Raw genomic sequence first — 57,671 nt, 5'->3', positions numbered from 1 at the left:
TAGCTTTAGCTGGTGGGATTGTTGGATTACCTATACCAGATGAGTTTTTATTGACTTTTATCGGTTATAATATTTCAAAAGGAGTTATGTCAGGAACAGCTGCATTTTTAAGTGGAATGGCAGGTGCGATGATTGGTATTACATTAAGTTACATCTTAGGTTTAAAACTCGGGCTCCCTGTTTTAAAAAAATACGGTCCGAAAATTAGAATTAAAGAACATCATATTGAAAAAACACATATCTTATTTGAAAAATACGGTCCGTTTCTTTTAATGATTGGCTACTTTATACCGGGAGTACGTCACTTAACAGCATATTTTGCTGGGGTTTCGAATTTAACATGGTGGCGTTTTTGTCTGTATGCTTACGGTGGTGCACTAATTTGGATAAGTGTTTTTATTGGCCTAGGTTGGAAACTAGGAGAGAAGTGGCGCTTCGTTGAGTATAGTTTACATCATTATGGAATGTTGATTTTATTTATTTCGGCAATTGTAACATTGATTGTGTGGATTTACATAAGGAAAAGAAAAAACCGCTAATAATAGCGGTTTTTTAGCTGAAAGCAATAAATAGTACACCAGCTGTAATAAAGACTACACCAATACCAGTCATAAAGTTTAACTTTTCACCGAGTATAATCATCGCAAGAATAATAGAAAACACTACACTTAATTTATCGATAGGGGCTACTTGAGAGACCTTTCCTGTTTTTAAGGCAAGAAAATAAAATAGCCATGACGAAGCACCTGCAATTCCACTTAATGTGATAAATAGCAGTGCTTTTTTATTTAGCAGTACGTTGCCGATATTTTGAAATTTACCTTGTATAATAATTACTCCTACCATAAATAATGCCATAATAATAGATCGAATCGTTGTCGCAACATTGGCATCGATTCCGTCCAAACCAATCTTTCCGAAAATAGATACGAGGGCAGCGGCAATTGCTGATAATAGTGCGAATAATAGCCATGAGCTCATAGTAAAATTCCTCCAATCTTACATTATTATACATGAAAATCATTCTCATGTATAAATAACGAAATAATCCCCACCTTATATTTTTAATAAGGTGGGGATTATTATACTACTCTGCTATTTCTTCATATAAAAAGTACGTTACATTATAAATATGCTCTACTTCATCATCCGTCATAAATAATAATTCGTCACGTTCAATCCCTTTTTTCTTTTCAATAAATTCAATCATGTTTTTTCGTTCTTCTCTTTTCATCAATTTTTATTTCTCCTCTCAATCTGTTTTAATACAGTTTATTTAAGTTACTTCTATTATATAACAGAATCTTTAGAAAGTTCCACCTATTTTATTGTTTTTTTCAGAAGAACCTTTCGACAAAACAAGCCCACCTAAGGGGGCTTGTTTTTATTTTATAGTCGTAAAAACTCGGGCTCGGTCGTACCAGCACCATCGATGTAATAAATTGTGTCGGGATTGATTTTAATTAGTACATAATTGGGATCTTCCACACCGAGTAACCAGCGTTTTAAGCTATTAGTCCAAAATTTGTTTTTTAACGTTTGATCTTCTTCGATGGAAGCTATACCTTCAACTTCAATGTAATCTTCATCTAATTTCTTTCCCTCTCGCCCAAGTAGTACATGTACATTTGGATTCTTTTCGATATCTGTTATCTTTTTTGAATTTCGATCTGTTGCAACATATAGAACAAAATCTTCGTGGAAAAACATCATAAAGGCACCATGTGGCTTATCGTTACGTACAGTAGATAATACGCCAGTACGTTGACCTTGAATAATAGTTGCGATTTTTTCTTTTAAGTGCATATTTTTAACCTCTTTTCATAATTTATAATTTTCTCCGTTTAAACAAGATAATTTAAATATCTTTCATACTGTTTTCTTCAATCTGATTTTTTAAACACAATTGTGATGAAATCGGACAAGTTAGGAGAAGAATAATATTAATGATGAGGAGAAATACATACGATGGAAGGATGGAAAGCATGTTTAATAAAATATTTCTTATAGTAGCGCTTATAGGTGTACCACTTTCTGTACTCGGAAAAACAATGCATTGGCCTCAAACAATTATGTTTGCTGTATATTGCATTACGATTATCGCATTAGCGGGGTTTATGGGGAGAGCAACAGAAAGTTTAGCAATTGTCTCTGGACCTCGGATAGGTGGATTATTAAATGCAACGTTCGGTAATGCCGTTGAACTTATCATTTCAATTTTCGCACTTCAGGCAGGATTAATTGAAGTAGTGCTAGCATCTTTAACTGGTTCTGTACTTGGAAACTTACTATTAGTAGGAGGGCTATCCTTCTTTATAGGAGGCCTTAAATATAAAAGACAAAGCTTTAATGTTTATGATGCAAGGCATAATTCAGCTTTATTAATATTTGCTGTTGTTGTAGCCTTTGTTATTCCAGAGATTTTTTCAATGAAGATGGATGCTGGAAAGACGTATCAATTAAGTATTGGTGTTTCTATTATCATGATTCTTATGTACCTTGCTGCATTGTTATTTAAGTTAGTTACGCACCGTGGTGTATATCAACATAAAAGTGATGAAGTAGCACATGAGGAAGAGCCAGAGTGGTCCAAAGGTAAAGCGTTACTCATTTTAGCGATAGCAACACTTGCAGTTGCTTATGTGTCAGAGGCTCTCGTACATACTTTTGAAACGGTCGCAAAGTCGTTTGGCTGGTCGGAGTTATTTATCGGGGTTATTATCGTTGCAATTGTTGGTAATGCAGCAGAACATGCATCTGCGATTATTATGGCGTATAAAAATAAAGTGAATATCGCAGTAGAAATTGCAGTAGGTTCTACATTACAAATCGCGATGTTTGTTGCTCCTGTATTAGTACTACTATCCATGTCCTTTGCACAAAGGATGCCTTTAGTATTTACAATACCAGAACTTGTGTCCATGATTACAGCCGTTTTCTTAACGATTGCGATTTCAAATGATGGGGATACAAACTGGTTTGAAGGAGGCACTTTATTAGCAGCGTATGTCATTATGGGAATTGGTTTTTATTTATTATGAAAAATAGGCATAACAATTGTGCCCAGAGAAAACAATAAACAAAGTAGTATATATACCTTTATGTAGGAAGGAGCCAGACAGGTGAAACGAGTATACAGCATATGTCTTTCAACCATGGTCTCGTTTATTTTATTATTTCCTAACAGTAGTTTTGCAAAGACAACGGTAGAAGTAAAAATGCCTTCATCTGTTTTAAATATTTCAAAAGATAATACATTTCCAAATGACGCACAAGATTTACCGCGTTTACAGCCAAGTAAGTTTGCGCAAGAACTATTGAAAACAGCAAATATCAAAATTGAAAACCCTGATTTAATTCGAATGTTTAATGAAACAACAATTTCGAATGCGCCACTTGCAGTAGGATACCGAGCAAAAATTTATTTAGGTCAATGGGCATTAAATTATGAATCAATAGATACATCGATTAACTGGGAATATAAGCAAGTGAATCGAAATGTATATGACAATCGCGGGGGGGATCGCTTATACCCACTTCGCTATAAACAAGAAACCCAAAAGACAATCGAAGGTGATTTAACAGCAGATATGAAAGATGCTGCAGATGTGAAAAAAATGATGCTTTTAAAAGCGCTTGAAAAAGTACAATTGCCACTTTCATTTAAAACGACAATTGGTTATGGTACAGGACATGAGCGTGTATATAATATTAGTCCGAGTCAACTTGGATATTTATACGCTTATACACCAGCAGTAAATGAAAAAGGAAAAGTAACATTTGGCGAAGTCTACCTTGTGTTAAAAGGGAATCAAAAAAGGCTTGTCGTAAAAAATATTACATCTCAAGGAATTGGGGCAGCTATTCCAATTCATGATCATTTGTTTTTTAAATTTATTTCTTCATCGCATTCGCAATAATATGAAAAACGTCAGCTTATAAGCTGACGTTTCTATTTATAATGTAATATTTGCTGTTTTTGATAAGAAATCTTCTGTCGGATAGTAGCTGTTTTTTACAAGAACATTTGGTCCAAGACATTTTACTGCAGGACAGTGACAGCTTAATGATTTTGCTGTTTTTGAAGCGCTCCATTTTTCATACGCTTCTTGTAATGTGTTTGTTTGTATGTTTCCTAGAAGTGGAACATCACCAAAGTCTGTCACAATAATATTTCCATCGAAAATATTTACGTTTAAACGAGAACGGCCATCTGGGTCATTACGAACTGTTACATTTTTGCTTTCTTGTAATTTTTTAAATGTAGCGATGTCTCGCTCATCATCACTGCAAGCATAGAAAGGTAATGTTCCGAATAACATCCATACATTTTCATCGCGAATTTCTAGTAAATGCTCAATTGCATCACGAATTTCAGCTTTCGTTAAAATTTCTAAATTGCTCGCGAAGTCACTCGGATACATCGGATGAACCTCATGACGCTTACATCCCATTTCTTCGACAATTTGACGATGAATATGTTCCATATGTGGTAGAGTTCTTTTGTTTAACATTGTTTCTGCTGATACGAGTACACCTGCATTTGATAGAGCTTTACTATTTGTAATCATTCTTTCGAATAATTTTGCGCGTTGTTCATAAGTAGGTTTACGCTCCATCATTGCAAATCCGCCTTCAACGAAGTCATCAATTGTTCCCCAGTTATGTGAAATGTGCAATACATCTAAGTAGGGAATAATTTGTTCGTAACGTGCTAAATCTATAGTTAAGTTTGAGTTGATTTGAGTGCGAACGCCTCGTTCATGGGCATATTTTAAGAGTGGTGTTACATAATTGTCGACGGATTTTTTTGAAAGCATAGGTTCTCCGCCTGTAATACTTAAAGAACGTAAATGAGGAATCTCATCTAATCGTTTTAATAAAAGCTCCATCGGAAGCGGATTTGGATCTTTCGGCTGTAATGTGTAACCAACAGCGCAATGCTCGCAACGCATATTGCATAACGTCGTCGTTGTAAACTCAACGTTTGTTAATAGTAGTTTGCCGTACTCTTCAAGGTCCATATACGCTTCCCATGGATCGTAAGAAGGAGTAATCGGCTTCATTATTTGTGATATCGTCATATGAAATACTCCTTTGACTATTGAAATAACAATTTGTCCATTCTCTATAATAGAAGAATATGTGCTTTTTATAAAGTGAAACTTTTTTGTGAAAAAAGAGAGAGGGCTTACATTAGAATGAATTACTGTTACAAAATCGATGAAATTACATGCCCATAGCAATCATTTTTGCGGTATAATAAAAGCAACTCGAATTAAAAGGAGAGTGCCTTCATGGGAAAAGCAATTCAAGATAAAGATACACAATTAGTATATTTAAAAGAGCGTTTAAATATGTTCATTGAAGTAATTGATACAATTGAACCTGAAGAAGTAGAGTTAGAAGATGTAGATCGTCTTCTTGCGATGTTAGATGAATTAGAATTAAAATGTGAGCAATTTAAAAAAGACGAATAATATATTAAAAAGGCTACCAATACAAAATTGGTAGCCTTTTTCTGTACGGATAATAGAAGGAATATAGAAAAAAAGGTATAATCAAGTTGTGAAAAATTTCATTTATACTTTAATAGCGTGATAAATAAAAAGCTGAAGAGCATAACAATGGAATTTTCATCTCATAACGTTTTGGTAGCGTTCACAATTGAGGGGGAAGTAACAATGGAAAAGCTTCAAGAAAGCATGTATCAACTAGTTGTTGAAACGTCAACGAACTTACCGAAAGATGTTCGTCGTGCGATTCAACAAGCGAAAGAGCGAGAAAACGCAGGGACTCGTTCGGCGATGGCACTTGGCACAATTACGAATAACATTAAAATGGCAGATGATAATATCTCGCCAATTTGCCAAGATACAGGGATGCCAACGTTTAAAATTTATACACCAGTTGGTGTGAATCAATTAAAGTTGAAGGAAGCTATCTATAATGCGCTTGAGCGGGCGACAAAAGATGGTAAGCTTCGTCCCAATTCTGTTGATTCTCTTTTTGGAGACAATAGTGGAAATAATTTAGGACCAGGTACACCGGTTATTAAGTTTGAGCAATGGGAAAAAGATTACATTGATGCACGTTTAATTTTAAAGGGCGGCGGCTGTGAGAATAAAAATATTCAATATAGCTTACCGTGTGAATTAGAAGGGCTTGGACGTGCAGGTCGTGACTTAGAAGGAATTCGTAAATGCCTTCTTCATGCAGTATATCAAGCACAAGGCCAAGGGTGTAGTGCAGGTGTAATTGGTGTTGGTATCGGGGGAGACCGTACATCAGGTTACGAATTAGCAAAAAATCAATTATTCCGTACATTAGATGATGTCAATCCAATCCCAGAGTTACAACAACTTGAAGAGTACGTATTAGAAAATGCGAATAAGCTTGGAATTGGTACGATGGGATTTGGCGGAGAAACAACTTTACTTGGTTGTAAAATTGGCGTGTATAACCGTCTGCCAGCTAGCTTCTATGTATCTGTTGCCTATAATTGTTGGGCATATCGCCGCCTTGGTGTAAAAATCCATCCTGAAACAGGAGAAATTATGGATTGGTTATACCAAGAAGGTGAAGACACACTTCAGCAAGAAGCTGCACAAGAACAATCAGAGCAGCGTGAAATCGTATTACAAGCTCCAATTACAGAAGAGCAAATTCGTGAACTTCGTGTTGGTGATGTTGTTACAATTAACGGCATGATGTATACCGGACGTGATGCGATTCATAAACATTTAATGGATAATGATTGTCCAGTAGATTTAAATGGACAAATTATTTATCACTGTGGTCCAGTTGTAGTGAAAGATGAAAATGATAATTGGCAAATTAAAGCGGCAGGTCCAACAACAAGTATCCGTGAAGAGCCATATCAAGGCGATATTATGAAAAAGTTCGGTATTCGTGCTGTAATTGGTAAGGGTGGTATGGGTGCTAAAACATTAGCTGCTTTAGAAGAACACGGTGGTGTGTACTTAAATGCAATTGGTGGTGCAGCACAATATTATGCTGAATGTATTAAAGAAGTGAAAGATGTTGATTTCTTACAATTCGGTATCCCGGAAGCAATGTGGCATTTACGTATCGATGGTTTTAAAGCAGTTGTAACGATGGATTCTCATGGGAAAAGCCTACATGCTGATGTTGATAAAACATCACTTGAAAAATTGGCGAGCTTTAAAGAACCTGTATTTAAGTAAAGAGAAATACACCTCGAATCATTCGAGGTGTATTTTTTTGGTATATATAGAAAAACATGTTCAGCATGAAAGGAAGAACGAAAACAGAAACTACAGGTACGATTATATATGGAAAGGAGACTATTTATGAAATATAAATGGTTATATATAGGTCTCATTTTTTTCAATTATGATGGCACTTGTTCCAGTTTCAACATTTGCTTATACGAATACACCACATAACTGGGGAATCCCACGCCCTAAAAATGAAACAGTGCCAGATGCAGGGAAATTATATACAGAATTACTACAAAAAAATGGTGGGTTTTACTTAGGCGATACGAAGAAAAAAGATATTTATTTAACATTCGATAATGGATACGAAAATGGATATACAGGGAAGATTTTAGATGTACTGAAGGAGAAAAAAGTACCAGCAACTTTCTTTGTGACGGGACATTATATAAAAACACAAAAAGATTTATTATTAAGAATGAAAAATGAAGGACATATTATCGGTAATCATTCTTGGAGTCACCCTGATTTTACAACGGTAAATGACGCAAAACTTCGTGAAGAATTAACGAGTGTAACGGAAGAAATTAAAAAGTAACTGGGCAAAAAGAAGTGAAATATGTACGTCCTCCGCGAGGGGTGTTTAGTGAAAGAACGCTAGCTCTTACGAAAGAAATGGGATACTATAACGTGTTTTGGTCGCTTGCATTCCTTGATTGGAAAGTAGATCAGCAAAGAGGATGGCAATACGCTCATAATAATGTAATGACTATGATTCACCCAGGATCTGTTTTGTTACTTCATGCGATATCAAAAGATAATGCGGAAGCACTTGCGAAAATCATTGATGATTTGCGCGAGAAAGGGTATCATTTTAAAAGCCTAGATGATTTAGTAAACAGCAATCAACCGTAAGCATGTATGCTTGCGGTTTTCTCATGCTATAATGATGTGTAAAAAGGATGGGGAAACGTATGTGGAGCGAACATGTTACGTTAGAATATCCGTACCATTTTGAGGAAGTACTAAAGCGTTTATCTTTCGATCCGTTAAACGTCATTCAATTAGACGAGAAAGTAATTTATGTCCCGCTTTTTATAGACGAAGAACAGATTGTTGTTCGTTTGCAAGGGATTGGTACTGTTCAAAATCCACAGTTTTGGATCTCTAGTCAGGCAGGAGATCAAGAGAAAGTAATGAAACGAATGAAATCCATTTTTCACTGGAATGAACCGTTTCAAAATATACAAAATCATTTTTTAAACACATCATTACGTCCACTATTTGAAACATATGCTTATACTCCAATTATTTTAGAATTCGATTATTTCGCTTGTCTTCTTCGCTGTATTATTCATCAACAAATAAATTTGAAATTTGCTACTGCGCTAACAGATCAATTTGTAAAACGATATGGGACAGAGAAGAACGGCGTTTTCTTTTTCCCAACACCAGAAAGAGTAGCGAACATTTCAATAGAAGAATTGAGAGAGCAGAAGTTTAGTCAGCGAAAAGCCGAATATATAGTAGGATTAGCAAAACATATTGTAGGCGGTAAATTAGATTTAGCAAGGATAGAAAACGGAACAGAAGCAGAAGTATCGGCACAATTGTTACCAATAGGGGGTATTGGAGCATGGACAGTGCAAAACTTTTTAATGTTTGGGCTTGGCCGGAAAAACATGTTTCCGGAAGCGGATGTTGGGATTAGGCGTGCAGTGCAAGGTGTATTTCAATTAGATGATAAGCCTGATGATGCATTTTTAGAAAAAGTGAAACAAGAGTGTGAACCATATTGCAGTTATGCAGCGTTATATTTATGGAAAAGTATAGAGTAGAGGTGTAATAATGATACAAAAACAACAAGAGAGTAAGTTGGAAATTGGTCAAACGTTTCCTGTGACAATTAAACGTCTTGGGATTAACGGAGAAGGCGTTGGTTATTTTAAGAGACAAGTTGTATTCATTCCAGGGGCATTACCAGGAGAAGAAGTTGTTGCTGAAGCAACGAAAATTCAGCGTGGCTTCGCTGAAGCAAAAGTGAAAAAAGTTCGTAAATCGTCACCACATCGTGTGAAAGCACCGTGCTCAGTATATGAGGAATGTGGTGGCTGTCAATTGCAACATTTAGATTATAAAGAACAATTAAATCAAAAGCGTGATATCGTTGTACAAGCATTCGAGAAGTATATGAATAACAGTCTAGAAGAGAAAATTCGTCCAACGCTTGGAATGGAAAATCCATGGCATTATCGTAATAAAAGTCAATTACAAGTGGGACGTAAAGATGAAAAGGTTATTACAGGATTATATAAACAAAACTCACATCAGTTAATTGATATTTCTCATTGTATGATTCAACATAAAGCAACGAATGAAGCGACAAAAGTCGTAAGACGTATATTAGAAAAATTAAATGTTTCTATTTACAATGAGAAAAAACAAAAAGGTTTAGTACGTACAATTGTGACACGTACTGCAGTTCAAACAGGGGAAGTACAAGTCACACTTATTACAACAAAAGAAGAATTACCAAATAAAGAGCAGTTTATCACAGAAGTACAAAAGCAGATGCCAAGTGTGAAATCAATTATGCAAAACGTGAACTGGCGTAAAACATCTGTTATTTTCGGTGATAAAACATTTAAACTAGCTGGAAAAGACGTAATTCAAGAAACACTTGGTGATTTATCATTTGAATTATCAGCGCGTGCATTCTTCCAGTTGAATCCAGAACAAACCGTTGTTTTATACGATGAAGCGAAAAAAGCAGCTGCTTTAACAGGAAACGAGAAGATTGTGGATGCGTATTGTGGTGTCGGTACGATTGGACTTTGGCTTGCGAATGATGCAGCGGAAGTACGTGGTATGGATGTAATTCCAGAAGCGATTGAAGATGCAAAGAAAAATGCAAAACGCCACGGATTTACAAACACAAAATATGAAGCTGGAAAAGCGGAACAATGGTTACCAAAGTGGGTAAAAGAAGGCTGGCGTCCAGATGTCATTGTTGTCGATCCACCGCGTACAGGTTGCGATGATAAATTACTTGAAACGATTTTAAAAGTGAAACCGAAACAAGTTGTTTACGTGTCTTGTAACCCGTCATCGCTAGCACGTGATGTAAATGCATTAATGCAGAGTTATGAAGTGGAATATGTACAACCAGTTGATATGTTCCCGCATACTGCGCATGTGGAGAATGTAGTAAAGCTTGTGAGAAAGTAAAGTTTATTCATATTCCCTCATGGTATGAGGGAATATTTTCTATGAAGGAGAATACTATGCACAATTATAAATTAACGATTCAGTATGACGGTGCGCGTTATAAAGGGTGGCAACGTCTTGGTAATAACGATAATACGATTCAAGGAAAAATCGAAAGCGTAATATCTGAAATGGTCGGGAAAGAAATTGAAATTATCGGCTGTAGTAGAACAGATGCGGGTGTACATGCTTTGAATCAAGTAGCTAATTTTAAAAGTGATGAAAAGTTAGTGGAACATAAAGTGAAAAAGTATTTAAATCAATACTTACCAAATGATATTAGTATTACGAGTGTAGAAGAAGTATCAGATCGTTTCCATGCTCGTTACAATTCTAAAGCAAAAACATATCTTTATAAAATTTGGAATGAAGAGCATACGAACCCATTTATGCGTAAACACAGCATGCACGTGAATAAACAATTAAATGTGGAAAGTATGAAAGAAGCTGCGAAACATTTAGTTGGTTCACATGACTTTACTGCTTTTTCGAATGCAAAATCTAAGAAAAAGTCTATGGTTCGTGAAGTGTATACACTTGATGTGATGGAAGAGGCAGGATTTGTACAAATTAGAGTAAGTGGTAATGGATTCCTTCATAACATGGTGCGAAAAATTGTTGGGGCATTAATTGAAGTTGGATTAGGACAATTAGATGCTGAAGCAATTCCAAACATTTTGGAGGAAAAACAGCGCAATCAAATTAATTGCCTTGCTGAGGCGAGTGGTTTGTATTTGGAGAATGTTGAATTTTAATAATAAGTAAAAAAATCGAGCTGATAAGGCTCGATTTTTTTGCACTCTGAAATTAAGAAGATTTCTCTTTCTTCATACGTAGCTTCAAATTCCAAAAAGCAGCAAGCATAATAGCTGCAAAGGAGCCGCTAATTGTTCCTAAGAGCTTTGCATAAGGAAAGCTGCTCATATCAGCATTAATGAATAACATCATACATAGAACGGCAGGAAGAAGATATAAGTATTGTAATAACTTTAATTTTTTATCATTACTCATATATATCGCCCCTTTTTAGCATGTTATATGTTTATTATAACAAAGTTTTCCATTTCTTTACACTTAGTAGTATGTTCATTTCATATGTGCAAATGCAGTTTTTTTATTCGATATTGTAAGTTTTGTCTACTCAATCCTAAAAACTTTGCAGCTTGTGAGATATTACCATGATTCTCTTTAAGGATTTGATTGATGTAGTTCTTTTCCATTTCTTCTATTGTGCGCTTTAAAGTTTTAGGTGTATCAGCATTCTGACTAGTTAGGGAAGGTTGTATATGGAATTCTTTTTTTAGTCGTTCGCGAAAGCGAGTGGGAAGATGAAACGCTGTAATGATATTTTCATCTTCTATTAAGTTCATTGAACCTTCTATTATATGTTCCAATTCTCGTACATTTCCGGGCCAATCGTGTGCATAAAAGAATTCTCTTACATTGACATCTACATCGGTTACGCCAAGCCCGAATTGAATATTGTACTTTTCGATAAAGTGCTGAACAAGAGCTGGAATATCTTCTTTTCGCTCCCGTAAAGGTGGAAGACATAAAGTAACGACGCTTAATCGGTAATATAAATCCTCTCTTAACCGATTGTGTGCAATAGCTTCAAGAGGGTCTTCATTAATAGTTGCTATAATACGAACATCAATTTCTTTTTCTTGTGCGCCCCCGATTCTTCGTATTGTTTTTTCTTGTATAGCCCGTAGTAACTTAGCTTGAAGCGCTGGGCTTAATGAGTTGATTTCATCTAGCAACAATGTCCCGCCATTTGCTTCTTCAAATAAACCAGATTTATCTATTGCTCCTGTAAAGGCACCCCGATTCGTACCAAATAATAAGCTTTCCATTAGGGTATCAGGTATAGCAGCACAGTTTTGTGAAATAAATGGTTTTGTTGAACGCTGACTTTCATTATGGATACTTTGTGCAAATAGCTCTTTGCCAGTCCCTGTTTCTCCTACAAGAAGTATAGATGAGGATGTACGAATTACCCTCTTTCCTTCTGCAATAATTGATTGAATGGCTCCAGAATCACCAATTATGTGGTCAAAGGTGAATTTAGTATTTTGTTTTCGAGAAGGACTCATTCTTATCGGTTGTTTTAAGTGACTAATCTCTTTTGAAATTTCAATAGCGCCTTTAATTTTTCCATTTTCTATTATAGGGAAAGTATCGTTAATCGTCGTAATTTCTTGCCCTTTATTGTTAAAATACGTTTGTTTTATATTTTTTTTGGTTTTTCCAAATTTTAATGCCTCTATAAGAGTACTATTTTTATTTTCTTCAAATGCAAATACCTCTAAAGGACTTTTATATAGCACATCTAAGCGGTCCATTGATTCAATTTCCATCATTTTGCGGTTATAGATAATCGTTTTACTTTCCTCATTAATAATATGAATCCCGATATCGAGTTCATTGAGTAAAGCTTCATATAGCGCATTCATTTCAGTAATTTGTTTAAAATTAATTTCTTCTGTATGCATGTATCATCTTCTCCTCGTTTTACCCTATGAAGACTGACTTTTTATAATTTTATTAAAATTCTCATAAAATCGCAAAATTTTTTTGCTATTTTCTTTTAAAACGATAGAAAAATTTTGCGGTTATGTAGATTTTTTTGTGCGAAATCTTAATTTTTATATAGATATTGAGGTTGGTACGTATCTTGCATAAATAATAATTGAAATCTTTAAATTGAAGGAGTGGGTGAATTAGAACTTTTCATAGGGTATGCGACATTTCAGTGCAAATTAATTAAGAGGAGGAATTTATTAAGTGAAGACGGTTATAGAAGGCGTGTATAGTCCTTGTTATGGAAAAGTAGAGAAATTATTTGTTACTGAAAGTTCTTACGTATATGAGTGGGAGAAATTAGCGTTAATTGAAACAATAGATAAGCAGCAAGTGGAAATTAAAGTGGGAATCAGTGGTTATATCGAATCATTAGAAGTTGTAGAAGGACAAGCTATCGCTGATCAAAAACTATTAATAACAGTGAGGGATGACCTTTTAATAACAGGTAGTGATTAATATAAGTAATATATATTTTTGCTCTTTTAAATAATTATTTTTACTATGAATAATCTTTAAAACGCTTACATCGAATGGGTTTGCAAAGTGAAAAGGAGGGAGTTATATGATGGATCAAAACCAAGGATTAAAAAGAGAATTGAAAAGTCGGCACATATTTATGATTGCACTCGGAGGGGTTATTGGTACTGGGCTTTTTTTAGGATCCAGTTATACAATTCATGAAGCTGGACCTGGAGGAGCGATTGCAGCGTATCTTGTCGGTGGATTTGTTATGTATTTAACGATGCTCTGTCTTGGAGAGTTAGCGGTTGCGATGCCTGATGCAGGATCGTATCAAACATATGCCACAAAACATATTTCACCTGCAGCGGGTTATGTAGTGGGCTGGATGTCGTGGCTAAACTGGACGGCTACGATAGGCATTGAATTAATTGCAGTTAGTATATTAATGAAACGTTGGTTTCCAGATGTATCATCATGGATTTGGTGTGTAGTCTTTGCCGTATTGCTCTTTGTTATTAATGCGTTATCTTCAAGAAGTTTTGCGGAGGTTGAATTCTGGTTTGCAAGTATTAAAGTAATTACAATTATTGCATTTATCATTTTAGGCGGGGCAGCAATGTTTGGTTTTCTAGATATGAAAGGAAATGAACCAGCACCGATGTTTTCTAGCTTTACTGATTATGGTGGATTGTTTCCAAATGGATTATCAGCAATTTTAATTACGATGATTGCAGTTAATTTTTCCTTCCAAGGAACAGAACTAGTTGGTATTGCAGCTGGTGAGAGTGAAAATCCAGAGAAAACGATCCCGAAGGCAATTAATAATACAGTTTGGCGCATACTTGTTTTCTTTGTACTATCTATTTTTATTCTTGCGGGACTATTTCCTTGGCAGCAAGCAGGCGTGATAGAAAGTCCATTCGTAGTTGTATTTGATAAAATTGGTATTCCTTATGCGGCTGATATTATAAATTTCGTTATTATTACAGCGGTACTATCAGTTGCGAATTCAGGATTATATGCAACTTCCCGTATGCTATGGTCGATGTCTAAGCAAGGAATGATTAGCCCGATTTTTAGTAAGTTATCTAAAAACGGTGTTCCTATTTATGCATTGATTGTAAGCACGATTGTAGGGTGTCTCTCATTACTATCAGGTATTTATGCGGAAGATACAGTTTATTTATGGCTTCTTTCAATTGCAGGGTTCGGAGCGATATTAGTTTGGGCATCGATCGCTCTATCTAATCTATTAGCTAGAAGGACATACGTGAAGCAAGGTGGGGATATTAAAGACTTGAAATTTAAAACGCCATTGTATCCATTCGTACCACTGCTTGCTTTAGTATTAAATTTAACAGTAATTGTAGCTATGGCTTTTATTCCAGAACAAAGAATGGCATTGTATTGTGGTATTCCATTTATGATTGTTTGCTTACTGTTTTACCGTGCGACCAAAAATAAGGGAAGCAAAATAGAACATGTTGAAAAAGTAAATACAACAGAAGCAGAAAGTTTATAAATATATTAGAAACTTATGCTAAAAAAAGAGACTGTAAGATTTGTAAACAGTCTCTTTTTTTGTGAAAATAAAGCTGGAAACATACTATAGTATGCAAAGGGGAATTAGCAATGAATCAAGAAGTTTCACAGCTATTAGAACAGATTGATTTACGAAAAGAGGAGCTACTAGAACTCACAAAAACTTTAATTCGTTTTGAAACACCAGCACCGCCGGCGAGAAATACAAATGAGGCGCAAGAATTTGTTGCAGAGTTTCTAAAAAAACGAAATTTCATTATTGATAAATGGGATATATATCCAAACGATCCGAATGTTGTTGGGGTAAAAAAAGGGACGGAAAGTGAGTTGTATAAAAGTCTTATTATTAATGGCCATATGGATGTAGCTGAAGTATCGGTAGATGAGGCGTGGGAAACAAATCCGTTTGAGCCGTTTATAAAAGATGGTTGGTTAGTTGGGAGAGGCGCGGCAGATATGAAAGGTGGACTAGCTGGAGCCTTATTTGCAATTCAGCTTTTAGAAGAAGCGGGAATTGAATTGCCAGGTGACTTAATGTTTCAATCGGTAATTGGAGAAGAAGTGGGAGAAGCAGGAACACTTCAATGTTGTAAGCGTGGTTATGATGCTGATTTTGCAGTAGTAGTTGATACAAGTAATTTACATATGCAAGGGCAGGGTGGCGTAATTACTGGATGGATTACAGTGAAAAGCCCGCAAACGTTTCATGATGCAACACGTAGACAAATGATTCATGCTGGAGGCCGTTTATTCGGGGCGAGTGCTATTGAGAAAATGATGAAAATTGTTCAAAGCTTACAGGAGTTAGAGCGTCATTGGGCAGTCATGAAAACATATGAAGGGTATCCATCAGGGACGACAACAATTAATCCAGCTGTCATTGAAGGAGGGCGTCATGCGGCATTTATTGCGGATGAGTGCCGGTTATGGATAACGGTTCACTTTTATCCAAATGAAACGCATGAACAAATAATAAAAGAAATAGAAGAGTATTTAGGAAAAGTGGCAGCAGCAGATCCATGGTTAAGCGAGAACCCACTACAATTTAAGTGGGGCGGAGAATCAATGATTGTTGATCGGGGTGAGATTTTCCCCTCTTTAGAAGTAGATAGTAATCATCCGGCTATTCAGAAACTAAGTTCCGCACATGAATCTATATTACAGAAAGTTGCAACTTTAGATATGTCTGCTACAGTAACGGATGGTGGATGGTTTAGTGAGTTTAATATTCCAGCTGTTATTTACGGACCAGGTACATTAGAAGAAGCTCATTCAATAAATGAGAAAGTTGAAGTTGAGCAGTTAGTTGAGTTTACAAAAGTAATTACTGCTTTTATATATGAATGGTGTCATACGAATAAATAAGAAAATAGTTTGATTTTTGAATCGTGCGAGTAAGTATGCTTGTACGATTTTTTTGTAACTATTTCAGAGGCGGATAAATTCAATATCTGAAATAGCTTGTTATGCTTTCTATGTTTTTCGTTTTATTTCAATTAATTTTTCCTTAGCTAATTCAACGGCAATCGCATCATCTAAATAGCCGATTGGAAAAAGATAATCAGGGATAATGTCTGTTGATAAAATGAAATATAGTAAGGCACCCCCAAGAATCGCACGCTCTTCGGTTGAAATGGTTTCTGTACAAAATTGTTGGTACATAGTTGTTAATTGCTCAATGAAAGGACCAGCACTATCAATTTGTTCTATTTTACTTTTGAAACTCTCGTGAATACGTTTTTCACCTTCAGTAGTTTGAGCATAGCGCTCATAATTTTCAAGTTCTTGTTTCACACGAGTTGTTGTGTACTCGAAGTCGAATAAGTTAGAGGATTGTAATGTTTGCTGAATTGTATCGAGAGATGTGTACATATCTGTTTTTTCCTTATTTATGTGTGGAGAGTCAGGGTACATTTCATCAAGCAACAATTGCGGTGGAACTTGTAGACATTTCGCAAATTGTTGTAGATGTTTTTGCTTAGGTTGTTGTTTACCATTAATTATTCTTGAAATTGTTGCAGGATCAATATTTGTAAGTGTTCCTAGTTGGCGCATAGATAGAGCGCGCTCCTTTAACAGTCTCTTTATTAATTTACCGAGCCGATCATTTGGATTTTCATGGGACATAATGTAGGCACTCCTTTTCTATTGTTGAAAAAATGTTGAGCATTTATTACAAGTATATGAAACAGACAGGCACAGTTGCTCAACATTTTCATAATATGCATTGAAAAGTGAGAAAAAGGGGTGACTGTTTATGAGTACGGCAGGTTTATTTTCAATTTTTTTAATCGGGATCGCTTCAAATTTAGATAATGCAGGTGTTGGAATTGCATATGGCATTCGTAAAATTCGGATTTCGTGGTTTAACAATTTTATCATCGCATTTTTTGGATTTTCATTTACTTTACTAGCTGGCTTTTTTGGGAACTGGATTGCGTTATATATTTCAGAGTTTACAGCAAACCTTATTGGAGCAATTGTGTTAGGAATAATTGGGGTATTTATTTTATGTCAGCCTTTCTTGAATCAAAAAGACACCGTAGAATCTAAGGATGGTAGTGTACTTATGGGGATTTTGCGTGATCCAGAAAAAGCAGATTTTGATGGTTCTAAAACAATTAGTTTTTCTGAAGCAATTGTTTTAGGAGTTGCATTATCTATAAATAATATTGCAGGTGGATTTGATGCTGGAGTAACAAATTTAAATCTTTGGCTTACAGCATGTATTTCTGGGGTGTTTAGTTTTATTTGTATTAGTGGTTTTGCGTATGTAGGTAAAAGATTTTTAGCGGAATACTTAGGGAAATGGGCGACTATAATTGCAGGCGTTTTATTAATTCTCATTGGGATAGACCAATTGTTGTAAGAAGAATAGAATACAATGTTCGAGTATTTCCTTGGAAATTTGGTAAGGGATTGCATATATCGACATACTTTTCTTCATACTAATACTGATTTCTTTTAAAGAAAGGGGGATCCGTATGGGACGTGGGAAAGCATTTGATCATAAGAAAAAAGGGCATGATCATCAACCGCCTAAAGGTGCTCATATTCATAAAGATGTAAATGAGCATACATTAGAAGAGGAAGAATTACCTGTTAATATTGAAACGTATAAAAATAGTTTGAAAAAACATTAAAAGCACCTACATAGGTGCTTTTTTAACGTATATCTTCAATTAATTGTTCCGATTCTTCATGCATACTGTACTCACTTAATACTTGGATGCAAAGCCACTTTAATTCTTCGATAGTATGCTCAAGTTCTTCAGGAAGCACATGATGAATGTCTTCAAGTCCCATTCCGAAATGAATAAGCTCTAGTACTTGATCATCGATGTTCCGATCCATTAATAATTCAAGCACCTCTAAATTGAATATGTATCGGTGAGCTTCATCGAGTGAAACAACTTTTAACTTCAAGCTTTCTACAATACTCAATATAAAAAGAAGAATTGTCTTTTCAAGAACAGGTTGTTTTTCCATTTGAAATATCAGTTTCATCTTTTACACCTCCACATATAGCGTTAGGTTGTACTATATTATTCAGGAGGGGGGAGCAAATATGCATAATAAAGCGAAACTTTCATTATTGTTTTTGTTTTGTTATTGATGATTGGTGAAACTAAATTTTTCGTGAAATAAAAAATCCTGCTAGTATAGCAGGATAACTTCCGGATTTAAAATATACTCCAACCTTCTTGGGCAGAAAGTAATTCAAGAATTTTAAAACCAGCGATACTATTTCCGTTTGCATCTAAAGCGGGTCCGAAAATGCCGATTCCCATTTCGCCTTTTATGCAGCCGAAAATACCGCCCGCTACACCACTTTTTGCAGGGATTCCAACGCGAATTGCAAATTCACCAGATTCATTATACATCCCGCAAGTAACCATAAATGTTTTACAAATTTTTGTAATCTGTTTAGGGATAATTTGTTTTTTCTTGTATGGATCGTAGCCGTCCATTGCAAAAATTAAACCAATACGTGCTAAATCGATACAGTTTACTTCAACTGCACATTGACGAGTGTATAAATCCATAAGTTCTTCAATGTCACAATCGATAATGCCGTTTTGTTTCATATAGTAACAAAGTGAACGGTTTAAGTAAGCAGTCTCTAATTCTGAATTGGCAACTTTAGAAGAATAGTTAATTGTAGGATTATCTGTTATTTCACGTACAAAATGAAGAATACGCTCCATTTTTTCTTCGTTATTTTTTCCAGCTAACATGCTTGTAATAGCTAGTGCACCTGCATTAATCATTGGATTAAGCGGTTTGGAAGGACTTGTCGTTTCTAACTTAATAATAGAATTAAAAGGGTCACCAGTTGGCTCCATTCCAACTTTAGAAAATACATATTCTTCACCACGATCTAAAAGGGCAAGTGCAAGTGTAATTACTTTGGAAATACTTTGAAGAGTAAATAGTGTTTGTGAGTTGCCAGCATGGATATATTCTGTTTCTTTATGGAAAATGGCAATCCCTAAATCATCTGGATTTGCATTTCCTAGTTCGGGGATATAAGTAGCAAGTTTTCCTTTTTTCGTATATGGTTTTACTTGTTCTAACAACTGTTGTAAGTTGTTTGTTTCAATGCACTGCATAGTACCAACGCTCCTATTTCGAATTAACTAAGTTTACTTTTCCCGATATGCTCGGAAATAAATAATAACATGAAAAAGTGGAATGATAAAACGAAAGTTATTTGTGTTATAATAAGTTTTTTTGTCTGTGTATTGTGTAGCTAACAAGGAGAATTTCCCTTTTATATAACAGTTTGGAAATAGAAAACTTATCCATAAAAAGTTCGAAAATAAAAACTACACATCTATACAACTATATGTTATTATGATTATGTAATAGAAAGCGTTTTCTAAAGCGTACTTATAATGATAACGATTTCATAAATTTGATAGGGGGAATTAAAATGTTGCAGTTTTTACAACGTATTGGTAAAGCGTTAATGCTTCCAATCGCCGTACTACCAGCAGCAGGATTATTGCTTCGTTTAGGACAAGAAGACGTATTTAATATTCCTGTTATGGCACAGGCCGGTGCAGCAATTTTTGATAATTTAGCACTTATTTTTGCAATTGGTGTTGCAATCGGTTTGTCTATTGATGGTAGTGGAGCAGCTGGACTTGCTGGGGCAATCGGATATCTTGTTTTACAAAATACAACGAATGCTTTAAGTAAGGCGTATTCAGCAGCAGAGCTGAATGATAAATTAAAAAGTGTTCAAGATTTAGTCGGTTCAGTAGATCCAACTAAATTAGCAGATACAATGACAAAAGTTTCAAAAGCAGCGGCGTTAACGCCGAAAATAAATATGGCCATACTTGGTGGTATTATTGCTGGGGTTGTTGCTGGATTACTATATAACAAATTCCATAAGATTAAATTACCAGAATGGTTAGGTTTCTTTGCGGGGAAACGTTTTGTACCAATCATTACTTCTATTGTAATGCTCCTTTTAGGATTAGTATTCGGTCAAATTTGGCCAACAATTCAAAGTGGTATTGATGCGGTAGCACACGGCATCGTGAACTTAGGTTCAGTTGGTGCTGGTTTATTCGGATTATTAAACCGTTTATTAATCCCAATCGGTTTACACCATGTAATGAACACATACTTCTGGTTTGTACTTGGTGACTTTACAAATGCAGCTGGTGATATCGTTCATGGTGATATTGCACGCTTCTTTGCAAAAGATCCATCAGCAGGTATGTTCATGACTGGTTTCTTCCCGATCATGATGTTCGGTTTACCAGCAGCGTGTTTCGCAATGATTGCGGCTGCGAAACCAGAGAAACGTAAGATGGTTACAGGTATGTTAGGTGGTCTAGCATTAACTTCATTCTTAACTGGTATTACAGAACCGATTGAATTCTCATTCATGTTCTTATCACCAGTATTATACGGTATTCATGCAGTATTAACAGGTCTTTCTTTATTCATTACAACAACACTTGGCATTCACGATGGTTTCTCATTTAGTGCCGGTGCAATCGATTACGTTTTAAACTTTGGTATTGCAACAAAACCAGTACTGCTAGCCGGAATCGGTTTAATTTACGCAGCAATTTACTTCGTAGTATTCTACTTCTTAATTAAGAAGTTCGATTTAAAAACTCCTGGTCGTGAAGATGACGATGAGTTAGCTGAAGAGGGTGATGCACCAGTTGCAGGTTCAATTGGTGAAACTTACGTAGCAGCTTTAGGTGGAAAAGAAAACTTAACAGTTATTGATAACTGTGCAACACGTCTACGCTTACAAGTGAAAGATGCTGGTCAAGTAAATGAAGCAGCATTAAAACGTGCTGGTGCAAAAGGTGTTATGAAATTAAGTAACACAAGTGTACAAGTTATCGTAGGTACAAATGTTGAATCTGTTGCCGATGATATGAAAAAACACGTATAAATAGTTAGATAAGAGGATATCCAAAAAGATTGATAACACCAGTCTTTTACAGGATATCCTCTTTTATTATGTTGAAATTTTAAAGGGAATCTTACTTTTGTAAATTTTCTTTTTCTTTTTTATACATATAGGTTGGTAATATGTTCAGCGCGTGATAAAGTAGGGATGACATAGAATGGAGTGTCTATAATCTACTGAAATGATTTGGAAAAAGTTTTGTGTAGGTGAATTAAATTATCGGTAAATAAGGGGAAAAAGGCAATCATGGATCAGGAAAAAAATAATGCGAATGGGAAAGCACGTCGGCCGATTGTATACATAAAAAGAACAATCATTCTCGTCTTACTATTATCACTTGTATATTTCATGTATACAAAAATTGTTGCGCATAATAAGAAAGAGGAAACTTTAAAAGCGGCAGCAGAAATGAAAAAACAAGAAGAGCTAAAAAAGAAAGAAGAAGAAAAAAGAAGCAAGAAGCACAAAAACAAAAAGAGCAGGAAAAACAAGTGAAGCAAGCACAAGCTGTGGAGAAGCCTGCTGAGGGACCACCTCAAGAAATTAATGAAAATGCTCAATTGGATCAATATTTACAGAGCATGGGATTTAGTGGGACAGCTGTTATTGTGAAGAATGGGAAAGTTCTTGTGAATAAAGGATACGGCATGGCTAATAAAGAGAAGCAAGTGCCGAATAATTCAGAGACGACCTTTTATATTGGTTCTATTTCAAAAGCATTTGTAGCGACTGCTATTATGCAATTAAAAGATCAAAATAAGTTACAAGTAGAGGATACAGTTGCAAAGTATATTCCAGACTTTCCTCAAGGTAATAGCATTCAGTTAAAACATCTATTAACACATACATCAGGCATTCCAGAATATGAGCAGGGAAAAGAAGATATTTCTCATGAAGAACTGATAAAGCGGATAGGAAATCAAAAGCGTATCGGGAGTCCAGGAGAGAAATGGAAGTATTCCGATTCGAACTACTCTATACTTGCTTACATTGCTGAGAAGGTAAGTGGACAGTCGCTCGAAGAATATATAAAACAACATATTTTTGCGACTGCGGGTATGAAACATTCTGGTTTTGGTACAGCGTTGGAACAAACAAGATTCCCATCAACGGGTTATAAAATAGTGAATAACAATATGACAACACCTAATATTCCGAGCATGTCACAACTATATGGTTGTGGTGATATATATACGAGCGCGCATGATTTATATTTATTTAATGAAGCACTCTTTTCTGGAAAATTAATTTCAAAAGAGAGTTATAATCAAATGTTTACAGCCGTGAAAAAGGATTATGGATTTGGCTGGTATGTAGATCCAGGAAGCTACTCAAATCATGGTGTAATGCCAGGTTGGAATTGCTTAAATGGTTTTAGTAAAAATGGCAGTGTATATGTGGTTTTATTATCTAACATTCAAAATAACATTAAATCATTTGGTAAAGTGAATAACGATATTTATACGATGTTGCGGAATATTGAAGTGTAAAAGACTATCCTTTTGGATAGTCTTTTTTCATGCTCAGGAAATATATCCACAATTATTACTTAATGTAATACAAAAATAATCAATATGTTCTAGAAAATGTATGCCTTACCTATCACAAAAAAAGTCTGCTTTGTATACATTAAGATGTATGGATGTAAATTTTTATACTGTAAAAAATAATAGGAGGAGAAGCATATGTGTCTGTTCAGAAAATATTGGCATAAATTATCCCGATTGTTTAATAGACAATTAAATTATTTTTTAGATGATAAGTTAATGCCTGCTGTGGAACGACTTTTATTTTCACAAAACTTCGCCAGATTTATTCAAAGAAACTCTAAGCAAGCTACAGAAGAATTTATAAAATCAAGTCAATTCCAATCTATTATTTGTAACATTTTAAAAGAATGTAATACATCACCATTTAAAGAAATTGCAAAGCAGTATTTAGGTAAAAACGTCGAAATTACTGTGACAGTTGGACAGTTAACGGGTGTTATTGTAGCAGTTGGTGACGATTTCTTAACGCTGCAAGAAGGAATAGGAACTGAAGTTTTATTACCATTTACAAGTATTATATCAATTAAAGAAGTGTAAGAAAGGAGACTTATATATGTTATTTACTGGTGAATTGCGTAACCATGTTGGTGAGTTAGTGCAAGTTGTGACAGCTGTAGAAATTGTTGCAGGCATTCTTTTATCTGTGACGGATGGAGCAGTAAATGTTCGTACTTCTCCTTCTTATGGACCACCGGAAGATGTACTTGTACGCATTCCTATTATTTCTTATGTTCGCTTGGAAGGGTAAGAGTGATGCAAGTATGAAAGTATCAGTTGTTATTCCAGTGCATAATGAAGCAAGTACTTTATCACAAGTCTTAGTAGAAGTGGAGAAGCTCGAGCCTTATGAAATTATCGTAGTAGATAATGGATCGACAGATGAGACAAAAGAAATAGCCGTCCAACATCATTGCCATGTAATTTATTATAAATATTCTCTTGGCAATGATGTTGGACGGGCAATTGGAGCTAGAGAAGCAAAAGGTGACATCGTATTATTTTTAGATGGTGATATCGTTATTGATAATATAGAGCTACAACGTTTTGTGAAAGGAATCCAGCAGGGGCATCAAATTGTTGTGAATAATTTAACTTGGTCTGTGTATTTAAAGGTGAGACCACATTATACGACAGTTGGAAAATGTATGTTGAATCGTTATTTGAATAAAAAAGAGCTTGTTGTCGGATCTTTAATCGCAATTCCACATGCGATGAGTAGAGAAGTTATCAAGAGGCTTGGATGGTGGAATTTAGCAGATCCAGCATTATTTCAAGCAATGGCGATGTCTAGAGGAGTAGATATTGTCGATATGGCTTCGGTCGATGTAATTTACACAAATAAAGTTCGTCCTGTGCATACTGGCACATCACCTGGTTCTCCTTATCCGAAAGCGACTAGTCGTATTATGGGTGATCATTTACGTGCTTTGCAATATGTAATCGAAACATATGGTAAACGTGGCGGTTTTTCGGAGGGAAACAGGGATAGAGAGTTTATAGGGAAGTATAAACCAGCTTTATTACAAAAGGAAAAGGCGAAATATAGTGCGATTATACCAGTGTCAGAAGAAAAAATGACTATCAGATCTGTTATACAAGAAGTGAAAAAAGCAGGTGTAGATGAAATTATAGTTGTTGCGAATGGAGCAGATGATGGGACGATTAAACAAGCGAAGTTAGAGAATGTTATTGTAGTTGAATTCACGAAGGCGCTTGGACATAATGTAGCACGAGCGATAGGGGCTATGCATGCTACGGCAGATATTTGTTTATTTGTTGATGGTGATTTTGCTATTCCGGCAAAAAAACTAATTCCATTTTTGCATGCTATTGAAGACGGTAATGATGTGGCGTTAAATGATTTGCAATGTTTGTTAGATATGTTTCACCCGGCAGATCCAATTAGTATGGGGAAATATTTCGTGAATTTAATAGCAAAACGACCAAATTTATGGAACAACTCGTTAACGGCAGTACCACATGCTATGCGTAAAAAGGTAATAGAGAAAATTGGGTATGATTCTCTTATCATTCCGCCATTAGCTCAAATGAAAGCTATTTTAGAAGAATGCTCTATTACAGCAGTGGAATTTGTAGATGTTATAAAAACAAATCGAGTACGCCCAGAGCAACATGGGTTTGTAAATGGACGTATTCCAGCATTTGACCGTATTTTTGGTGATCAGCTTGAGGCGATTGCGTATTTATTACAATATACGGACGAACGCGGAGGATTTACAGATGGAGAGAGGGATAGAGATATAATTCAACAATTGAGAAAGGAAGAAGAAAATATAGATGGATGCTAGTAGTAAAGTAACTATTATTGGATTAGGATATGTTGGTCTTCCTTTGGCTGTCCTTTTTGCAGAAAGAGGACATGCTGTACTTGGATTAGATAAAGATACTAGGAAGATAGAATTAATAATCAAAGGAGAAAGTTATATTCCTGATGTTTCTTCTAACGTATTACAAAATTTATTGAACGAGAGAAAATTAATAGTAAATACACCAGATAAAGGTGTTACGGAGTTCCAAAATAGTGAGTATGTTATTGTGACTGTGCCAACGCCAATTAATGAGAATAAAGAACCCGATTTAAGTGCCCTCGTTTCAGCCTCTTGTTATATACAACAACACCTTCAAAAAGGACAAACCTTCATTTTTGAAAGCTCCACATATCCAGGTACACTGGAGGAAGTTATCATTCCTATTATTTCTCAAACAGGTAAAAAGGTAGGAGAAGATTATTATATTGGGTATTCTCCAGAGCGAATTGATCCAGCGAATAGCCAGTATTCAGTCGAAACAATTCCAAAAGTTATTAGTGGACAAACCGAGCAGTGTAAACAAAAAGTACAGGATTTGTATAGCACTATATTTGATGTAGTCGTTCCAGTTAGCTCTCCGAAAGTAGCCGAGATGTGTAAGCTATTTGAAAATATTCAGCGCTTAGTTAATATTTCATTAGTAAATGAGTTAAATATACTTTGTGAGAGTTTGAATATTAATTTTTATGAGGCGCTTGAAGCTGCATCTACAAAACCGTTTGGATTTACTCCGTATTGGCCAGGACCAGGAATAGGGGGACATTGTATCCCGGTAGATCCTTTGTATTTTCAATGGAGAATAAGAAAGGCTGGAGCAATTAGTCAATTAATTGAGGCAGCACATGTAATTAATGAAGAAATGCCAGGGAAAATAATCGGGAAAGTAAAAGGTGTGATGCAATCACCAGCAACGGTTTTAATTGTAGGGATTGCATATAAGAAAGATATAAATGATTTGAGAGAATCACCAGCGTTGCCAATTATTCGATTATTAATAAAAGAAGGATACAAGATAGAATATCATGATCCGTATATTTCTACAGCGAAAATTGGAGATACACTATATCAATCCGTCCCATTAGATGAACCAAGAATTAAACAAGCGGATTGTATTTTAATTGTAACGGATCACTCTAATATCGATTGGAATCTATTTAAAGGAATTGAGCGATTAATAGATACACGTGGAATTATAAAGAAGGTGAGTGTATGAGTAAGAAATGTTTAATTACAGGTGGAGCAGGATTCATTGGGGCGCATCTAGCTGACGAATTGGTGAAAAGAGGTTATGAAGTCACGATTGTGGATAACTTCTATAAAGGGAAAAACAAATATCATGATGAGTTAATGAAAGAGATTCCAGTTATTTCAATCAGTGTTTTAGATAAAAAGGCAATCGATGAATTAGTAAATCAACATGATGTAGTATTCCATTTAGCGGCAATATTAGGTGTTAAAACGACAATGGAAAAAAGTGTAGAGCTTATTGAAACAAATTTTGATGGGACGAGAAACATTTTGCAAGCAGCGTTAAAAGGGAAGAAGAAAGTAGTATTTGCATCTACTTCTGAAGTATATGGAAAGGGAGAGCCGCCATTCTCTGAAGAAGGAGATCGTTTATACGGTGCAACTTCTAAAATACGCTGGAGTTATGCAGTTTGTAAAACGTTAGAAGAGACATTATGCTTAGGGTACGCATTAGAAGGTTTACCTGTAACGATTGTTCGTTATTTTAATATTTATGGTCCAAGAGCGAAAGATGGTCCGTATGCAGGAGTAATACCACGATTTATTCGTGCGGCTTTGCAAGGTGATGATATTCTCGTGTATGGAGATGGAAAGCAGACACGTTGCTTTACGTATGTAAGTGATGCGGTCGAGGCAACAATTCGTACAATGGGTGAGAATGTAAATGGTGAAATTATTAATATAGGTTCTGAGATTGAAAAAAATATTAAAGAAGTAGCAGAAGTAATCAAAAAACTAACGAATTCTTCCTCGAAAATTGTACAGGTTCCTTTTGAAGAAGTATATCCACATGGTTTTGAGGAAATTCCAAATAGAAGACCAGACGTAACAAAATTAAGAGAACTTGTTCAATTTCAAGCGACAGTAACGTGGGAACAAGGGTTGAAAGAGACTATTAAATGGTTTCGTGAAGAAAACAATGGCTAAGTCATTATCGGTTATTATTCCCGTATGTAATGAAGTGGATACGATTTCAGACGTGATTCAATCGGTAAAACCACTAAATCCAGTAGAGATTATTGTAGTAGCAAATGGTTGTAATGATGGCACAGAAGTGATTGCTGAGAGGTTAGGATGTACAGTGATCCAGTATAAAGAGTCACTTGGTAACGACGTTGGACGTGCAGTTGGCGCGAAACATGCGATAGGTGATGTATTACTGTTTGTAGATGGTGATTTTGCTATTCAAACTTCAAAATTACAATTATTCCTTAATCCGATTTTGCATGATCAGGCGGACATCGCTTTAAATAATTTGGACGCATTATTTTTAAAGAATCAAAAACCACATTCTATTACAGTATGGCGCCAAATATTAAATGCAATGTTAGAGCGCGAAGAATTAAAAATTGATTCTTTATTATCTGTACCTCATGCGTTGACGAAAGAAGTCGTTCAAAGTATTGGATATGAATGTTTTGTTAATCCTATTGTGGCTCATTTACGCTTAGCACAAAGTAAATGGAAAATTAGTCGTCATTGTGCAATTGACGTTATTACGCCGAATAAATTTCGTCCACTCGATCATGCTGCATATGGCACGGATCTTTCTCAATCTGAAAAAAGAATGATAGGTGATCATATAGAAGCTGTAGCAGAGCGGATAGTAGGCAGCGATGAGCGCGGAGGATATTATGATGGGAATAGGAAAAGAGAGAGTGTCTATCATACTTTAAATTTTGAAGGATTTTCTCAAGGATGGGGCGTTACATCTAATTTGTATAAAGGAGAGCAATTATCGGTAATTATTCCTGTACAAGATGAAGAGAAAACAATTGGGAACGTTATAGAAGAGCTTCGTAAAATTGAACCTTTTGAAATCATCGTTGTTGTAAATGGTTCATCCGATAAAACGGCAACAATTGCAAAAGACAAGGGAGCAACAACAATTGTATATAAAGAAGCACTTGGAAACGATGTGGGGCGTTCGCTTGGAACTTATTTTGCAAAAGGAGAAATTGTGTTATTTATAGACGGCGATTTTGTTATTCCTGCTAGTGAGCTATATCCCTTTGCAAAAGCAATTGCAGATGGAACAGATGTCGCATTAAATGATTTAAATCATTATTTAGATTTGAGAGTACCACTGCATCTTGTAACTGCATTTAAATATGCATTAAATTTAGCTTGTGATCGAAAAGATTTAGGAGTAGGCTCTCTTATTGCTGTACCTAATGCGTTTAGCCGGACGTGTTTGAAAGCGATTGGGTATAGGTCTTTACTGGCCCCGTGTGTAGCGCAAGTGAAAGCTATTCTTTCAGGGTTTGGAATTGCATGTGTAAGTCGTGTTGAGGTTGATAAGATGAACCGCATTCGCCTTAGTGAACATTTTGCGAAAATAGGTCATCCACCAGCTGTACTCCGAATTATTGGAGATCATATAGAAGGATTAGAGCAATTAATTGCATTAACGGGTAGTCGTGGTGGATTCCATGATGGAAGTAGAAAAAGAGATGTTTTATAGGGTAACAAAAAAAGTGTACAACATATGTACACTTTTTTGTTCTGTTATAAAAACTATAACAGATTAGGAGATAAGAGTATTACAGCTCTACAATGGGTATCGTTCTTATATTACAAAATAGGACTCGTATATAAGAATACCAAAAAAATACAATTAAAGAAAGGGTTAATTCTAAAGAGTTTTATATGAGGTTAACACTATGTGTGTAGTAGTTTGCTCAATATTTCACAAACATGTCACAACTATTTCGTCCACTTTCGAAAAAAAGTAGTATTCTAAGTGTGTAAGCTGTTATATAAAAAATCTTAGTCCTGTACTAATCAAAAATGGAGGAGATTAGGATGACTCAAGTATTAGAAAATGTAAAAAACGCGTGGGAAAACTTTAAAGGTGAAAAATGGAAAGCAGAGATTGATGTTCGCGATTTCATTTTAAATAATGTAAACGTTTACGAGGGAGAGGACTCTTTCTTAGCGGGAGCAACTGAAGCAACGAAGAAACTTTGGGATCAAGTAATGGATTTAACAACAAAGGAACGTGAAAACGGTGGCGTTCTTGATATGGATACAAAAATTGTTTCTTCTATTACATCACATGAACCAGGATATTTAAATAAAGATATTGAGAAAGTGGTCGGTTTCCAAACTGATAAACCATTTAAACGTTCTTTACAACCATATGGTGGTATTCGTATGGCGGAACAAGCTTGTGAAGCGTATGGATATGAAATGGATAAAGAACTTAGCAGTATTTTCAGAGACTGGCGTAAAACTCATAATCAAGGTGTATTTGATGCATACACACCAGAAATGAAAGCGGCTCGTAAGTCAGGTGTTATTACTGGTCTTCCAGATGCATATGGACGTGGACGTATTATCGGTGATTATCGCCGCGTAGCATTATATGGTATAGATCGTTTAATTGAAGCGAAAAAAGCTGATTTTAATTTAACCGGTGGTGTAATGAGCGAAGAGACAATGCGTTTACGCGAAGAATTATCTGAGCAAATGCGTGCACTTCAAGAGTTAAAACAGATGGCTGCTTCTCATGGATTCGATATTTCTAAGCCAGCTACAAATACACAAGAGGCTTTCCAATGGTTATACTTTGCTTATCTTGCAGCAATTAAAGAGCAAAACGGAGCAGCAATGAGTCTTGGACGTACATCTACATTCTTAGATGTTTACATTGAAAGAGATTTAGCAAATGGTACTTTAACAGAAGAAGAAGCACAAGAAATCGTGGATCATTTCATTATGAAGTTACGTCTTGTGAAATTCGCAAGAACACCTGATTATAATGAACTATTCTCTGGTGATCCAACTTGGGTAACTGAATCTATCGGTGGTATGGCGTTAGACGGTCGTCCGTTAGTAACAAAAAACTCATTCCGTTTCTTGCATACATTAGATAATTTAGGACCAGCTCCAGAACCAAACTTAACAGTTCTTTGGTCTAAACAATTACCAGAGAACTTTAAAAACTACTGTGCGAAAATGTCTATTAAAACATCAGCAATTCAATATGAAAATGATGACATTATGCGTCCTGATTACGGCGATGACTACGGTATTGCTTGTTGTGTATCTGCAATGAGAATTGGTAAACAAATGCAGTTCTTCGGAGCGCGTGCAAACTTAGCGAAAGCATTACTATATGCGGTTAACGGCGGTAAAGATGAAAAGTCAAAAGCGCAAGTTGGTCCTGAATACGCACCAATTACTTCTGAAGTATTAGATTATGAAGAAGTTATGCGTAAATTCGATATGACAATGGAATGGTTAGCTGGTCTATACTTAAATACATTAAATGTAATTCACTATATGCACGATAAATATAGCTACGAACGTATTGAAATGGCGCTTCATGATACAAATGTTCTTCGTACAATGGCAACAGGTATCGCAGGATTGTCTGTAGTAGCAGACTCATTAAGTGCAATTAAATACGCAAAAGTAAAACCAGTTCGTGATGAAAATGGTATTGCAGTTGACTTTGAAATTGAGGGGGATTTCCCTAAATACGGTAACAATGATGATCGTGTAGATGAAATCGCAGTAAATCTGGTGAAAACATTTATGAACAAGATTCGCAAACATAAAACATACCGTAATTCTGTTCATACAATGTCAATCTTAACAATCACATCTAACGTCGTATACGGTAAGAAAACTGGTAACACTCCAGATGGCCGTCGTACTGGAGAACCATTTGCACCGGGTGCAAACCCAATGCATGGCCGTGATACAAAAGGTGCATTAGCGTCACTATTATCTGTAGCTAAATTACCATATGAAGATGCACAAGATGGTATTTCAAATACATTCTCTATTATTCCAAAAGCACTTGGTAAAGAAGATGATGTACAAGTACGCAACTTAGTATCTATGCTTGATGGATATGCAATAAAAGAAGGGCATCACTTAAATATTAACGTATTTAATCGTGAAACATTAATGGATGCAATGGAGCACCCTGAAAAATATCCACAATTAACAATTCGTGTATCTGGTTACGCTGTTAACTTTATTAAATTAACTCGTGAACAACAAATTGATGTAATTAACCGTACAATGCATGAAAGCATGTAAGTGAAAAAAGTGTTCCTCCGCTTTTAATCTATATAGCGGAGGGGGGCTGTTTCAATAAAGGAGGAAGTAACATGGTAAAAGGAAGAATACATTCTGTAGAGTCTTGTGGTACTGTTGATGGCCCAGGGATTCGTTATGTCATATTTACACAAGGGTGTTTATTACGTTGTCAATATTGTCATAATGCTGATACGTGGGAAATCGGTAAGGGTAAAGAAATAACAGTTGAAGAAGTGATGCAGGATGTGACATGTTACCTTCCATTTATTGAAGCTTCTGGAGGCGGTATAACAGTTAGCGGTGGAGAGCCACTATTACAGCTAGACTTCTTAATTGAGTTGTTTAAAAAGTGTAAAGAATATGGTATCCATACAACGATCGATTCTTCTGGCGGTTGTTATTCTGAAGAACCAGAATTCCAAAATAAGCTAGATATTTTAATGGATTATACAGATTTAGTTTTATTGGATTTGAAGCATATTGATTCAAAGAAACATCGTAAATTAACAGGGAAACCAAATGAACACATTTTACAATTTGCTCGTTATTTATCGGATAAAAAGAAACCAATTTGGGTAAGACATGTATTGGTTCCTGGTGTTACCGATGGTGAAGAGGATCTGCAAAAATTATCAAGTTTTATTCAAAGTCTATCGAATGTTAAGAAAGTGGAAGTGTTGCCATATCATAAACTCGGTGTTTATAAATGGGAGGCACTTGGACATAAGTATCCACTTGCGGATGTGAATCCACCGACAGAAGAAAGTGTTGAGCATGCGAAACATATTTTAAAAGCAGTCTAATCCAAATATTGGATTAGGCTTTTTGTTTCTTTATCCCGCTATTTGTGGACAATAAACGCCCGATTGGTGAAGGCTAATAATCAGTGGGGGATGAATAAAACCCCCACTGATTAAAGTTTCACTTTATAATAAAATCTAGAGTATATATTCAGAACAGAGTATACTGAAGAGAGAATATCCATATTTTTGTAAAGAGTAAGCGGAGAAATTTACATAATTGTAAAGGGAAATCAAAATAGTAAAAAGAATTAAGAAGTAAAAGAGTGAGTATCATGGAATATAGAACATTTGTAAGTTATTGCGAAAGCTCTTATAGGAAAGTATAATGTAAAGATATGAGCACAGATAGGATTAAGGGGTCAATCTTATATGCTTTGCATATCCACGACAGGTACATAGCTAACAGGGGAATATTGGAATCCGAGTATGTAATGTTTAAGGAAAATGTTTTTCCTATTGTCGTATATGCAATATGGAGAAACAAAAAGCTAGGAGTGGATTTGTTTGATAAAAAACCCCAAGGTTTTAATATTAACTGCACATTACGGTAACGGTCATGTGCAAGTAGCGAAAACATTAGAACAAACCTTTCGCCAAAAAGGAATCAAAGATGTAATTGTATGCGACTTGTTTGGAGAATCACATCCAGTTATAACCGATATTACAAAATATTTATATTTAAAAAGCTATACGATAGGAAAAGAATTATATCGTTTGTTTTATTATGGTGTAGAGAAAATTTATGATAAAAAAATAGCATCGTGGTATGCGAATTTTGGAAGAAAGCGTTTGAAGTCGCTATTAGAGGTAGAGAAACCGGATATTGTTATTAATACCTTTCCAATCATCGCTGTACCAGAATTGAAAAAGCAAATAGGTATTTCTATTCCTGTTTATAACGTATTAACAGATTTTTGCGTTCATAAAATATGGATCCATCGAGAAGTAGATCGTTATTTTGTAGCAACCGATCATGTGAAAAAAGTGATGGTTGATATTGGTGTGCCTGCAGAGCAAATTGTTGAAACCGGAATTCCGATTCGTAGTAGTTTTGAGCTAAAGGTCAATCCAGAAATTATATATAATAAATATCAGTTATGTAAGGATAAAAAGATTTTACTAATTGTAGCAGGTGCTCATGGTGTGCTAGGAAGTGTAAAAGAACTATGCCAGTCATTTATGTCAGTACCAAACTTACAAGTAGTTGTCGTTTGTGGGAAAAACGAAGCTTTAAAGCAGGAATTATTGGGGCTGCAGGAGCAAAGTTCTGATGCTTTAAAAGTATTTGGTTATGTTGAAAACATTGATGAGTTATTCCGTGTTACTTCTTGTATGATTACGAAGCCAGGTGGTATTACATTAAGCGAAGCAGCAGCATTACAAGTACCTGTCATTTTATATAAGCCTGTCCCAGGACAAGAAAATGAAAATGCGTTGTATTTTGAAAGAAAAGGGGCTGCAGTTGTAATCCGTGATGATAGTGAAGTTTTTGCAAAAACAGAGGCGTTATTGCAAGATGATATAAAGCTTCTCCAAATGAAAGAAGCGATGAAAAGTATTTATCGTCCTGAACCAGCTGGTCATATCGTGGATGCAATTTTGGCAGAAAATCATGCAGAGCCGAGTCATATACCTATTAAATCACCAGCTCTTGCCGAATCTTTTACTTAATATGAAACCCCTCTTTTAAACTTTTAAAGAGGGTTTTTTTATTATTGTAACAAAAGTAAGCCTGAATTATTAACTTATCCACAAAGGATCGCGCTTTCATTAGACAGTAAAATCGGAATATTAACAACTATATCCACATAGTCCACAATTTTTAGAAAATTATCCACAATTCGTGCGTTTGGTGTTTAGTTAAATAAATGAATTCGCAAAAGATTTTTGGAATTTATGCACAATTCTATGGATTTTGTGGATAAAGTTGTCCACAAAAAAGGTTCCTTATTTATAAGGAACCTTTTTTGCCAATTCATTGAAAAATCTTATACAATGAAACTGAATAATTAGGGGGGAAACCTTCTAATTATTCAGTTTCACTTTAAATACTTTTTGAGCGATATCCCGCTGCACGATCTGCTTTTCGAAATTCTCGTTGATAAAGAACTTCTTGTGTACTAGATAATGTGTTTTTCGCTTTGTCACGTTTCTTTTTATCCATTACAAATCACCTCGTGTCTTAAAGTCACTATCTATCGTTTCCAAAGACATGGGGTGATATACATATATGTCAAACTAGTATTGAATAATTATCATTTCAAAAAATTTAGACTATGCTTCTTTTAATTGATGAGCATCTTGGAATGTTGTATCTCGCATTGTAGCAAGTGTATATTGATCTTTTGGAATTTCATATAAGTTATAAACTTCTTCATTTGCATTAATTTCATCATAAACGGCTTTTCTTGTTTCATTTGCTAGATTTACATATTGTAATTTTTCGGCAGCTTTAATAGAACGAATATTTATTTTGCGAATACGCATAAAAATTGTTTCAATATCTAATTCATAGAAAAGTTCGCTAAAAAATGAATCTTTCGCCAATTTATTATAGCCTTTGCCATGGTACGGTTTTCCAAGCCATGTTCCAAGGAATCCGGCTTTTTCCTGCACATCAAATAAAGTAATTGTTCCGATAGGGTTACCCCATTCATCTAAAATTGTGCGTGAAATTAATTCCCCACGCTCTTCAGCTTCAATCGTTTGTTTCGTTAAAAATAAATATTCCTCATAAGAATAAGCCTTTTGACGCACAAAAGGGAAGACAGCTGGATCCACCATTAATTCGTATAGAACGTGGCTGTCGTGTAAGTCGCGTTTTTTCAACACACTAACTCCTCCTCACACGAGGGTAGCATGACGAAAAAGCACCCCACCCTCGAAATTTTTATATCAATCTTTAAAAAATTTCGGGGTGGGAATCGAACCCACTAGAACCAGTTTATAACGCTGGTGGCGCACCATTTGCCTTCCCCATTCATCAATTTGAAAATGATAATCACGACACAAATTGATTATGGTTTCATTCAGTTTATAATCGTATAATACTTTATCTAGTCAAAAAAATAAACTAGTTTTTTTATTTTTTTGTAAATTATTTTCCCATCAATCATAGTTAGTACAGGCTTGGCTAAATAATGGAAAGGATGATGTGTCCATAACACGAGATCGGCGTCTTTTCCAACCTCAATGCTTCCAATTCTATCCTCTAAACGTAAATTTCGTGCTGGAAATATAGTGATTCCTTCCAATGCAGTTTTCTCGTCTAATCCTTCCCTTACTGCGACAGCAGCACAAACATTTAAATATTGAATGGGTGTATAGGGATGATCTGTTGTTATAGAAACTTCCACTCCATTTTTTGATAATATATGGTAAGTATCCCATGTTTTGTTTTTTAGTTCGATTTTAGAACGGCGTGTAAGAGTGGGGCCAACTGAAACCTTCAAATTGTGTTTCGAAAGCTCTTCAACAATAAAGTGTCCTTCTGTACAATGTTCAAGACGTAAATCAAGATTGAATTCTGTTGCAAAGCGTAGAGCAGAAGTAATATCATCTGCGCGGTGAGCGTGGATACGTACCGGTATTTCCCGGCGAAGTGCTTTTAAAATAGGAAGCATTCGAAAATCAGCTTCATGTCCATAGTGTTGTGCTTCGTAGAATGATTCTCGAAGTAAACCCATAATACCCATACGTGTTATTGATTCTTTTGTTCCGTTACTATGAACTTTTTTAGGGTTTTCTCCAAAGGCAATTTTTAAACCAGCAGGTTCTTGAATAATCATATGATCAATACAAGTTCCAGCAGTTTTTATTACACAAGTAGTACCCCCGATAATATTTTGACTCCCAGGCATAACATGAACAGTTGTAATACCATTTTGTACAGCATCTTGAAATGCAATATCAAAAGGATGGATTCCGTCTAAAGAACGGATATGTGGTGTTGAAACTTCAGAGGTTTCATTTGCATCATTTCCAGCCCAACCAGTGCCTTCATCATAGAGACCAAGGTGAGTATGGACATCAATAAATCCAGGTAAGAGATGAAGAGCTCGCGCATCTATAACGGTCATATCTTGAGTAGGCTGAATAGAAGGTTTGACCTCAGCAATTCGTTCGCCTATAACGAGTACATCACCTTGGAACTTTGGAGATGTAATAGGGTACACAATGGCTTGTTTGAGCAATATTTTCATAGGTACCTCATTTCTGTTACTTTATAATGTTAATGGAATTTAAGAAAAAGTAACTGAAAGGTTATTTGTGTAGTAATGCTCTGGATCCTAGACCCCTTGTAAAACTGTGTTTTAGAAGTACTACATTGTATGCGAAAGTATATTTTGTAATGCATGGTTTACTGTTGGAAATGTGTATTGGTACCCATGTTCAATTACTTTAATAGGTAATACATGTTGCCCTTCTAGTACAAGTATACTCATCTCACCCAATAAAGCGTGAAGCATAAATGAAGGGACAGGTAACCAATGAGGCTTTCCCATTATAGTTGCAATGGTTTCTCCAAATTCCTTCATTCTTATAGGTAGGGGGGCTGTAATATTAAGAGGACCATCAATTTCTTCTTTGTGTATGATGAAGTCAATCATGCGAACGACATCGTCTATATGAATCCATGATAACCATTGGTTTCCAGATCCAATTGTACCTCCCATATAGAATCGATAGGGAAGTAGCATTTTTGGAAGAGCTCCTCCGTCTGCACCTAATACGACTCCGAATCTTGAGTAGATTGTTCTTATTCCAAGAGAATGTGCTTTAGATGCTTCTTGCTCCCATAAAAATACTGTTTCTGCTAAAAAGTCATTTCCTGGAATTTCTTGTTGCTCGGTAAAAGACTCTGTTTCAGATGTTCCGTAGTATCCAATAGCGCTTGCGTTAATAAATGTGTGTGGTTTTGTACCAAGTGCTTGCAATTGTTTAATGAGTCCTTTTGTTGTTTGAATTCTACTGTTTAAAATTGCTGCTTTTTGTTTCTTTGTCCATCTACCATTAATAGACTCTCCAGCTAGATTAATAACTACATCGATAGAAGAGAGGGGGAAGGTCTGTAAATCCGGTGTCCATTGTACGTATTGAAGGTTAGTGTGTGAAGTTTTAGTAGTTTTTTTTCGAGTGAGAATGTAAACAGTATATCCTTTTTGAATAAAAAAACTAGAAAGGTATTTGCCGATAAAGCCAGAGCCACCAGAAATTGCGATTTTCACAATCATTTCCTCCTCATTATATATATTCTTGAAAAACAAAAATGTTCCTCGACTATGTTAAAATAGTAGAGAGGTGAGAGTATGGCTGTCATTACAAAAATAGAAGTGCAAAAACGATCGAAAGAACGATTTAATATTTATATTGATAAAGGTCAAGGTGAAGAGTACGGATTTAGTGTGGATCAAGTAATCTTAATGAAACACGGATTACAAAAAGGCTTAGAAATTGATGAAATAGCGTTAGGAAATATTTTGTACAATGAAGAGGTACAAAAAGCATATTTACAAGCAATCTCCTATTTATCCTATCAAATGAGAACAAAACAAGAAATAGAAGATTTTTTACGAAAAAAGAAGTGGGACAGGCCATCATCTCTGAAGTCGTTTCGAAATTATTACATGACCGATATATTAATGATAAAGAGTACGCCATTTTATATACGCGAACGCAAAGTAATGTGAATCGAAAAGGTCCAACTGTTATAAAGAGAGAGCTGTTAAATAAAGGTGTTCAGGATCTAATCATTACACATAGTTTACAAGAGTATCCAAAGGAGAAGCAAATTGAAAATGCTTTGGTTCTTATAGAAAAGAAGAAAAGATCTTATCAAAAACATTCCTTTTTACAAATGAAGCTAAAGTTAGACGAAATGCTTGTGCGTAAAGGATATTCTAGAGATGTGATTCAAATTTGTCTAGAAGAATTGAAAGACGAAAAAGATGACGAACAGCAACAAGAAGCGTTACACTATCATGGGAATAAATATTATGAGAAATATAAGAAGTATGATGGATGGACATTCGAAAATAAGATGAAACAAGCGTTATATCGAAAAGGATTCTCTATTGATGAGATAGAGATATTTTTACAAATGAAACGTGAAGAGGGATGAGGGGAATAATAAAATGAATATGCCAAAACGCTACAGTGAAATGACAACGCATGAGCTTAGAGAAGAAATTGGGGCTTTGAAGGAGCAAGCAGTAAAGGCTGAGCAACTTGGAATTGTAAATGAATTCGATGTGTTAATGAGAAAGATGGCCATGGCCCGTGCTTACATGACTGATATAAACAAATTCCATATTGGTGAGACATATGAATTAGTAGAAGAACCTGGTGTATTATTTAAAATCACGTACTTCAATGGGGTATTTGCTTGGGGTTATAAGCAAAATGATAATGAAGAGATTGGGATACCAATCTCCTTGTTGCAAGAAAAATAAAAACCAGAGAGCGAATATCTCTCTGGTTTTCATCTTTGGTAGGCGTTAAAGGAGATAGGAGATTCTAAAATTGGCGTTTTTTACATTCATTGGCCAATATAATGAGAGACTGGGTCTGTTGCGTCTGTCCGTTAACTTGCGCTTTCGCATGTTTCGGACGAGTCCACGTATGGTTAAATAATTCAGAACGACTATCTAAACGATCACGGTAGCTCATCTTTATCACCTCGTGTAGGAAGTTAATTTTTTAGGTTGTATACCTGTACTACTCTTCCTGCTGATTTGCAGCACGCATACGTTCTTGTGGGTGCGTGTTAATTGTGCCGTTAGGTCGTTTCGAAGCGAAGCGTGATTTCGCTTTCGGCTGACCGTCGATTTTGCTGTTGTTTTTTGACTCAGACCAAAATTCGGCTTGTTTACCCATTGTGAACGCCCTCCTCATCATCAGTTGATACCTCTTTAAGAAGTATCACTTATAGAATGTGCAAAATAGAAGAAACTATCCTTTAGAAATAAAGGGATAAATAGGTAAAAGGAGACTAGAACATGAATGATATTTATGAAGCATTAACGAAAGAATTATTAGACAAGAATGACAAGCTTTCTTACGGACAAGCTCGTGCGTGGGTTGAATTACTGTGGGAAGATTTTCAAACAACTTATGCGAAATCAGGTCGTTACCAAGGTGAGGAAATGACTGAGCAAGTAGTACGAACATGGATTAATAATCATGGAGCGCGTCTTCATGAAATGCGTACAAATAATCCGAAGTATAGTCATTTAATCAATCAAGAAGATCATTTGAAACAATTAAAAAAGCGACTTAGTCGCTTTTTTTAATGTGGAAGCAATTCTAATTTCTTTCGAAGTTTTTCTTCGCTGAAAATCCATCCAGTATATGAACTAATAATATTTAAATTTTGATCGAGTTGAACGATTGCGACGAATGGATAATAATCTTTGCTTCGATACCGCAAATCAATGAACCGAACTTCATAATAGTTATCATAATCGAAAATATCCCAGCGATATACAGGTGAAAAAGATAAGAAAGCAGATATATTTTCATCTCGCACAGCAGCCTGCATAATGGCAGTATTCGGGAACGGTACGCGATCAAATTTATCGTATACAAGGATGTTACCGCGGTGCCATCTTGCGACGTAGTAATGTTCCGTTGTAACGACGGCTAAATGATAATGATAAAATTTGTAAGAAGGAGAAATAATTACTTTCTCTACATTTTTGAAACGTTTGTATACTACACTTTTAATATTTCGATGCATCATAACGCGGCCGATGTAGTAAACAAACATTAATATATACGCTGCTAAAGCAGTATATCCTTTATGTGATCCGACAAGCATACAAGCAATCGCAAGTATATGGATAAAGAAAATGACAGTATCGAACGTATTAATTATGCCAAGTGCTACCCATTTTTTGGTGAAGGGCCTTAATGCCTGTGTACCATAGGCATTGAAAATATCCACAAAGACATGAAGAAAGACGGCAATAAATGACCAAAGTAGTAGATGCAGATATGGAGCGTCTGAAAAGAAGGCGAACGAGATGCCACTTATAAGGAATGACCAAAGAATTACTGCAGGAATGGAATGAGTAATCCCGCGATGATTTCTTATATATTTAGCGTTATTACGCAATTTTAAAACTGTATCGATATCAGGAATATTGGAACCAGCAATTGTTGCAAGCATCACTGCTTGAGGCCCAATATCACTTTGTGCTATGGTTGGATCTAATGTTGCCAAACTGCCTAGAGTAACGCCCATAACAAGGTGAGTGGCTGTGTCCATAGAAATCCACCTCCGTTTTTTATTAATGTAACTCTTTTTATTCGATACCTCAAGTCCTTTGCCTTCTATTTCCTATGTCATCTTACTTAAATTTTTTCCTAAAATCTTTATAATAGTACGTATATGCAAAAAAATGAGGGGGATCAAGTTTGACACTTGAAATATTAAATAAGTTTAACATAGAGCAGTTTCAAAATGATTTAATTGGTTGGTTTGAAAAAGAACAACGTGATTTACCGTGGCGAAAAAATAAAGATCCATATCGTGTTTGGGTTTCGGAAATTATGTTACAGCAAACAAGGGTGGAAGCTGTAAAACCATATTACGCAAATTTTATGGGGAAGTTTCCTACGCTTGAAGCGTTAGCAAATGCCGATGATGAAGAAGTATTAAAAGCATGGGAAGGCTTAGGGTATTACTCTAGAGCACGAAATTTACATGCAGCAGTAAAGGAAGTAAAAGAAGTATACGGCGGGGAAGTACCAAGCGATGTAAAGAAAATCGAAAAACTAAAAGGAGTGGGACCATATACAAAAGGTGCCATTTTAAGCATTGCATACGGTATACCAGAGCCGGCGGTTGATGGGAACGTTATGCGCGTATTATCTCGTATTTTATCAGTGTGGGATGATATTGCAAAACCAAAAACGAGAAAAGTGTTTGAAGAGATTGTGCGTGAAATTATTTCGGCTAAAAATCCATCTTATTTTAATCAAGGTTTGATGGAATTAGGAGCATTAATTTGTATACCGAAAAATCCATCTTGTTTACTTTGCCCTGTACGTGAACATTGCAGGGGATATGCTGAAGGCGTTCAAAAGGAGTTACCAGTAAAAAGTAAAGCGAAGGCTCCTACGATGGTACCGATTGTTGCAGGGGTGCTTCAAACGGAAGATGGTCGTTACGTCATTAATAAACGTCCAAGTACCGGATTATTAGCTAACATGTGGGAGTTTCCGAATGCCGAACTTGGCGAAGGGATTCGGAATCAGAAGGAACAGCTTACAGATTATATGAAAGAAAAATTTGAGCTTTCGATTTCTATTGAAGAATACGCAATGAATGTGCAACATACGTTTACACATCGCACTTGGGATATATTCGTATTTTACGGAAAAGTAACCGGTGATATTGTTGAAACAGATACATTGAAATTTGTATCAAAAGAAGCATTTGAGCAGTTACCTTTCTCGAAATCGCATCGTACAATTTACGAAAATTGTGTGAAAAAAATTACAATGCAATAAAGTGAAACTTTAATCAGTGGGGGTTTTCTTCATCCCCCACTGATTATTAGCCTTCACCAATCGGGCATTTACGGGCAGCCCGCCCCAACCTAACTTCTTTGCTTTTGCTGCATTTTGAGGGGAGGGTCTTACTGCCCGGCGAATAGCGGGATAAATGAAAAAAACGTGTTCTAGAACTTTGGAACACGTTTTTTTATTGGGGGAAATTTGTATTTCGAGGCTAAAAATCCATGCTTTTATAATCCGCCACGTGACTCGATTTCTTTCACAATTTCTTTATAAATCGTTTGTCCCTCTACATTTAGATAAGGCATAATTTGCTGAAATGAATGATGAAAATGAGCCAATTCATCTTTGTTCCATTCATTTTTGGAAATCATAGTTAGCTCAGTCATATCACGTCCAGTATACATATTACCACCTCCATCATATGTAGTTTGAATGAGTGATAAGAGATATATGCGTGAATTTTTTAAAAGAAAATTAAGGATAACTTCTAAGTGAATTGGTTACATTATTGATTGTGGAGGTGAGAAAGATGAGTAAAAAACAACAAGGTTATAATAAGGCAACTTCTGGTGCTAGCATTCAAAGTACAAATGCTAGCTATGGTACAGAGTTTGCGACTGAAACGAATGTACAAGCAGTAAAACAAGCGAACGCACAATCAGAGGCACAGAAAGCACAAGCTTCTGCTGCTCAGAGTGCAAATGCTAGTTATGGTACAGAGTTTGCAACTGAAACAGATGTGCATGCAGTGAAAAAACAAAATGCACAATCAGCTGCAAAACAATCACAATCTTCTAGCTCAAATCAGTAATGATGGAAAAACACTTCTCCGTTCGAGAGAAGTGTTTTCTATGTGTGTGGGTCATTGTAATGAAAATAAAGGGAACGACATAACTTCTAATAAGTCAACAAATGTAGTCAAAGGAGAAAGAAGTGCGCGATTAGAAATATGTAATAGGAATTATAACTGGCGAATGAATTTAAAAGGGGGTAAGTGATGAACGATTTTGATAAGTTGGTAGGAGAGCAGTTGGAAACGATGGATGAGCTTTTAAAGTTACAATCGCATTTAGAGAAGTATCAGCAAATTGAAATGAGTGAAAGGGATACGTGCGATAAAAAAGAATTGCATTTTATCCGTCAAGAAATATATAGAACAGAAATAGCATTAAAACTTTTACATGAAAAATTTGAACAGCAAACGAATAATGTGATTCAATCTTTTGAAACCGAAAAAATAATTTCAAATTAAGGGTGAGATATGTTGTCGATTTTAGGTGAAAAGTCCTTTCTTAAACAGAGGTGAGGGGGCTTTTCTTTTTGTTATATCTTCGTTTGATCTTCTAAAATATGTATTGCTAATTCATAGGAAATGTTCCTTCGTTAAAAGGGTTGGTGATATGGTATTCAATAATACAAACTTCATTATATTCCTCATGAAAACTAGTGCCCTATCGCTTTAGTTTTAAAATTTTGACAAAAAAGTTATAATAGAAAAAAAGTGAATGCAGTTCAAGGGGTAGTTAAGACAACTTAAGAAAAGCATTTGCGGTTGAAAGAAGGGAGCATATATGGGATTTCCCAAAGAAGGAGAAAAGGTACAAATACATAGTTATAAACATAATGGCTCCATTCATAGAATGTGGGAAGAGACAACAATTTTAAAAGGGACGCAGAGCCTTGTGATCGGAGCAAATGATCGTACAGTAGTTACGGAATCAGATGGTCGAACATGGATTACTCGCGAACCTGCGATTTGTTACTTCCATGCTAATTATTGGTTTAATGTGATTGGAATGCTGAGAGAAGAAGGAGTGTATTATTATTGTAATTTAAGTTCTCCTTTTGCATATGACTCTGAAGCATTAAAGTATATTGATTACGACTTAGACATTAAAGTGTATCCAGATATGACATATACACTTTTAGATGAAGATGAGTATGAAAAGCATAGTCAGATCATGCAGTATCCACCTGTTATTGATACAATTTTAAAACGAAATGTAGCACATTTAACACAGTGGATTCATCAAAGAAAAGGTCCTTTTGCACCGGATTTCGTAGATATGTGGTACGAAAGATATTTAATGTACAGAAATTAAAACAAACCTGCAGGGGATTCCCCGGCAGGTTTGTCCTATTAGAGGGGGGATTATGTGCAAGGTATAAAAAGATATTTACAATTTGTTAAACCATATCGATGGCTCATTGCTATTACAATTATTATTGGTCTTGTTAAGTTCGGTATCCCGCTTATTATGCCATGGTTATTGAAGTATATTATTGATGATGTTATTCAAGGCACAGGCTCACTTCAAGAAAAAACGTCGCAATTAATAACCGCAATTGGGATTGCTTTTTTTATCTTTGCGGTATTAAGACCACCGATAGAATATTATCGTCAATATTTCGCGCAACGTATCGCCAATACAATACTATACGATTTACGAAAACATATTTTTGGACACTTACAAAAATTGAGCTTACGTTATTATTCGAACACAAAAACAGGGGAGATTATTTCACGTGTAATCCATGATGTAGAACAAACGAAGGATTTTGTAATTACCGGTCTTATGAATGTCTGGTTAGATACTGCAACAATTGTTATTGCCATTATCGTTATGTTTTCTATGAATATAAAATTAACCTTTGTTGCTTTATTAATCTTACCTATTTATGTAGTTGCAGTGAAATATTTTTTCGGACGCCTTCGAAAATTGACGAAAGAGCGCTCGCAAGCTTTAGCAACGATGCAAGGATATTTACATGAACGTATTCAAGGGATGCAAGTGACACGTAGCTTTGCATTAGAAGAGTATGAAAGAGGACAGTTTGAAAAGAGAAATAATGAATTTTTAACGAAAGCACTAACACATACAAGTTGGACGGCGAGAACGTTTTCGGCAGTGAATACGTTAACGGATTTAGGGCCGTTACTCGTTATTGGTTTTGCGGCGTATGAGGTAGTACAAGGATCATTAACACTGGGTACTATGGTGGCCTTTGTTGGATATATGGATAGTTTATATAGTCCGCTGCGTCGCCTCGTTAATTCATCTACAACATTAACACAATCTTTCGCCTCAATGGATCGAGTGTTTGAACTGTTAGATGAAAAATACGATATTGTTAATGTACCAAATGCGGTGCAAACGAAAAGGCTAGATGGAGAAGTTATATTTGATAATGTTTCTTTTCGTTATAATGCGGGTGAAAAAGAAATATTGCATAATCTGTCATTAACTATGCTGCCAGGAGAGAAGGTTGCGCTTGTAGGGGCAAGTGGTGGAGGAAAGTCATCAATCGCCAGTTTAATCCCGCGTTTTTATGATGTTTCTGAAGGAGCAGTTTATATAGACGGGATAGATGTAAGAAAGTATGATATGAGAAATTTACGTAGTAATATTGGAATTGTACTGCAAGATAATTTGTTATTTAGTGATACAATCGGGGCAAATATTTTATATGGAAATCCGAAAGCTACAGAGGCGGAAGTAATTTCAGCTGCTAAAGCTGCACAAATTCATGATTTTATTACAGAGTTGCCAGGTGGCTATGATACTGTCGTTGGGGAACGTGGTGTGAAATTATCTGGTGGACAAAGACAGCGTGTAGCAATCGCACGGGTTTTTCTAAAGAATCCGTCTTTACTTATATTAGATGAAGCAACTTCCGCTTTAGATTTAGAAAATGAACGATATATCCAAGAGGCACTGCAAACGTTAGCGGCAGATCGGACAACAATTATCATTGCACACCGATTAGCGACGATTACGCATGTTGATACAATTATTTATGTTGAAGATGGTGAAATAAAAGAAAAAGGTTCTCATGAAGAGTTAATGAAAAAGAGGGGATTTTATTACAATCTATATCAACTTCAGCATATAACAGAAACAGCTCCTTTAGCATAAAAGGAGCTGTTTTTTATTCGTCTTCTTTTTTATCTTCGATTTGGAGTTCACTCTCTGGTTTATGATATGTGTAGAAGCTATCCACAAGTAAATCTAAATGCTCTACTTCTTCACTATAGTTAATAATGGCAGAAATAAGAGGGAAGAGGTGTAGCCATGTTTTATACGCTTCCTCATCGTCCTTGTTTTGATAATCCATAAAGATATCAATTAACTCTTGTTTACCTGTTTCAACTTCATCAAGCATCTCAACGGATTGTTGTTTCTTTGCTTTACCAATAAATTTTAATAGCACTTGTTCGTGATAATGCGTTAATGAATCAAGTTCGTTTTGAATAGATTCCTGAAATTCTTCTGGCATATAGCGCAGTTCATTTTCAGTACGATGTAATGACTTTAACGTACTTAAAGCACGGCTTGTTGTCGCTAACATTTGTCTGAATAAAACGAGCTTACGAATTTTTGCAAACTTTACTTTTTTCGTGTAGCTTCTTTCTTCTTTATACAGCAAATAGTAATGGTTTAGTTTGATCATTTTTTCTTTCATACGATCAATATCAGTTTTTAACGTTGTGAAATCAGAAGCTTGCCTACTGTTCATACGAATCCATTTAACAATTTCCTCTGTATTATCAACGATGCGATGGTAAAGTTTTGTTTCATATTTTGGCGGCATAAATACTAAATTTACAAGCGAAGCCGCAATAATTCCAATCATAATCGTCGCAAATCGAAGTAAGGCAAAATTAAAGAAATCTTCGCCTTGATACTCCATAATGGCGATAACTGTTACTAAAGCGATTGATATTGTGTTTTCTAAACGTAATTGTAAAGTAAGAGCAATTACTAATATACACGTTAATCCAATAATAAAAGGATTATGTCCAAAAGCAGTAGCAAATACGATAGCGAATACCGCACCAATTACGTTTGCTTGAATTTGCTCAAGAGCTGTTAAATACGAGCGATATACAGACGGTTGAACAGCGAATATAGCTGAGATTCCCGCAAATACTGGACTCGGTAATTGAAGTAAAATACAAGCAAATAAAGCTAATGTGATGGCAATACCCGTTTTTAAAATGCGAGCACCAAGTTTCATACCCTTATTGATATCCTTTCTCTTGTCATAATGAATGTACAACATGATACTATACATTCATTACAATATGTTAGCAAGTGATATTTTAGTGACGTTAAAAAGTTTAATAAAGAAATTAAGATTAATTTATAATTTATCCAAATTCTCTTTAAACATCTATTCTTTAATAAAAAAACCTGCTGAAATTCAGCAGGTTTCAAATTGTTATTATAGATTACTATGCGATGCTTGCTTCGTCAATTTTTTTTATGAAAATAAATATTGTACATATCCCGCATTAACGCCCGATTGGTAAAGGCTAATAATCAGTGGGGGATGGACAATCCCCCCAATGATTAAAGTTTCACTTTATCATTCAGTTGAGATAGATGGGTCCGCCTGTTCTTTTTTCGGGATAATTTCATAGAAGTGAAGCTGGATATCATCTAATAATGGTGTTAATAAAGCGACTTCTTCATATTGTTCATGCTCATTTAATACACGAATGTAGTCTAATAATAATTCATTTACATCTTGCAAACCATTTTTACTAATTGGCTGCAATGTTACATTTGCACCTTTAGCGATTCTTTGTTTTAAGGCTTGCTCTGTTAAACCTAAGTTTGGCTCATGACGTAAATAAACAACACCACCAGTCATGCCGGCACAAATCCATGGACCAGGATCTCCTAAAACAAGAGCACGACCATTTGTCATATATTCAAAAGCGAACCCTTTTATATTGGAATATGCGCCTATATTCCCTTGTTTTTTTTCACGGAGTGGTTTTGTAATTCTACCTCCAATTATCATATCTGCCCCAGAAAGGCGAATGCCAGCACGAGCATCAGCGTTACCTTGCACGTATAATGCGCCTTTTTGAGCGCCGTACCCAAATCCTTTTCCGACAGAACCGTTATAATATGTTCCATCTTTTCCTTTTGCTTTCGTTATATAAATGCCACCACCAAATGAAGTTTTCCCAATGCCGTCTTGCGCACCGCCATTTACGTGTATAAATAAGTTCTCGCTATTGTACGCGCCTAACCCGTTTCCAGGAACAGAACCGTTTGTATACTTTAATGTAAGTGGTTCAAGATGAGTGTTTTCATATAATTTACTACGAACACGATAACAGGATTCTAGACCGCCCATTACACGGTGCTCTACGCCGACGCTTACTAATTCTTTTGACTGGAGAGAATTAGTTGATTCAAATTGTTTTTCTTGTACAGATTCCGTTATTTTTACGGAGGAATCTTCTATCGTTTGTATTAAGCTTTGTAAGTCTAATAAGTTCTTGCCTCGAGTTTGTTCTAATAAATCTGATCGCCCGACAATATCTTGTAAGTTTGTGTAACCGAGCTGCCCTGTTAAACGTTTTAGTTCTGTACCGAAAGTAGTGAATAGGTTTAATAGCCCGGCAACTGCGCTTTCTAATTCACGTGGAACGAAACGGCGCAGTCCATGTTCTTTTGCTTGAGCTTCAGATTCAATTTGTGTTGCAATTCCGACGTGACACGTATCGAGATGACAACCACGGCAAGTTGTACAGCCAATGGCAATCATTGATAATGTACCAAATCCAATCCGGTTTGCTCCAAGGAGCATGATTTTTAAGGCATCATTTACGCTTCGGATACCACCGTCTGCCCAAATCTCTACTTTATGTCTCATATGTGCTTCTAATAGAGCGTTATGTGCAGCTTTAACACCGATTTCTACAGGAAGACCTACATGTTGCAATGCATGAATACGTGCAGCACCTGTTCCGCCATCAAACCCGCTAATGTTAATAAAATCAGCACCAGCTTTTGCAATACCGACAGCAATTGTTCCGATGTTAGGAACGACAGGGACTTTTACGGCTACTTTTGCAAGGTGATTAGCCGTTTTAATTTCTGTAATCATTTGAGCTAAATCTTCAATTGAATAAATATCATGGTTGTTAGAAGGTGAAATTAAATCCGAACCAATTGTCGCATTACGTGCTTCAGCAATTTTGGCAGTTACTTTTGAACCAGGCAAATGTCCACCTTCACCAGGCTTTGCTCCTTGACCGATTTTTATTTCAATTAAATTTGATGAATTTAGTAGTTCAGCGTTTACTCCAAATCGACCAGATGCAACTTGTTGTCCGCGTGTATTTGGGTATTTGCCAATCATATCTTTAATTTCGCCGCCTTCACCGTTCAAACTAATCATATTTAGCTGATCGGCAGCTTCTGCATATGCACGGAAGGCTATTTCATTTTGAGAACCGAATGACATGGAACTAATAATAAATGGTAAATCATGATTGTGAATGCCGATGGACACTTCTTCAGTCGGAATTACATGTTTTGTTTGTTTTGTTTGAATAAGGTGCCTGATCGCGATAGAGTTATTTTCTTCTAATTCACTTAACTTGTCGCGGTAATCATCATAAGAGTTTCCTTTGGCAACATCACCAATTGCTTTCCAAATCCGCGGGAATATATGAAATGATTTTCTCATTCTAACTTGTGGATTGTTATAATCAATCGCACGAATTTTTGCATCTTCAGCAAGTGATTCAAGTGAAAATGCTAAATCATTTGAACCGAAGAAATTTGTAATTTGTAATGTGTTTGCGATTTCCTCATGTAATCCAATAGAGGAAAAGAGGCGACCGTAACCGCGTAATTCATGAATTCCAATCGTTGAAATTACTTTCTCTAGTCCTTTATTAAGTGCGGTATACAAGTTAGTAATTGATGCTTTTGTTCCATCATTTACAGTTGCGAATAATAAATATGGATTAATACTGTCTGCCCCTAATCCGTATAGCGTGACGATATCGTGTAAGGAGCGAAGGGCACCGGAACGTATAACGAGAGAGCATTTCCGGCGTAAGTTATTTTCAGTTAATGATTGATGTACTTTAGCGGTAACTAAATGTGGATCAATCCATAATAGTTCATTTTGATGAGAGTTAGCGTCATCTAATAATAGTAGGGAAGCCCCATTTTTAACGGCTGCTATCGCTTCGGAACTAATTCGATTTAACGCGCTTTGTAAAGTTTCTGATGGACTAAATGTAACAGAAATTGTAGAGACAGAGCTATGAGTGGTGAATAGCTGTATAAGTTGTTCGTACGTAATCGTCTGTAATTCTGCCGCAATAGGCTGAGCTAAACTTCCTTCTAAAATAATTGGTGAAAGCATCTCGATTACAAATGGTTGTTTAGAGTTATCTAATAAACTTGGACGTTCTCCGAGTACAGTGCGTGTGGAGAAGTGCTCGACTTCTCGATCACGATCGATGGCTGGATTTGTCACAACGGCTACACTTTCCTTAATGAAATCGGCAATATTTCGTCTATCTGTATCAAGTGCGGCAAGTGGAGAGTCATGCCCAAGTGAACGAATTGGTTCGACGCCTTTTGTCGCCATCTGTTCAAGGAGCTGAATATGTTCTCGATCCCAGCCGAAAGCGACGTATTGCTTCGTTTCAACTTGAACAGAATCACATAATCCTTGGGTTTCTTTCGTTTCAGGGATAGATAAGTTTAAATGATAATTGGTAACATCGATTCGTTTCTTAAAACGGTTGAATACTTCAATTTGATAATTGTCGTATTCATAGAGAACAAGCTCATCTTGTTCATTCCATTTTAATCCAACCTTTTCTCCAGGAGCGAGTGGTTTCGGCTCTGCTACATACTCAGTCGGTGATACAACTCCAGGTTCAGAAGAGAAAATATAGGAGCTCTCCGTCTCTACTTTCCAAACTGGGCGTAATCCAAGAGAATCGACACTGAAAACAGCTTCATCTTTATAACGTGAAATGATGCCAGCTGGACCTTGGGCGAAATGCCCCCAAGCCTCACGTATATAAGTGTATAAGTTTTGTAAGTTTGTTTCGTAAAGTTTTATTTCATTAATAATTGGTGGAAATAATATATCCATTGCTTCAAATAGGCTGTAGTTATACTGAACGAGAAGGGTTTCTAAGGTGCGATTTAAATCTTGGGAGTCACTGCCCCCAGCAGTAAGTGGTACATGAATCATTTCGGCTTGATCACGTAATTTGGCAATTGTATTAATTTCACCATTATGTCCGAGAATGCTAAATGGTTGTACACGAAAAAAATTAGATAATGTATTAGTAGAATAGCGATTATGTCCTAGTGTCATCGTTGAAGCGATAAGTGGGTGTTGTAAATCGTTGTAATAGGCAACAAGTGTATCTCCAGCACCTAGAACTTTATATACAACATGATCACGACTTAATGAAGCAACGTGAATCGCTTCATTTTTCTCTATTTTTATCGTTACAGCAAATAATGTTTGCTCAATATTTTTAACTTCATTTTCAGCGATAAGGGCAACTTGCCAAAATAAAGGTTCTTCTTGTTTACCAAGTGGCCCGAGTGCATCGGAATTTATGACATCATCACTTTCGAAAATAATTGTAAAGTTTTCATTGTTTAGTTGTGTACGAATTTGATTTTTTAAATCAGCAATATTTTCTTTTTTGTTTAGAAAAAAATGTCCAACGATAAAGTGGGGATGATCCACAATCGTTGGATTATATCCGCTACTTTTCAGTTTTTCATTCCAAAGTGCTTTTGGTACATCAATATGGATTCCAATACCATCTCCTTCGCCATTGATGAAACCAGCTCTATGGTTCATTTTGATTAGTGATTGTATACAAAGGTCGATATTTTCTTTTGTAGGAATTTTTCTTTTTTCCATAACGGAAACGATTCCACACGCATCATGTTCTGCATTTTTATAATTCCGAAATAAAGACGGTGTCCATTTATTTTTTTTATTGAGCATCCGTCAATCCCCCCTCTGGAAAATAAATTTTGAATAATCTTACTATTTAAGGCATAACTAGCCTTATATACAGGGATAGTAAGGATATAAAAGAATATAAAACAGATAATTATGAATAATTATACTATTAATAAGCAATTTATGAAATAGAAAAAAGGAAAAAAGAAAGGTTGCTTTCTTTTTTCCTTTTAATTATAGGGGTTATTTATTGTCTGCTAAAGCAGCAAATGCTCTGCCGACAGCTTCAATTGTATACTCAATATCTTCTTTTGTATGTTCTGTCGTTAAGAACCATGCTTCATATTTAGATGGTGCTAAATTAATACCTTCTTGAAGCATTAGCTTGAAGAATCTACCGAACATTTCCCCATCTGTATTTTTGGCTGCATCGTAATCTTCAATTGTATTTGTCGTGAAGTATACAGTTAATGCACCTTTTAGACGGTTTACTGTAATGTCGATGTTATGTTTTGTAGCTTGTTCTAAAATTCCTTTTTCAAGCATTGCGCCAAGTGCATCTAATTTCTCGTATATGCCTTCTTGTTGAAGTACTTCAAGGCATGCAATACCTGATGCCATAGAAGCAGGGTTCCCGGCCATTGTACCAGCTTGGTATGCAGGGCCGAGCGGAGCAACTTGTTCCATAATTTCTTTCTTACCACCGTAAGCGCCAATTGGAAGGCCGCCGCCGATAACTTTACCAAGTGCTGTTAAATCTGGTGTCACGCCAAGTAAGTCTTGAGCACCACCGTACATAAAGCGGAAAGCAGTAATAACTTCATCATAAATTACTAATGCACCAGCTTCATGGACAAGCTCATTTACTTTCTCAAGGAATCCAGGTTTAGGCTCTACGATACCGAAGTTTCCAACGATTGGTTCTACAAGAATAGCTGCTACTTCATGTCCCCATTTATCTAAAGCTTCTTTTAACGTGTCTACATTATTAAATGGAACAGTAATAACTTCTTGGGCGATACTTTGTGGCACGCCAGCTGAATCAGGAGTTCCAAGAGTAGAAGGACCAGAGCCTGCTGCTACAAGTACTAAATCAGAATGACCGTGGTAACAACCAGCGAATTTCATAATTTTTGTGCGGCCAGTGTAAGCACGAGCCACACGAATGGTTGTCATAACGGATTCTGTACCAGAGTTTACGAAGCGGACTTTATCTAAAGCGGGCATTGCTTCTTTTAACATTTTTGCGAATTTTACTTCTAGTGCTGTAGGAGTACCGTATAGTACGCCATTTTCAGCTGCTGTTGTAATTGCTTTTGTTATATGCGGGTGAGCATGTCCAGTAATAATAGGGCCATATGCTGCTAAATAGTCGATATATTTATTGCCATCTACATCCCAGAAATAAGCACCTTTTCCGCGTTCCATTGCAACCGGAGAACCGCCTCCAACTGCTTTGAAAGAACGGGAAGGACTGTTAACACCACCAACGATATGTTCTAAAGCTTCCTTATGTAACGCTTCTGATTTTGTGAAATTCACTTCAATTCATCTCCTTACAAAAATCTATGTATTATTCTAACATGTTTTTTGAAAAGACGTATTGTTTGTGATAGAAGGAGCAGTTGGGTAAACTATTCGTTGTGACATTTAGGAAGGGGGTCCGATTATGAAATCGGTAATTGAGGTACAAGGGTTACGTAAAGAGTTTACAGCCTATTCAAGTCGTCCGGGATTAAAGGGTGCATTTCGCGATTTATTAAATCGTAATTATAAAATAGTACCAGCAGTAAATGATGTTTCTTTTACTGTGAAGCAAGGTGAAATGGTCGGTTATATTGGTGAGAATGGTGCTGGTAAATCAACGACGATTAAAATGCTTACAGGGATTTTGACTCCGACATCAGGACAAATTACAGTGAATGGAATGAATCCGCACAAACAAAGAGAAGAATTTGTAAGAACAATCGGTGTTGTGTTTGGTCAGCGTTCTCAGCTTTGGTGGGATATCGCTGTACAAGAATCGTTTCGTTTATTGAAGAAAGTGTACGGTGTATCGGATGCTCAGTATAAGGAACATATGGAACATGTTATTGAAACATTAGATATTGGTCCTTTATTGGATAAACCGGTGCGGAAATTATCTCTTGGTCAAAGAATGCGTTGTGAATTGGCAGCGGCATTAATTCATAATCCGCCATTATTATTTTTAGATGAGCCAACAATTGGACTTGATGTTCTTGTGAAACTGAAAATACGAGAATTTTTAAAAGAGATGAATGAACGTTATAAAACAACAATTTTATTAACGACACATGATATTACTGATATTGAAGCTTTATGTGAACGTGTCATCATGCTTGATGAAGGAAACATTATGTATGACGGATCTTTAGATAATCTTCGCACACAGTGGGGAGCAGAAAAAGAAATACATTTTCAGTTTATTGCCCCGGTTTCATACCAGGAGTTATCGATGGTTATGCCAGATAATCATGTCGTTTGGTCAAAAGCGAAAGAGGAAAATGCGTGGATTGCAAAAATACCGAATGAAGAGGTTATCATTTCTATGCTGATTTCTAAAGTAGTACAGGCCTTTCAAATTAAAGATTTAAAAATTAATGAAGTGTCTACAGAGGAAATTATTCGTAACATTTATGAAGAAGGTATTATGCATGGGTAAGTATATTGAAATGATTCGCATTCGCTTTTTAATGATGCTCGCCTATCGTACGAATTATTACAGCGGGATTTTAATTTATACGATTAATATCGGTGCGTATTATTTTTTATGGCAAGCGATTTATAGTGGGAAAGAGAATATTGAAAGTTTATCTATTTCGCAAATGACTACGTATATTGCGATCGCATGGATGGCACGTGCTTTTTATTTCAATAATATAGATAGAGAAATTGCGATGGAAATTCAAGAAGGACGTGTGGCGGTAGAGCTAATTCGTCCGTATAACTATTTAGGTATGAAAGTTATGCAAGGTCTTGGAGAAGGGATATTTCGTTTTGCTTTCTTTTCAATTCCAGGTATGGTCATCGTTACATTGTTATTTTCATTACAAATTACAACGGATTTTCAAACGTGGTTATTTTTCTTCTTATCTTTAATATTTAGTTTTATCATTAATACACAAATAAATTTAATGACCGGAATGCTTACATTCTTCTTATTTAATAATAGTGGAATTATGTATGCGAAACGTGTTGTTATTGATTTATTTTCTGGTTTATTATTACCGATTAGTTTTTATCCGTTATGGGCCCAAAAAGCAATGGTGTTTTTACCGTTTCAAGCAATTAGTTATATTCCGAGTATGATTTTCTCTGAAGGTATACAAGGAAGTAAGTTATATGAAGCTTTATTATTTCAATTGATTTGGGCAATTATACTTATTATTCCAATTGTACTGATGTGGAAAACGGCGAGAAAACGTTTAATTGTACAAGGGGGATGATGAGATGCTATATATAAAATTGTTTTTACAATATGCAAGTCAATATATAAAAACAAAATTGGAGTATCGGGGCGATTTTATCGTCGGATTACTTTCAGATTTATCACTACAAGCCGTTAATTTAATCTTCATTCTTGTTGTGTTTGGACATACCCAAGCACTAAAAGGGTGGAGCCGAGAAGAAGTAATCTTTATTTACGGTTTCTTTTTAGTACCGTTTGCCATTTTTTCAGCTTTCTTTAATATATGGGACTTTAATGATCGTTACATTATTAAAGGTGAAATGGATCGTATATTGACGAGACCAATTCATAGCTTATTTCAAATTATATTAGAAAGAATGGAACTTGAATCTTTAATTGGAGCGGTTACAGGAATTATTGTAATGGGCTATGCAGCAGTGGAACTAAATTTATCTTTTTACTGGTATGATTTCTTCCTATTCTTACTGATGGTAGGGGGAGGGGCGCTTGTGTACGGCGGGATATTTGTTACACTTGCAAGCCTTGGGTTTTGGTCGGATGCGAAAAGTTCGATTATGCCACTTATGTATAACATAGGGAATTATGGACGCTATCCTGTTGATATTTATAACCGTGTTATTCGCTTTATTTTAACGTTTGTTTTACCGTTTGCATTTGTGGGAGTATATCCAGCAGCATACTTTTTAAGAAAAACAGAGTGGAATAGCTATGCTTTTGCGACACCATTTGTTGGTGTTATCTGTTTTACTATTGCAATTACCCTTTGGAATCAAGGGGTCAAACGATATCGCGGTGCAGGAAATTAATTATAGAAGCTTGTTCGTTTCTAAGGGATAAATCATCTATAGTCCTCATACATATAAAATGAGGTGGAGGACATGTTATGGGGATTTATTCTATTAATTGTAGCAATCGCTATTTTGAGAAGTGTCCAATTATTATGGAGTTCATATTCAGATTCCAAACGTTTCTTTTCGCTGTATAATTTAGCCACGTTGTTTTTAATTTATACAACGGTATTGATTGCGTTTGGATTAAGTTATGTTGTATTAGAGGAAATGGGTTTTGCAGTTTTGAAAGAAGATGGGGATAGGTTAAGTGCTCATTCCTTTCAACTTGTTGAAATATGTTTATATTTTAGCGCAGTTACTTTATTGTCCGTTGGATATGGGGATATAGCTCCGATTGGAATCGGAAGATGGATTGCAATTGGAGAGGCGCTAATTGGATATACATTACCGTTTGCCTTTGTGGTAAGGACTGTAATGGACAATGAAAAATAAGGTAGTATTTGTTATAGTAATGGAAAAGAGAAGGAGTGACAACAATGATCACAGTAGGAGAAATGGCACCGGAATTCACATTAGAGGGAAGTAACGGAGAACAAGTTCGTTTAGCTGATTTCCGAGGTAAAAATGTAGTTTTATATTTTTATCCGAAAGATATGACTCCAGGGTGTACAACTGAAGCATGTGATTTTCGTGATGCATATGGATTATTCCAAGAGAAGGATACGGTCATCCTTGGTGTAAGCCCTGATTCGGTGAATAGGCATATGAAATTTATTGAAAAACATGAGCTCCCATTTGCACTTTTAGTAGATGAAGATCATAAAGTAGCAGAATTGTACAATGTTTGGAAGTTGAAAAAGAACTTCGGAAAAGAGTACATGGGAATCGAGCGCTCTACATTCCTTATTAATAAAGACGGCGAGCTTGTAAAAGAATGGCGTAAAGTGAAAGTGAAAGGACATATTGAGGACGTTCTTTCTTATATAAAATAAATCTATAGTGGAGATAAAATATATAGAAGTAAGGCAAGTGTCTATACATATTTTATCGTCTTACATAAAGTGGAAGTGTAGGGCATACCTCCTCAGATGATAGTATTCCAAGTGCGATTATGTCGCACTTTTTTCTATGTAAATGTATAGAAACTGGGGAAAGATACATAAGAATAAGGCTATATACAAAAATAAACCACATACTTATAGTAGAAATATTGACGATTTATAAGAAAAGGAGTACACTCTTTATAAGAATTATAAAATAATAATCCGTATAGAATCGGGGTGCATGACGGTGGTCAAAGAAGAATTAAAAGAAGCGCTAGAAATGCTGAAAAATACGGGTGTACGCATTACTCCACAGCGTCATGCTATTTTAGAGTACCTTGTGGAATCCATGACGCACCCAACAGCGGATGACATTTATAAAGCATTAGAAGGTAAGTTTCCGAATATGAGTGTTGCAACTGTTTATAATAACTTACGTGTATTTAAAGAAGTTGGACTTGTAAAGGAATTAACTTATGGAGACGCTTCAAGTAGATTTGATTATGTTACAAGTCAACATTATCATGTGATTTGTGAAAAATGTGGTAAGATTGTTGATTTTCCTTATGGAGGATTGGAACAGCTTGAAGAGGAAGCTGCGAA

At 35.8% G+C, this 57,671-nt stretch carries 56 protein-coding genes and 3 pseudogenes (2 of these 59 running past the window's edge); 39 read left to right on the top strand and 20 right to left on the bottom strand.

The genetic code is table 11. The annotated features are described in order from the left end of the window. Positions 1-539: the 3' portion of a DedA family protein gene (locus tag CDB3_RS22490; RefSeq protein ID WP_128856009.1), read on the top strand. The gene continues 55 nt to the left of window position 1, outside the view; the window shows 539 of its 594 coding nt (coding positions 56-594); its start codon lies beyond the left edge, outside the window; its stop codon occupies positions 537-539. A 13-nt stretch (positions 540-552) separates the two neighbouring features. On the opposite strand, the gene CDB3_RS22485 is transcribed toward CDB3_RS22490, so the two are convergent. From CDB3_RS22485 to CDB3_RS22475, 3 genes are all read right to left on the bottom strand, one after another. Further along, complete coding sequence (locus CDB3_RS22485; RefSeq protein WP_128856008.1) at positions 553-981, bottom strand: EamA family transporter; 429 nt, start codon at positions 979-981, stop codon at positions 553-555. Positions 982-1,087: 106 nt separating this feature from the next. Then, complete coding sequence (locus CDB3_RS22480; protein WP_000817786.1) at positions 1,088-1,234, bottom strand: BH0509 family protein; 147 nt, start codon at positions 1,232-1,234, stop codon at positions 1,088-1,090. Between the two features lie 155 nt (positions 1,235-1,389). Continuing rightward, positions 1,390-1,806, bottom strand: coding sequence for a pyridoxamine 5'-phosphate oxidase family protein (locus CDB3_RS22475; protein WP_128856007.1), 417 nt, complete (start codon positions 1,804-1,806; stop codon positions 1,390-1,392). Positions 1,807-1,985: 179 nt separating this feature from the next. On the opposite strand from CDB3_RS22475, the gene cax reads away from it, so the two are divergent. Further along, positions 1,986-3,041: a calcium/proton exchanger gene (gene cax / locus CDB3_RS22470; RefSeq protein ID WP_128856006.1), complete on the top strand. Its 1,056-nt coding sequence runs from the start codon at positions 1,986-1,988 to the stop codon at positions 3,039-3,041. A gap of 81 nt (positions 3,042-3,122) precedes the next feature. After that, positions 3,123-3,920 (top strand): YfkD famly protein, encoded by a 798-nt coding sequence (locus tag CDB3_RS22465; protein WP_002094746.1) that lies wholly within the window; start codon positions 3,123-3,125, stop codon positions 3,918-3,920. Positions 3,921-3,956: 36 nt separating this feature from the next. On the opposite strand, the gene yfkAB is transcribed toward CDB3_RS22465, so the two are convergent. Then, positions 3,957-5,084, bottom strand: coding sequence for a radical SAM/CxCxxxxC motif protein YfkAB (yfkAB, locus tag CDB3_RS22460; protein ID WP_000156002.1), 1,128 nt, complete (start codon positions 5,082-5,084; stop codon positions 3,957-3,959). A 213-nt stretch (positions 5,085-5,297) separates the two neighbouring features. On the opposite strand from yfkAB, the gene CDB3_RS22455 reads away from it, so the two are divergent. The 6 genes and pseudogenes from CDB3_RS22455 (at position 5,298) to truA (ending at position 11,224) form a co-directional block, all read left to right on the top strand. Further along, positions 5,298-5,480, top strand: a complete 183-nt coding sequence (locus CDB3_RS22455) for an SE1561 family protein (protein WP_000513558.1) — start codon at positions 5,298-5,300, stop codon at positions 5,478-5,480. A 204-nt stretch (positions 5,481-5,684) separates the two neighbouring features. Further along, a complete protein-coding gene (gene fumA / locus CDB3_RS22450) occupies positions 5,685-7,208 on the top strand; it encodes a class I fumarate hydratase (protein ID WP_179139743.1) in 1,524 nt (507 codons plus the stop codon). Positions 7,209-7,334: 126 nt separating this feature from the next. Beyond that, positions 7,335-8,117 (top strand): annotated as a pseudogene (pdaA, locus tag CDB3_RS22445) (delta-lactam-biosynthetic de-N-acetylase). A 59-nt stretch (positions 8,118-8,176) separates the two neighbouring features. Then, complete coding sequence (locus CDB3_RS22440) at positions 8,177-9,040, top strand: DNA-3-methyladenine glycosylase family protein (RefSeq protein WP_128856004.1); 864 nt, start codon at positions 8,177-8,179, stop codon at positions 9,038-9,040. Positions 9,041-9,050: 10 nt separating this feature from the next. After that, entirely contained in the window at positions 9,051-10,430 is a 1,380-nt protein-coding gene (gene rlmD / locus CDB3_RS22435; RefSeq protein WP_128856003.1) for a 23S rRNA (uracil(1939)-C(5))-methyltransferase RlmD, read from the top strand. Between the two features lie 56 nt (positions 10,431-10,486). Then, positions 10,487-11,224, top strand: a complete 738-nt coding sequence (gene truA / locus CDB3_RS22430; RefSeq protein WP_128856002.1) for a tRNA pseudouridine(38-40) synthase TruA — start codon at positions 10,487-10,489, stop codon at positions 11,222-11,224. 52 nt (positions 11,225-11,276) lie between these two features. Here truA and CDB3_RS22425 read toward each other — a convergent pair whose 3' ends face one another. Next, a complete protein-coding gene (locus tag CDB3_RS22425) occupies positions 11,277-11,480 on the bottom strand; it encodes a hypothetical protein (protein ID WP_000063866.1) in 204 nt (67 codons plus the stop codon). An 80-nt stretch (positions 11,481-11,560) separates the two neighbouring features. Next, positions 11,561-12,964 carry a sigma-54 interaction domain-containing protein gene (locus CDB3_RS22420; protein ID WP_128856001.1) on the bottom strand — a complete coding sequence of 468 codons (1,404 nt, stop codon included), beginning with the start codon at positions 12,962-12,964 and terminating at the stop codon, positions 11,561-11,563. Positions 12,965-13,256: 292 nt separating this feature from the next. On the opposite strand from CDB3_RS22420, the gene CDB3_RS22415 reads away from it, so the two are divergent. The 3 genes from CDB3_RS22415 (at position 13,257) to CDB3_RS22405 (ending at position 16,424) form a co-directional block, all read left to right on the top strand. Further along, positions 13,257-13,511: a biotin/lipoyl attachment domain-containing protein gene (locus tag CDB3_RS22415; RefSeq protein WP_002010281.1), complete on the top strand. Its 255-nt coding sequence runs from the start codon at positions 13,257-13,259 to the stop codon at positions 13,509-13,511. A gap of 106 nt (positions 13,512-13,617) precedes the next feature. Next, complete coding sequence (locus tag CDB3_RS22410; protein ID WP_128856000.1) at positions 13,618-15,039, top strand: amino acid permease; 1,422 nt, start codon at positions 13,618-13,620, stop codon at positions 15,037-15,039. Between the two features lie 110 nt (positions 15,040-15,149). Then, positions 15,150-16,424, top strand: coding sequence for an acetylornithine deacetylase (locus CDB3_RS22405; RefSeq protein ID WP_128855999.1), 1,275 nt, complete (start codon positions 15,150-15,152; stop codon positions 16,422-16,424). A 108-nt stretch (positions 16,425-16,532) separates the two neighbouring features. On the opposite strand, the gene CDB3_RS22400 is transcribed toward CDB3_RS22405, so the two are convergent. Then, positions 16,533-17,186 (bottom strand): helix-turn-helix domain-containing protein, encoded by a 654-nt coding sequence (locus tag CDB3_RS22400; RefSeq protein WP_128855998.1) that lies wholly within the window; start codon positions 17,184-17,186, stop codon positions 16,533-16,535. Between the two features lie 130 nt (positions 17,187-17,316). Between CDB3_RS22400 and ytaF the strand changes: the two genes are divergently transcribed. Both ytaF and CDB3_RS31820 read left to right on the top strand, forming a co-directional pair. Beyond that, positions 17,317-17,928 carry a sporulation membrane protein YtaF gene (gene ytaF, locus CDB3_RS22395; protein ID WP_128855997.1) on the top strand — a complete coding sequence of 204 codons (612 nt, stop codon included), beginning with the start codon at positions 17,317-17,319 and terminating at the stop codon, positions 17,926-17,928. 115 nt (positions 17,929-18,043) lie between these two features. After that, positions 18,044-18,202: a hypothetical protein gene (locus CDB3_RS31820; RefSeq protein ID WP_080743487.1), complete on the top strand. Its 159-nt coding sequence runs from the start codon at positions 18,044-18,046 to the stop codon at positions 18,200-18,202. A 22-nt stretch (positions 18,203-18,224) separates the two neighbouring features. On the opposite strand, the gene CDB3_RS22390 is transcribed toward CDB3_RS31820, so the two are convergent. Both CDB3_RS22390 and glsA read right to left on the bottom strand, forming a co-directional pair. Next, on the bottom strand, positions 18,225-18,566 hold the full coding sequence (locus tag CDB3_RS22390; protein ID WP_000766602.1) for a DUF3969 family protein: 342 nt from the start codon (positions 18,564-18,566) through the stop codon (positions 18,225-18,227). A gap of 176 nt (positions 18,567-18,742) precedes the next feature. Next, positions 18,743-19,672 carry a glutaminase A gene (gene glsA, locus CDB3_RS22385; RefSeq protein WP_128855996.1) on the bottom strand — a complete coding sequence of 310 codons (930 nt, stop codon included), beginning with the start codon at positions 19,670-19,672 and terminating at the stop codon, positions 18,743-18,745. A 323-nt stretch (positions 19,673-19,995) separates the two neighbouring features. Here glsA and nagE point away from each other — a divergent pair, with 323 nt between their 5' ends. From nagE to CDB3_RS22325, 11 genes and pseudogenes are all read left to right on the top strand, one after another. After that, on the top strand, positions 19,996-21,489 hold the full coding sequence (gene nagE / locus CDB3_RS22380; protein ID WP_071745379.1) for an N-acetylglucosamine-specific PTS transporter subunit IIBC: 1,494 nt from the start codon (positions 19,996-19,998) through the stop codon (positions 21,487-21,489). Between the two features lie 264 nt (positions 21,490-21,753). Continuing rightward, positions 21,754-22,997, top strand: a pseudogene (locus CDB3_RS22375) (serine hydrolase domain-containing protein). A gap of 195 nt (positions 22,998-23,192) precedes the next feature. After that, positions 23,193-23,594 (top strand): LSm family protein, encoded by a 402-nt coding sequence (locus CDB3_RS22370; protein ID WP_128855995.1) that lies wholly within the window; start codon positions 23,193-23,195, stop codon positions 23,592-23,594. Between the two features lie 16 nt (positions 23,595-23,610). Further along, positions 23,611-23,805 carry a hypothetical protein gene (locus CDB3_RS22365; RefSeq protein WP_128855994.1) on the top strand — a complete coding sequence of 65 codons (195 nt, stop codon included), beginning with the start codon at positions 23,611-23,613 and terminating at the stop codon, positions 23,803-23,805. Then, the gene (locus tag CDB3_RS22360) at positions 23,756-25,366 is read left to right on the top strand and encodes a glycosyltransferase family 2 protein (RefSeq protein WP_128855993.1); all 1,611 of its coding nucleotides are present in this window, start codon (positions 23,756-23,758) and stop codon (positions 25,364-25,366) included. Before CDB3_RS22365 ends, CDB3_RS22360 begins: the two co-directional genes overlap by 50 nt. Then, a complete protein-coding gene (locus CDB3_RS22355) occupies positions 25,356-26,600 on the top strand; it encodes a nucleotide sugar dehydrogenase (protein WP_128855992.1) in 1,245 nt (414 codons plus the stop codon). Before CDB3_RS22360 ends, CDB3_RS22355 begins: the two co-directional genes overlap by 11 nt. After that, a complete protein-coding gene (locus CDB3_RS22350; protein WP_128855991.1) occupies positions 26,597-27,562 on the top strand; it encodes a UDP-N-acetyl-alpha-D-glucosaminuronate decarboxylase in 966 nt (321 codons plus the stop codon). Before CDB3_RS22355 ends, CDB3_RS22350 begins: the two co-directional genes overlap by 4 nt. Further along, positions 27,555-29,099: a glycosyltransferase family 2 protein gene (locus tag CDB3_RS22345; protein WP_128856030.1), complete on the top strand. Its 1,545-nt coding sequence runs from the start codon at positions 27,555-27,557 to the stop codon at positions 29,097-29,099. The genes CDB3_RS22350 and CDB3_RS22345 overlap by 8 nt, the downstream gene beginning before the upstream one ends. A gap of 341 nt (positions 29,100-29,440) precedes the next feature. Then, positions 29,441-31,690 (top strand): formate C-acetyltransferase, encoded by a 2,250-nt coding sequence (gene pflB, locus CDB3_RS22335; RefSeq protein WP_128855990.1) that lies wholly within the window; start codon positions 29,441-29,443, stop codon positions 31,688-31,690. 71 nt (positions 31,691-31,761) lie between these two features. Beyond that, positions 31,762-32,493: a pyruvate formate-lyase-activating protein gene (pflA, locus tag CDB3_RS22330; RefSeq protein WP_128855989.1), complete on the top strand. Its 732-nt coding sequence runs from the start codon at positions 31,762-31,764 to the stop codon at positions 32,491-32,493. Between the two features lie 504 nt (positions 32,494-32,997). Further along, positions 32,998-34,164 carry a diglucosyl diacylglycerol synthase gene (locus CDB3_RS22325; RefSeq protein WP_128855988.1) on the top strand — a complete coding sequence of 389 codons (1,167 nt, stop codon included), beginning with the start codon at positions 32,998-33,000 and terminating at the stop codon, positions 34,162-34,164. A 373-nt stretch (positions 34,165-34,537) separates the two neighbouring features. On the opposite strand, the gene CDB3_RS22320 is transcribed toward CDB3_RS22325, so the two are convergent. The 4 genes from CDB3_RS22320 to CDB3_RS22305 form a co-directional block, all read right to left on the bottom strand. Further along, a complete protein-coding gene (locus tag CDB3_RS22320) occupies positions 34,538-34,657 on the bottom strand; it encodes a YfhE family protein (protein WP_000358484.1) in 120 nt (39 codons plus the stop codon). Positions 34,658-34,767: 110 nt separating this feature from the next. Continuing rightward, on the bottom strand, positions 34,768-35,325 hold the full coding sequence (locus CDB3_RS22315; RefSeq protein ID WP_000914737.1) for a GNAT family N-acetyltransferase: 558 nt from the start codon (positions 35,323-35,325) through the stop codon (positions 34,768-34,770). A 224-nt stretch (positions 35,326-35,549) separates the two neighbouring features. After that, complete coding sequence (locus CDB3_RS22310; protein ID WP_128855987.1) at positions 35,550-36,695, bottom strand: amidohydrolase; 1,146 nt, start codon at positions 36,693-36,695, stop codon at positions 35,550-35,552. A 120-nt stretch (positions 36,696-36,815) separates the two neighbouring features. Beyond that, on the bottom strand, positions 36,816-37,721 hold the full coding sequence (locus tag CDB3_RS22305) for a TIGR01777 family oxidoreductase (RefSeq protein WP_128855986.1): 906 nt from the start codon (positions 37,719-37,721) through the stop codon (positions 36,816-36,818). A gap of 81 nt (positions 37,722-37,802) precedes the next feature. Here CDB3_RS22305 and recX point away from each other — a divergent pair. Both recX and CDB3_RS22295 read left to right on the top strand, forming a co-directional pair. Next, positions 37,803-38,614: pseudogene (recX, locus tag CDB3_RS22300) on the top strand (recombination regulator RecX). A gap of 13 nt (positions 38,615-38,627) precedes the next feature. After that, positions 38,628-38,945, top strand: coding sequence for a YfhH family protein (locus CDB3_RS22295; protein ID WP_071745392.1), 318 nt, complete (start codon positions 38,628-38,630; stop codon positions 38,943-38,945). Positions 38,946-39,009: 64 nt separating this feature from the next. Here CDB3_RS22295 and CDB3_RS22290 read toward each other — a convergent pair whose 3' ends face one another. Both CDB3_RS22290 and CDB3_RS22285 read right to left on the bottom strand, forming a co-directional pair. Next, positions 39,010-39,162 (bottom strand): YpzG family protein, encoded by a 153-nt coding sequence (locus CDB3_RS22290; RefSeq protein WP_000122093.1) that lies wholly within the window; start codon positions 39,160-39,162, stop codon positions 39,010-39,012. Between the two features lie 48 nt (positions 39,163-39,210). Further along, positions 39,211-39,369, bottom strand: a complete 159-nt coding sequence (locus CDB3_RS22285; protein WP_000517891.1) for a small, acid-soluble spore protein K — start codon at positions 39,367-39,369, stop codon at positions 39,211-39,213. A gap of 122 nt (positions 39,370-39,491) precedes the next feature. On the opposite strand from CDB3_RS22285, the gene CDB3_RS22280 reads away from it, so the two are divergent. Next, positions 39,492-39,785 (top strand): YfhJ family protein, encoded by a 294-nt coding sequence (locus tag CDB3_RS22280; protein ID WP_128855985.1) that lies wholly within the window; start codon positions 39,492-39,494, stop codon positions 39,783-39,785. Here the strand turns inward: CDB3_RS22280 and CDB3_RS22275 are convergent. Further along, the gene (locus tag CDB3_RS22275) at positions 39,782-40,762 is read right to left on the bottom strand and encodes a metal-dependent hydrolase (protein ID WP_000379144.1); all 981 of its coding nucleotides are present in this window, start codon (positions 40,760-40,762) and stop codon (positions 39,782-39,784) included. The two genes, CDB3_RS22280 and CDB3_RS22275, sit on opposite strands and share 4 nt — an antisense overlap. A gap of 149 nt (positions 40,763-40,911) precedes the next feature. On the opposite strand from CDB3_RS22275, the gene mutY reads away from it, so the two are divergent. After that, positions 40,912-42,009 (top strand): A/G-specific adenine glycosylase, encoded by a 1,098-nt coding sequence (mutY, locus tag CDB3_RS22270; RefSeq protein ID WP_128855984.1) that lies wholly within the window; start codon positions 40,912-40,914, stop codon positions 42,007-42,009. Positions 42,010-42,245: 236 nt separating this feature from the next. On the opposite strand, the gene CDB3_RS31815 is transcribed toward mutY, so the two are convergent. Continuing rightward, positions 42,246-42,422: a hypothetical protein gene (locus CDB3_RS31815; RefSeq protein ID WP_002094743.1), complete on the bottom strand. Its 177-nt coding sequence runs from the start codon at positions 42,420-42,422 to the stop codon at positions 42,246-42,248. 125 nt (positions 42,423-42,547) lie between these two features. Between CDB3_RS31815 and CDB3_RS22260 the strand changes: the two genes are divergently transcribed. The 4 genes from CDB3_RS22260 (at position 42,548) to CDB3_RS22245 (ending at position 45,935) form a co-directional block, all read left to right on the top strand. Beyond that, entirely contained in the window at positions 42,548-42,829 is a 282-nt protein-coding gene (locus CDB3_RS22260) for a gamma-type small acid-soluble spore protein (protein ID WP_000039043.1), read from the top strand. A 186-nt stretch (positions 42,830-43,015) separates the two neighbouring features. Continuing rightward, positions 43,016-43,270, top strand: a complete 255-nt coding sequence (locus tag CDB3_RS22255; protein ID WP_000997589.1) for a YgaB family protein — start codon at positions 43,016-43,018, stop codon at positions 43,268-43,270. Between the two features lie 319 nt (positions 43,271-43,589). Beyond that, the gene (gene ntdP, locus CDB3_RS22250; RefSeq protein ID WP_000506627.1) at positions 43,590-44,120 is read left to right on the top strand and encodes a nucleoside tri-diphosphate phosphatase; all 531 of its coding nucleotides are present in this window, start codon (positions 43,590-43,592) and stop codon (positions 44,118-44,120) included. A 54-nt stretch (positions 44,121-44,174) separates the two neighbouring features. Next, positions 44,175-45,935: an ABC transporter ATP-binding protein gene (locus CDB3_RS22245; RefSeq protein WP_128855983.1), complete on the top strand. Its 1,761-nt coding sequence runs from the start codon at positions 44,175-44,177 to the stop codon at positions 45,933-45,935. Positions 45,936-45,948: 13 nt separating this feature from the next. Here the strand turns inward: CDB3_RS22245 and CDB3_RS22240 are convergent, their stop codons facing one another. From CDB3_RS22240 to hemL, 3 genes are all read right to left on the bottom strand, one after another. Further along, positions 45,949-47,037, bottom strand: coding sequence for an aromatic acid exporter family protein (locus CDB3_RS22240; protein ID WP_128855982.1), 1,089 nt, complete (start codon positions 47,035-47,037; stop codon positions 45,949-45,951). Between the two features lie 351 nt (positions 47,038-47,388). Continuing rightward, positions 47,389-51,825, bottom strand: coding sequence for a glutamate synthase-related protein (locus CDB3_RS22230; RefSeq protein ID WP_128855980.1), 4,437 nt, complete (start codon positions 51,823-51,825; stop codon positions 47,389-47,391). A gap of 201 nt (positions 51,826-52,026) precedes the next feature. Further along, positions 52,027-53,325, bottom strand: a complete 1,299-nt coding sequence (hemL, locus tag CDB3_RS22225; protein WP_128855979.1) for a glutamate-1-semialdehyde-2,1-aminomutase — start codon at positions 53,323-53,325, stop codon at positions 52,027-52,029. Between the two features lie 127 nt (positions 53,326-53,452). On the opposite strand from hemL, the gene CDB3_RS22220 reads away from it, so the two are divergent. The 6 genes from CDB3_RS22220 to perR all read left to right on the top strand — a co-directional run. Beyond that, the gene (locus CDB3_RS22220; RefSeq protein WP_128855978.1) at positions 53,453-54,466 is read left to right on the top strand and encodes an ABC transporter ATP-binding protein; all 1,014 of its coding nucleotides are present in this window, start codon (positions 53,453-53,455) and stop codon (positions 54,464-54,466) included. Then, on the top strand, positions 54,459-55,250 hold the full coding sequence (locus tag CDB3_RS22215) for an ABC transporter permease (protein ID WP_097828880.1): 792 nt from the start codon (positions 54,459-54,461) through the stop codon (positions 55,248-55,250). The genes CDB3_RS22220 and CDB3_RS22215 overlap by 8 nt, the downstream gene beginning before the upstream one ends. 4 nt (positions 55,251-55,254) lie before the next feature. Then, positions 55,255-56,040: an ABC transporter permease gene (locus CDB3_RS22210; protein ID WP_128855977.1), complete on the top strand. Its 786-nt coding sequence runs from the start codon at positions 55,255-55,257 to the stop codon at positions 56,038-56,040. A 72-nt stretch (positions 56,041-56,112) separates the two neighbouring features. Further along, positions 56,113-56,517 (top strand): potassium channel family protein, encoded by a 405-nt coding sequence (locus CDB3_RS22205; protein ID WP_097828878.1) that lies wholly within the window; start codon positions 56,113-56,115, stop codon positions 56,515-56,517. Between the two features lie 44 nt (positions 56,518-56,561). Further along, entirely contained in the window at positions 56,562-57,017 is a 456-nt protein-coding gene (bcp, locus tag CDB3_RS22200) for a thioredoxin-dependent thiol peroxidase (RefSeq protein ID WP_128855976.1), read from the top strand. Positions 57,018-57,315: 298 nt separating this feature from the next. Next, positions 57,316-57,671: the 5' portion of a peroxide-responsive transcriptional repressor PerR gene (perR, locus tag CDB3_RS22195; RefSeq protein ID WP_000237831.1), read on the top strand. It continues 73 nt past the right edge of the window; the window shows 356 of its 429 coding nt (coding positions 1-356); the start codon lies at positions 57,316-57,318; its stop codon lies beyond the right edge, outside the window.

This window comes from Bacillus sp. CDB3 (assembly GCF_002081505.1).
Lineage (GTDB): Bacteria > Bacillota > Bacilli > Bacillales > Bacillaceae_G > Bacillus_A > Bacillus_A cereus_AT.
Note: the sequence above shows the minus strand (reverse complement) of the source record. Positions and strands in the feature narration are given on the sequence as shown.

Coding starts and splice junctions, on each gene's coding strand:
- CDB3_RS22485 (WP_128856008.1), bottom strand. CDS start 981: ATGAGCTCATGGCTATTATTCGCACTATTATCAGCAATTGCCGCTGCC.
- CDB3_RS22480 (WP_000817786.1), bottom strand. CDS start 1,234: ATGAAAAGAGAAGAACGAAAAAACATGATTGAATTTATTGAAAAGAAA.
- CDB3_RS22475 (WP_128856007.1), bottom strand. CDS start 1,806: ATGCACTTAAAAGAAAAAATCGCAACTATTATTCAAGGTCAACGTACT.
- cax (WP_128856006.1), top strand. CDS start 1,986: ATGTTTAATAAAATATTTCTTATAGTAGCGCTTATAGGTGTACCACTT.
- yfkAB (WP_000156002.1), bottom strand. CDS start 5,084: ATGACGATATCACAAATAATGAAGCCGATTACTCCTTCTTACGATCCA.
- CDB3_RS22455 (WP_000513558.1), top strand. CDS start 5,298: ATGGGAAAAGCAATTCAAGATAAAGATACACAATTAGTATATTTAAAA.
- fumA (WP_179139743.1), top strand. CDS start 5,685: ATGGAAAAGCTTCAAGAAAGCATGTATCAACTAGTTGTTGAAACGTCA.
- CDB3_RS22440 (WP_128856004.1), top strand. CDS start 8,177: ATGTGGAGCGAACATGTTACGTTAGAATATCCGTACCATTTTGAGGAA.
- rlmD (WP_128856003.1), top strand. CDS start 9,051: ATGATACAAAAACAACAAGAGAGTAAGTTGGAAATTGGTCAAACGTTT.
- truA (WP_128856002.1), top strand. CDS start 10,487: ATGCACAATTATAAATTAACGATTCAGTATGACGGTGCGCGTTATAAA.
- CDB3_RS22425 (WP_000063866.1), bottom strand. CDS start 11,480: ATGAGTAATGATAAAAAATTAAAGTTATTACAATACTTATATCTTCTT.
- CDB3_RS22420 (WP_128856001.1), bottom strand. CDS start 12,964: ATGCATACAGAAGAAATTAATTTTAAACAAATTACTGAAATGAATGCG.
- CDB3_RS22410 (WP_128856000.1), top strand. CDS start 13,618: ATGATGGATCAAAACCAAGGATTAAAAAGAGAATTGAAAAGTCGGCAC.
- CDB3_RS22405 (WP_128855999.1), top strand. CDS start 15,150: ATGAATCAAGAAGTTTCACAGCTATTAGAACAGATTGATTTACGAAAA.
- CDB3_RS22400 (WP_128855998.1), bottom strand. CDS start 17,186: ATGTCCCATGAAAATCCAAATGATCGGCTCGGTAAATTAATAAAGAGA.
- ytaF (WP_128855997.1), top strand. CDS start 17,317: ATGAGTACGGCAGGTTTATTTTCAATTTTTTTAATCGGGATCGCTTCA.
- CDB3_RS31820 (WP_080743487.1), top strand. CDS start 18,044: ATGGGACGTGGGAAAGCATTTGATCATAAGAAAAAAGGGCATGATCAT.
- CDB3_RS22390 (WP_000766602.1), bottom strand. CDS start 18,566: ATGAAACTGATATTTCAAATGGAAAAACAACCTGTTCTTGAAAAGACA.
- glsA (WP_128855996.1), bottom strand. CDS start 19,672: ATGCAGTGCATTGAAACAAACAACTTACAACAGTTGTTAGAACAAGTA.
- nagE (WP_071745379.1), top strand. CDS start 19,996: ATGTTGCAGTTTTTACAACGTATTGGTAAAGCGTTAATGCTTCCAATC.
- CDB3_RS22370 (WP_128855995.1), top strand. CDS start 23,193: ATGTGTCTGTTCAGAAAATATTGGCATAAATTATCCCGATTGTTTAAT.
- CDB3_RS22365 (WP_128855994.1), top strand. CDS start 23,611: ATGTTATTTACTGGTGAATTGCGTAACCATGTTGGTGAGTTAGTGCAA.
- CDB3_RS22360 (WP_128855993.1), top strand. CDS start 23,756: ATGTACTTGTACGCATTCCTATTATTTCTTATGTTCGCTTGGAAGGGT.
- CDB3_RS22355 (WP_128855992.1), top strand. CDS start 25,356: ATGGATGCTAGTAGTAAAGTAACTATTATTGGATTAGGATATGTTGGT.
- CDB3_RS22350 (WP_128855991.1), top strand. CDS start 26,597: ATGAGTAAGAAATGTTTAATTACAGGTGGAGCAGGATTCATTGGGGCG.
- CDB3_RS22345 (WP_128856030.1), top strand. CDS start 27,555: ATGGCTAAGTCATTATCGGTTATTATTCCCGTATGTAATGAAGTGGAT.
- pflB (WP_128855990.1), top strand. CDS start 29,441: ATGACTCAAGTATTAGAAAATGTAAAAAACGCGTGGGAAAACTTTAAA.
- pflA (WP_128855989.1), top strand. CDS start 31,762: ATGGTAAAAGGAAGAATACATTCTGTAGAGTCTTGTGGTACTGTTGAT.
- CDB3_RS22320 (WP_000358484.1), bottom strand. CDS start 34,657: ATGGATAAAAAGAAACGTGACAAAGCGAAAAACACATTATCTAGTACA.
- CDB3_RS22310 (WP_128855987.1), bottom strand. CDS start 36,695: ATGAAAATATTGCTCAAACAAGCCATTGTGTACCCTATTACATCTCCA.
- CDB3_RS22295 (WP_071745392.1), top strand. CDS start 38,628: ATGAATATGCCAAAACGCTACAGTGAAATGACAACGCATGAGCTTAGA.
- CDB3_RS22290 (WP_000122093.1), bottom strand. CDS start 39,162: ATGAGCTACCGTGATCGTTTAGATAGTCGTTCTGAATTATTTAACCAT.
- CDB3_RS22285 (WP_000517891.1), bottom strand. CDS start 39,369: ATGGGTAAACAAGCCGAATTTTGGTCTGAGTCAAAAAACAACAGCAAA.
- CDB3_RS22280 (WP_128855985.1), top strand. CDS start 39,492: ATGAATGATATTTATGAAGCATTAACGAAAGAATTATTAGACAAGAAT.
- CDB3_RS22275 (WP_000379144.1), bottom strand. CDS start 40,762: ATGGACACAGCCACTCACCTTGTTATGGGCGTTACTCTAGGCAGTTTG.
- CDB3_RS31815 (WP_002094743.1), bottom strand. CDS start 42,422: ATGTATACTGGACGTGATATGACTGAGCTAACTATGATTTCCAAAAAT.
- CDB3_RS22260 (WP_000039043.1), top strand. CDS start 42,548: ATGAGTAAAAAACAACAAGGTTATAATAAGGCAACTTCTGGTGCTAGC.
- CDB3_RS22255 (WP_000997589.1), top strand. CDS start 43,016: ATGAACGATTTTGATAAGTTGGTAGGAGAGCAGTTGGAAACGATGGAT.
- ntdP (WP_000506627.1), top strand. CDS start 43,590: ATGGGATTTCCCAAAGAAGGAGAAAAGGTACAAATACATAGTTATAAA.
- CDB3_RS22240 (WP_128855982.1), bottom strand. CDS start 47,037: ATGAAACTTGGTGCTCGCATTTTAAAAACGGGTATTGCCATCACATTA.
- CDB3_RS22230 (WP_128855980.1), bottom strand. CDS start 51,825: ATGCTCAATAAAAAAAATAAATGGACACCGTCTTTATTTCGGAATTAT.
- CDB3_RS22220 (WP_128855978.1), top strand. CDS start 53,453: ATGAAATCGGTAATTGAGGTACAAGGGTTACGTAAAGAGTTTACAGCC.
- CDB3_RS22215 (WP_097828880.1), top strand. CDS start 54,459: ATGGGTAAGTATATTGAAATGATTCGCATTCGCTTTTTAATGATGCTC.
- CDB3_RS22210 (WP_128855977.1), top strand. CDS start 55,255: ATGCTATATATAAAATTGTTTTTACAATATGCAAGTCAATATATAAAA.
- CDB3_RS22205 (WP_097828878.1), top strand. CDS start 56,113: ATGTTATGGGGATTTATTCTATTAATTGTAGCAATCGCTATTTTGAGA.
- bcp (WP_128855976.1), top strand. CDS start 56,562: ATGATCACAGTAGGAGAAATGGCACCGGAATTCACATTAGAGGGAAGT.